The sequence below is a fragment of the Xanthomonas sp. LF06-19 genome (assembly GCF_034105425.1).
Classification (GTDB): Bacteria; Pseudomonadota; Gammaproteobacteria; order Xanthomonadales; family Xanthomonadaceae; genus Xanthomonas_A; species Xanthomonas_A sontii.
The window spans coordinates 1-57,671 of sequence record NZ_JAXGGH010000014.1; the positions used below are offsets into that span (position 1 = coordinate 1).

A 57,671-nucleotide genomic window follows, 5' to 3' on the forward strand; every position below is an offset into this window, starting at 1 on the left:
CGCCAGCGTGATCGGCTGAGGTAGCCCAGCGGCCACCTCAGCCTCCCAACCATCACGATCAAGCGCCGCTCTGGTGCCGTTGCGACAGATGCTACACCTGGCTCCAGGTCGTGGCAGGTTGTTCGAGGTGCCCTGAAGTCGCTCCCACAGGAGTTTGCGGCGAGCCTGCCGGGTGCACGGTGGGAGGGACTTCAGTCCCGACGCATTGCGCCATCGGATGCATAGCCCTTCGCTCGCCTCGGCTGCATGGCAGCCGACGCCTAGAGGAGGCCAATGCGCCACCCGCCAACGCCGCAGGCGGCGCAGTGTCACTAGACCACGGCCTTTCAGCCACCATAGGGATCGACAGTGCGAATGCTCCCGTCCGGCTCGACGTGCAGCGGCGTGCACTTGACCGAGCGCAGGTGGGTCACGCCGCCGGACAACAGGGCGTCGTGGTAGAACAGGTACCAGCGCCCCTGGAACGCGCAGATGGAGTGGTGCGTGGTCCAGCCCACCACCGGCTTCAACAGCACGCCGCGATAGGTGAACGGGCCATACGGACTGTCGCCGATGGCATAGCACAGCAGGTGCGTATCGCCGGTGGAATACGACAGGTAATACCGGCCCTGATCCTTGTGCAGCCACGGTCCCTCGAAGAAGCGGCGCGCGTGGTCGTCGGCACGCAGCGGCTGGCAGTGTTCGTCGAGGATGACGATTTCGCGTGTGCGCTCCGCCAGCTGCGTCATGCCGGGGTCGAGCCTGGCGATGCGCGGCCCCAGCGCCGGTTCATCGCCGACAGGCTCGACGTGCGCCGCATCGAAGCGATCGTCGCGGTACTTCTGCAACTGCCCGCCCCAGATGCCGCCGAAGCACAGGTAGTGCGCGCCGTCGTCGTCCTCGAACACGGCCGGGTCGATCGAATAGGTGCCCGCGATCGGCTCGGGTTCGGCGGCGAACGGGCCTTCCGGGCGATCGGCCACCGCTACGCCGATGCGGAACAGGCCGTGCGCGTCCTTGGCGGGGAAGTAAAGGTAATAGCGCCCGTCGCGTGCCGCCGCGTCCGGCGCCCACATCTGCCGGCTGGCCCAAGGCACGTCGCGCACATGCAGGGCAACGCCGCACTCGGTGACCGCGCCTTCCGGCGCGTCCATGCGCAGCACGTGGTAGTCCTCCATGCCGAAGTGGCCGCCGTCGTCGTCGAACGGCGCACCGCTGTCGATGTCGTGCGACGGATAGATGTACAGGCGCCCCTCGAACACATGGGCCGACGGATCGGCCGTGTAAATGTGGGTGACCAGCGGTTGCGAGACGGCGTGCGCCGCGAGGTGGTCGAGGTCGCTGCCCTGGCGCCGCGCCTGCAGGTGGTGTTCGATGCGACGTTCCATGCGCTTGTCGATCCGGTAGAAGCACAGCAGCGCCACCGCGACCAAGAACGGAATGGCGCTGTAGACGCTCACGGTCAGGCGGATGCCGTCCACCACGGCCTGCGGCTGTTGTTCGGCGCCCGCCTGGTAGCCGTGGTGCGCGAGGATGCCGGCGACCAGCGCGCCGCCGATACTGAGCCCGATCTTCAGTCCGCACAGCATCGCCGAGAAGATGATCGCGGTGGCGCGGCGATGGTTCTTCCACTCGGAGTAGTCGGCGACGTCGGCGATCATCGCCCACAGCAAGGGGATGGTGATGCCGTAGCAGAAGCCGTGCAGCATGAAGGCGCCGAAGGCCACGCCGATCGCAGTGGGCGGCAGGACGTAGAACACCAGCAGGAACAGAGTGGAGACCAGCAGCGCGCCGCCAAAGGCATCGCGCTTGCCGAAGCGGTCGGCCAGCCGCCGCGAGAAGCCGATGCCCAGGATCATGCACAGGATGCCGCAGGCGTTGAACAGGCTGAACGCCGAGGTCGCCGCATCCTGCGGCCAAGTGAAGCCGGACAGGCCCCAGCCGCCGAGCAGCGCATTCACCCCGCCGATGAAGCCGTTGAAACCGGAGGCATCGAGAAAGCCCGCCAGCGCGGCCTCGCTCAGGTAGTACTGGAAGTAGTAGATGTAGGTGCCGCCCTTCAGCGCCAGGTTGACGAAGACCAGCACGGTCAGCGCCAGCATCACCTTCCACGGCCGGTTGTGCAGCAGGTCGGACAGGTCCTGCAGCACGCCAGCGCTCTGTTCCTTGGCCGGGACGATGCGCTCGCGGGTGGTGGCGAAGGTGATCAGGAAGAACAGCGTGCCCACCACCGCGAACACCGTCATCAGGCGCTCGAAGCCGCGCACGTTGTCGCCGTCGCCCAGGATCAGCACCAGCGGTAGCAGCAGCACCTGGATGATGAACTGCGCGATCATCACCGCCACGAAGCGGTAGGCCGACAGGCTGTTGCGCTGGGCCATATTGCCGGTCAGCACGCCGCTGAGCGCGGAGTACGGCAGGTTGTTGGCCGCGTACACCAGCATCAGCAGGCCATAGGTGGTCAACGCGTAGACGACCTTGCCGCGCGCGCCCAGCTCCGGCGTGCTGAAGGCCAGCAGCGACAGCACGCCGAACGGGATCGCCGTCCACAGGATCCAGGGTCGGAACTTGCCCCAGCGGGTGGCCGTGCGATCGGCGGCGATGCCGATCAGCGGGGTGAACACGAACGCGCCGAGCAGGCCGATCACGAAGATGATCGTCGCCGCCGTGGCGGCCGGCAATCGGTACACGTCGGTGTAGAAGAACGCCAGGTAGGTGATCAGGGTCTGGAAGATCAGGTTCGCTGCCAGGTCGCCCAGGCTGTAGCCCAGCTTCTCCCGCACCGACAGCACGTGCACGGCGGTCTCCGCACTGCGGGGCTCAGTCACGGCGCGCCTCCACGGTGAAGCGCGCACGCACGCGGGCATCGGCGCTTGAACCGCCGATCCGTACTTCGTAGCTTCCTGCCGGCACGACGTAGGTGCCGCGCGCCTCGTCGTACTGGCGCAGCGCCTGCTGCGCGTCCAGTTCGAACGTCAGGGTCCGGCGTTCGCCCGGGGCCAGGCGCACGCGCTGGAAGCCGCGCAGTGCCTGCTGCGCATCGCCGGGCGCGGCCGCCAGCCGCCGCACGTACAGCTGCGCGACTTCGTCGCCGGCGCGCTTGCCGGTATTGGCCACCTCCACCTGCACCTTGAGGCGTCCGTCGTCGGCGATGCGCGGCGCATCCACGCGCAGCTTGCCGTAGTCGAAGCGCGTATACGACAGCCCGTAGCCGAACGGATACAGCGGCGTGCCGCGGAAGTAGCGGTAGGTGCGGCCTTCCATCGCGTAGTCGTCGAACGCGGGCAGCGCCTGGTCCGCCCGGTAGAACGTCACCGGCAGGCGGCCGGCGGGGTTGACCTCGCCGAACAGCGCCTGGCCCACCGCGGTGCCGCCGCGCTGCCCGGGATACCAGCTCATCAGGATCGCCGACAGATGCGCCTGCGCCCACTCCACCGCCAGCGCCGAGCCGCCGGTCAGCACCATCACCACCGGCTTGCCGGTGGCGTGCAGCGCTTCCAGCAAGGCGCGCTGCGGCGCGGGCAGGCGCAGGTCGGTGCGGTCGCCGCCGGCGAAGCCCGGGTAGTCCACCTTCATCTCTTCGCCCTCGACATCGCCGGTCAGCCCGCCGACGAACACCACCACGTCCGCGTTGCGCGCGGCATCGAGCGCCTCGTCGAACGGCGGCTTCGCCCCGGGCATGCGCCAGCCCAGGCGCACGCTCGCGTCGCGCTCGGCGTCGTAGTACTCCAGCTTCACCGCATAGGCGCGGCCCGCCTGCAGCTCCAGGTCCACGCCGTCGGCGCGCATGCGGTCGCTGTCGGTCCAGTGATCCAGCACCAGCTTGCCGTCGACATAGAGGCGGAAGCCGTCGTCGGCCGCCGCCTCGATCCGGTAGCGGCCCGAAACCGGCGGCAGCAGCTGACCGCTCCAGCGAATGCTGAAATGATCGTTGGGAATGCCCTGCCCCGGCCCCGCTTCGCCGCGGGCCAGCAGGTTGTCGGTCGGCGAGCCGCGGTCCCAGCGGAAGCCGATCTGCGCGTCGGTGCGCACCAGCGCCGGCGTCCCCGACAGATCGGGCGTGCGGAAATACTCGCCGCGCAGGCCGCGTTCCGGCGAGTCCGCCGAGGGCCGAAGATAGGCTGCTTCGATCAGTGGCGTGGCGCTCGGATCGTCGCGCCCTTCGACCAGATCCACACCGCGCGCATAGCGCACCTCGATGCCCTTGGCCGCGTCGCGGATGCCCTGCAGGATCGTCACCGGCGCCGCCGGCGTGCCGAAGTAGTTGCCGAGCAGGGCCATGGTGTCGTCGGCGGTCGGGCCGACCACGGCGATGCGCTTGAGCGTGCGCGACAGCGGCAGCACGCCATCGTTCTTCAGCAGCACCAGCGATTCCTGTGCGGCCTGTAGCGCCAGCGCATCGTGCGCGGGCGCCTGGTTCACCGACGCCGGAATCCGCGCCCAGCGCACGCGCTCGGGCGGATCGAACATGCCCAGCCGCATGCGCGCGGCGAACAGGCGCGTCACCGCATCGTCGATCTCCGCTTCGCCGATCAGCCCCTGGCGTACCGCGGCCGGCAGCGTGGCGTACTCCTGGCCGCACTCCAGTTCGGTGCCGTTCCTGACTGCCAGCGCCGCGGCGGCCTCGCGACTGGGCGCCAGATGGTGATGCTTCCAGATATCGACGATGGCCCAGCAGTCCGACACCACGTAGCCGGTGAAGCCCCAGTCGCGGCGCAACACGTCGCGCAACAGGAACTGGCTGGCGCTGGCGGACTCGCCGTACACCCGGTTGTAGGCGCCCATCACCGCGTCCACCTTGCCCTCCTTCACCAGCGCCTCGAACGCGGGCAGGTAGGTGTCGTAGAGGTCGCGCTTGCTCGGGCGCGCATCGAAGTGGTGGCGGTCGGCCTCCGGGCCGCTGTGCACGGCGAAATGCTTGGCGGTGGCGTCGAGCTTGCGGTACACCGGGTCGTCGCCCTGCAATCCCCGCACGAAGGCCACGCCCATGCGCGCGGTGAGGTAGGGATCCTCGCCGTAGGTTTCCTGGCCGCGGCCCCAGCGCGGGTCGCGGAAGATGTTGATGTTCGGCGACCAGAAGGTCAGCCCCTGGTAACGGCCATGCGCGCCCTCGCGCAGGAACTGGTGGTGCTTGGCGCGCGCCTCGTCGCTGATGGTGGTGGCCACCTGCCCCATCAACGGCACGTCGAAGGTGGCGGCCAGCCCGATGGCCTGCGGAAACACCGTGGCCTGCCCGGCCCGCGCCACGCCGTGCAGCGCCTCGTTCCACCAGTCGTAGGCCGGCACGCCCAGGCGCTCGATCGCCGGCGCGGCGTTCTGCATCTGCCCCGCTTTCTCCTCCAGGGTCATCTGCGCGACCAGCGCCGCCGCCCGGGCTTCGAAGCTGGCCGAGGTGTCCTGCCACGGCTTGGCGTCTTCGGCGTGGCCGGCGCAGGCCAGTGTGGCAGCGACGCACAGGGCCAGCGTGCGGAACAGGCGGCCACGAACACCGCTGCGAAAGGAAGACCTGCGCGTCATCATCGTTTGCTCCTGGAGGCACGCTCGTCGCGCGCGAAAGGACCGAGCAGGGCGCCCACGAAGCCGCCAGCACGATCCGTACTCAACACGGTTCCGTCGACGTCGTCGGCGAGGCTCTGCCAACCCTGCCCCGTGCCGGCGTCGAACGCGAACGCATACGTGCCGGCGTCGCCGGCGATCTTCAGACGCAGCGACGTGGACGCGTCCACTTCGCGGCTGGCAACGGTCCTGGTCGCACCCTTGCCCGCGCGCGCTTCGAGGAACACCACCACGCGATCGCGGCCCACGCGGCGTACGCCAAGGAAGTACCACCAGTCCTCGTTCTGGAACGCCGCCAGCCCGGCCGCCACGCCCGCTTCGGGGCGCGTCATTGCGGTGCTGGCCTCGAACCGCAAATGCTGCTGGCGGCGCCCCAGGAACGCGGGGTTGCGCAAGGTATCCAGGTTCTCCGGCAGCGGATGCACGGCCAGACTTCCCGGACGCGTGCGCAGGTCCGCCCAGTCCTGCCTGGGCACACGCACGCGCAACCAGCCGCGGCCGAGCGTCGGCGCATCGAACTCATCGCGCTCGACAAAGTTGCCGGTGGACGGCGCCTGCGACGCCTCGCCCTGCATCCACGACGGCGCCTTGACCGCATAGGGAATGGCCTGCCCGGCCGGCAGAATCACCGGCCAGCCGTCGCGCCACTGCACCGGCAGCAGGTAGGTCTCGCGCCCGGTGTTGTAGTGGCGCACGTCGTAGGTGCGGCTGGCCAGGAACACCGCCCACCAGGAACCGTCCGGCCCTTCCACAATATCCGCATGCCCGGCGTTGGCGATCGGCAGCGATCGGTCGTCGGGCAGGTCGCGCTGGGTGAGGATCGGATTGCCCGCATACGGCTGGTAAGGCCCCCACACGTCGCGGCTGCGCAGCACCACCTGCGAATGCTGCGGTCCGGTGCCGCCCTCGGCATCGGAGAGGTAGTACCAGCCGTCGCGTCGATACAGATGCGGCCCCTCGATCCAGATCGGATTCTTTGCCGGCTCGACGCCGCCGTCGATCAGCACCTTGCGCGGCCCCACCGGGGTGAAGGTCGCCAGGTCGAGTTGCTGCATCCAGATCGCGCGGTGGCCGTCGTAGCGCGGCGCGCCGGGCGGCACGTCGTTGTTGAGCAGGTAGACGCGGCCGTCGGCGTCGAAGAACAGCGACGGATCGATGCCGTCGATGCCCGGCAGCCAGTGCGGATCCGACCAGGGGCCAGCGGGATCGCGCGCGGTGGCGATGAAGTTGCCGCCGCTGTCCACGGCGGTGGTGACCACGTAGAACTCGCCGTCGTGATAGGAAATGGCCGGCGCGAAGATGCCGCGCGACACGCTCAGGCCATCGAAGTCGACTTGCGTCGGCCGGTCGATCACGTTGCCGATCTGTTTCCAGTGCACCAGATCCACGCTCTCGAACACCGGGATGCCCGGGAAGTAGGTGAAGCTGGAATTGACCAGATAGAACCGCCCGTTTGCGCGCACGATGCTCGGGTCGGCGTGGAAGCCGGCCAGGATCGGGTTGCGGTAATGCCCGGCCGGCAACGGCGCCTCGAAGGCTGCGTCGCTCCCGGCGTAGTCGAACCAGTCGAAATAGACCGGCGGTGCGGGCGCGGCCAACAGCGGCTGCAGCGCAGCGGACAACAGCAGGACGGCCGTGGCGAGCAACGGGCGCATCAGTGAACTCCTTCGGACAGTGCGAGTTCGAATGGTCCTGCCGGCGCACCGGAACGGTCGCGCAGCGTGCAGATCGGGCCATCGGCCCAGCAGTAGCGCACGCGCGCAGCGGCGGCTACCTGGGGACTGCGCAGGACGACGGTGCGCCCGTCCAGCGCCGCGTCGGAATACGTGCAGTGCTGCGCCTGGGCATCGCAGAGTTCGAAGCCGATGGGGCCGCTTGCCCCGGTCGTGACCAGGCTGCCGTCGACGTCGTCGAACACGATGCGCACTCCGCCCTGCGTGCGCGTTGCCGTGCGGGGGATCGGGCCGGACGGCGCCAGCGCGCGTTCGCCGTAGACCACGTGGCGCGCCGCCCGCGCCAGGCGCCGTCCCAGTTCCTGCTTGTTCGGCGGATGGATGTCGTAGGCATCGCCAATGTCGATGGCCACCGCGAGGCCGCTGTACGGGTCTTCCGCGGCCACACGGCGCTGCGCCTCGCGCACCTGCGCCCAGCCACTCTCGACCGGGGCCTGCGGCGGCAGGCCGTAGCCGGCGAGCTGCACCACCAGCAGCGGCATCTTTGCGCCGAACTGCCGGCGCCAGTCGTCGCGCAAGCCGCGCAGCCGCGTCGCGTAGGCGGCGCCGTCGCCGGTGTTGGATTCGCCCTGGTACCACAGCATGCCGCGCAGCCCGTAACGCCCCAGCGGCGCGATCATGCCGTTGTACAGCGTAGACATACCGGAGGCCGCATGCCACGGCGCCAGCGGCGGTGACTGCGGATCGGGCGCGACCCGGTACTGCCAATGCCGATCCAGGACGATGCGCGTGCCATCGGCCAATTCGACGGCATGCGCACTGGCGGGGCCTGCCAGTCCGCCCTCGCCGTAGGTATCCAGCACGTTGACGACCACCGTGTTGCTGCCCGCCTTCAACAGGCCGGGCGCAAGCGCATACCGGCGTGGATCGCTCGGCGCGTTCTGGCTGCCCACGGCCACGCCGTTGACCCAGGTCATGTCGGTCTCGTCGACCGGCCCCAGCACCAGCCGTGCGCCCTGCGCCGCCTGCGCGGCGGTCAGGGTGATCTGCGTGCGGTACCAGACCATGCCGTTGTAGTCAGCGAGCGCGGGCACGCCCCAGCGCTCCCATGCGCCGAGTGCCGCCGGCGGGTCCTGCCACCCGGTGCGGTCCGCACCGGGCTGCCATGGCGTATCGCCCGGCGTGGCACCGGCGCGCGTGGTCCACCACTGCTGCCAGTGCCGACCCCAGCGTGCGCTCGCGGCGACGGGGTCGGTGGCGTACAGCGCCAGCACGTCCAGCGCCTCGTCCATGCCGCCCTGCGCACGCAGCGCCTCGGCGCTGGTCCAGGCCTCGATCCGCGCACCGCCCCAGGCCGCCTGGATCAGCCCCATCGGCACCTTGACCGTCTTCTGCAGCTCCCGCGCGAAGTAGAAGCACGCGGCCGAAAACTCCCGCACTGTGTCCAGCGTCGCGGGTTGCCATGCGACCGCAGCAGGGAACGCATCCTGCGGCGCGACCGCCGCGGCCTTGGGCACGGTGAACAGACGGATACTGGGCTCGGCGGCCGCGGCCAGTTCGCGGCTCGCATCCAGCGCGCGCCACACCGGCAGCTCCATGTTCGACTGCCCGGAACACAGCCACACATCGCCCACCAGCACATCGCGCACGACCTGGCGCGCCTGTCCCGCGCGCACCGTCATGTCGTAAGGACCGCCCGCGGCGACCGGCTTGAACGTGGCATGCCAGCGGCCGCCGGCATCGGCACGTGCGCTGACCGACTGGCGGGCGAAGGTCACCGACACCGTGGCACCCGGCGCGGCGTTCCCCCACACCGGCATCGGCCGGTCGCGCTGCAGCACGGCGTGATCCTGAAACAGCGCATGCAACAGCGGCGGCACCGCGTCTTGCGCCACGCAGGGCGTGGCGCTGCACCCCAAGGCCGCCGCCAGCAACCAGCCCGTCCACGTGGTCGGCTTCATCGTCCATCTCCCGGTGCGGAGGGAAACTGCAGGGCCTGGTACCAGGCCAACGGGTGCGGTGGCGCGGCTTCGCCCGCGGGCAACGGCCGTCCGCTGACCGACTGGAAGTACGCCACGCTGGCATCGCGCCACCACTGCGCTTCGCGCAACTGGATGCGCAGGAACGCCGCCACCTGCGCGTGCCGCTCGGCATCCACCTTGCCGCGCAGTCCATCCCAGGTGGCCTGCATGGCCTGCACCTGACGCACGCCTTGCGTATAGCGGCCGACCAGTTCGTCCCACAACGGCCGTCCGGAGGCCATGCGGTGGTCCCACGGCACGTGGTGGAACCACAGCAGCAGCGACTCGGGTACCCGCGCCGGATCGCCATATACGGCCGCCACGTCCGGCGCGTACTGGCTCACCGCATTGCTGCCATGCGCAGTGCGGTCGAAGCCGATGCCAGCGCGGTCGGCGCGGTGGTAATACACTGCGGTCCAGTCCGCGCGCGGGCCGCCGTCCACCCAGGGGCCGGGGCCGTAGTGGTGGCCGCGTGCCATCAGGTGGTGCAGGCCCAGCGGGGTCATGTAGTTCACCGCCGCCTCGCGCGAGCCCATCATCATCCCCACGATCGGCTGCACCACCTCGGGCGCCGGCGAGAACGTCATCGCCGCCCAGTCCTCGGCGATAGCGCGGGCGGATTGGCGCGGATTCCAGGCGAGACGGCCGAAGGCGTACCAGTTGGCCTGGTCGAAGTGCGAGCCGCTCCAGGTGCGGTCGTTGCCGATGTTGGCGACGCCGGCGATGCCGGTCAGGGCATGGCCCTCCGATGTGCCATCCACCACGTCCGCCACCGTGGATCCCGCGCCGCGGGCATGGGTGTCGGATTGCAGCACGTCCTCGTACAGCGGCCCCAGGTACACCAGGTGCGTGGCGAAGCCGAGATACTCCTTGGTGATCTGCACTTCCAGCATCAGCGGCGTGCGCGGCATGGCGCCGAACAGCGGATGGAAGGGCTCGCGCGGCTGGAAATCGATGGGCCCGTTCTTGACCTGCACGATCACGTTCGGGCGGAAGGCGCCGTCGAGGCCAACGAACTCGGTGTAGGCCTGCATGGCGCGGTCCACCGGCACGTCGTGGGCGTAGACGAAGGCCCGCCACATCACCACGCCGCCGTGCGGCGCCAGCGCATCGGCCAGCAGGTTGGCGCCGTCGGCGTGCGAACGGCCATAGTCCTGCGGGCCCGGCTGACCTTCCGAATTGGCCTTGACCAGGAAGCCGCCGAAATCCGGAATGCGCGCATAGATCTCGTCGGCCTTGTCGCGCCACCAGCGCTGCACGGCCGGGTCGCGCGGATCGGCGGTGTTCAATCCCCCCAGTTCGATGGGGGCGCTGAAGCGTGCGCTCAGGTAGACGCGGATGCCGTAGGGCCGGAACACGTCCGCCAGCGCCGCCGCCTTGTCGAGGTAGGCCGGCGCCAGGCTCTGCGCATTGGCGTTGACATTGTTGAGCACGGTGCCGTTGATGCCGATCGAGGCATTGGTGCGCGCGTAGTCGGTGTAACGCGGGTCGCGCCATTCCGGCAGGCTCTGCCAGTCCCACAGCGAGCGGCCCGCATAGCCGCGCTCGACGTGGCCGTCCAGGTCGTCCCAATGGTCGAGCACGCGCAGCCGGATCCGTGGCGACTCGCGCACCGCGAGCGCTTCGAGCGACGCGCCGGTCTGCAGCAGGCGCAGCAGATGGAACACGCCATACAGCACACCGATGTCCCGGCGTCCTGCCACCAGCACCACCGCGTGCCCGTCGATGCGGGTGCGCTTGAGCAGGTAGCCCTCCTCGCCCAGCGACGCGATCTCCTCGCGGAACGGCGCAAGCGCTGGCGACGACTGCGGCGTGCCCAGCACCACAGCATGACCGCCGCTTGCGGCCGCACGCGCCGCCGGGGCGCGCCCCAGCAGGCCGGTGAGGCCACGCACCAGCTCGTCGCGCGCCACCCGCTGCATCGGCGTCCGCGCCGGCGCCACCACCTCGTCCAGGCGGGCGGCGCCATCCGCACGTGCGGCGCCTTGCGAGGGCAGGTAACGCATCCATAGCGCAGCGCCATCCTCCGCGCGCAGGCTGCCCGCGCAGACCATCAGCACCATGGCAGCGCATGCCATCCACTGACACCGCATGACATGCGGACGGCAGCCAAGCGCCGCCAGCAAACCTTGTAAGCTGACGGCGTACCCGCGGCGCGGCAGCGTCAGGAACAACAAAGGGAACGCGTTTTGGACAAGCCGAAGAAAGCGGTCCGCCGCAAGACCAGCGGGGTGACGATCGACGAGGTGGCGGCCTTGGCCGGGGTTTCGCCGATGACCGTGTCGCGCGCGATCAACCAGGGCAAGGTGCGCGATGCCACCCGCGAGCGCGTGATGCGCGCGGTGCGCGAACTGGGTTACACGCCCAACCTGGCCGCCAGTTCGCTGGCCGCCGCGCAGCACACACGCATCGCCCTGATCTACACCAATCCCAGCGGCGCCTACCTGCGCGAGCTGCTGGTCGGCCTGCTGCGCGTCGCCTCCAACGCCGCCATCCAGTTGGTCATCCACTACTGGGAAGACCTGGACCCCGATGCCGAGCGCAAGGCCGCGCGCGCCCTGGGCGGGCGCGTGGATGGCGTGATCCTGCCGCCGCCGTTGTGCGAATCGCAGGCGGCGGTGAGCGAACTGGTGAAGGCCGGCATCCCGGTGATCGCGATCGCCGCCGGGCGCCTCAGCGACGCGATCTCCTGCGTGCGCATCGACGACTTCCATGCCGGCAAGGAGATGGCCGAACACCTGATCCAGCACGGCCACCGGCGCATCGGCTTCATCCGCGGGCGCCAGGACCTCAGCGCCAGTGCGCGGCGCTACGAGGGCTTCGTCACCGCGCTGCAGGAGGCCGGGCTGAAGGTCGAACCCGGCCTGGTCCAGCAGGGCGACTACACCTACCGCTCGGGGTTGGCCGCCGCCGAAAAGCTGCTGTCGCAGCGGCGGCCGCCGACCGCGATCTTCGCCAGCAACGACGACATGGGCGCGGCGGCGATCTCCGTGGCGCACCGGCGCGGCCTGGAAGTGCCGCGCGACCTGTCGGTGGTCGGCTTCGACGACACCTCGGCCGCCACCACCGTGTGGCCGGAGCTCACCACCATCCACCAACCGATCGCCTCGATGGCCGATGCCGCCATCGACATCCTGCTGCGCAGCATCCGCCGCAAGCGCGACGACACACGCATGTCCAGCGACCACGTGGTCCCGCACCGGCTGGTGCTGCGCGGTTCGGTCGCCGGCCCACCCAAGGGGCGCTGACGCAGCACGCAGGCTCACGCACTCGGGCATGCGACAGTGCTCTCCGCTTCGTTCAATGCGCCGAGCGCGACCCGCGACACCGACAGCGTCATCGCGCCCGCCGTGGTCAATGCCCACGGACGATCCAGCTTGCTCAGATCCGCGCCGGCTGCCGCCAGGCACTTGAGCGGCACGCCCACGCGCTTCCACTGGCCGACCGGCAGGGCTGTCAGCGTCGGCCCGATCGCCACCCGCGCGGCGCAGCCGCTGCCGCAGCCGACCGCCAGCCACGCCTCGCCTTGCGGGGCGGCGTCCACGCGCAGCGTGGTCACCAGCATCAGGTCGCCGTTGCTCTCGCGCTGCAGGTCCAGCGGCGTATGCGACTGCAGCGCGACCACCGCCTCGCGTCCACCCGACCAGGCGAGGCGGCGGCCATCCTCCTGCGCCAGGTGGTCCACGCCGGTGACCTTGAGCAGCGCGCCATCGAGCGATTCCGGCACGCGGGTGACGGTCACGCCCTGTCCATTGGCCCCTTCCAGGCGCAAGGCCATGCCCGGGCCGGCCGCGCCGCGGGCGAAGAACACGCCGGCCGCAGCTTCGTTGCCGGTGAGGCCGGAGACTTCCGGCAACCTGGCCAGGTTGCCATTGTCGGCATAGCGCAGGCCGTAGCCGAAGGCGAACAGTGGGTCGTAGCCCTTCTGCCCCACGTTGTTGGCGTATTGCGTGGCCGTGCGCGGCCAACTGAAACTCAACTTGCCCTTGAAGTCGTGCTGCACGCCGCCCTGCGCGGTGCGCAGCAACACGTCGGCGATACCCGCGCCTTCCGAGCCGGGCAGCCACGCCGCCACGAAGGCATCGGCCGCGTTGAGTTCGCGGTTGACCCACAGCGGTCGCCCGCTGAGAAACACCGCGACCACAGGAATGCCGTCGGCCTTGAGCCGCTTGATCAGCGCCAGGTCGGTGTCGTCGCCCGGCTTGTAGGCCAGGGTCGGCCGATCGCCCTGGAACTCCGCGTAGGGATTCTCGCCGAACACCACCACCGCGACGTCCGGCCTGGTCGTGTACGTGCCGTCGACCGCCAGCACGGCCTCGCCGCCTGCGGCCTTGGCCTGCTGCGCGAAACCTTCGTAGATGGTGTCCGCATTCGGGAAGTCCTTGCGGGTGGTGCCGGTGCCCTGCCAGTTCAGCGTCCAGCCGCCGGCCTGCTTGCCGACGTCATTGGCGCCGTCGCCGGCCACCAGGATGCGCTGCTTCGGCGACAGCGGCAGCAGACCGCCCTGGTTCTTCAACAGCACCAGCGACTCGCGTACCGCCTGCCGTGCCACCGCGCGATGCGCCGGCGCGCCGATCAGCGCGAACTGCCCACCGACCGCGCGCGCCGACGGCTTGCCCGCCTCGAACAGACCCAGCCGCATCTTGACCCGCAGGATCCGGCGTACCGCATCGTCCAGGCGCTGTTGCGAGATGGTGCCGTTCTTCGCCGCCGCCAGCGCGGTGGTGTAGAAGCCCTTCCAACTGTCCGAGGCCATGGCCATGTCCAGGCCGGCGTTGATGGTGGCCGGGCAGTCGGTGGGCGTGCAGCCCTTGACCTGTCCGTGACCGTTCCAGTCGCCGACCACGAAGCCGCCGAAGTGCATGCGCCCCTTCAGCGCGTCGGTCAGGTAGGTCTTGTGACCGTGCATCTTTTCGCCGTTGACGCTGTTGAACGAGGCCATCGCGGTCTGCGCGCCGGCGGCGATGGCCGGCGGATAGCCCGCGGCGTGGATGCGGACCAGCTCGGCTTCGCCGATTTTGGTGTCGCCCTGGTCGCGGCCGTCGGTGGTGCCGCCATCACCCAGGAAATGCTTGACCGAGGCGATCACATGGCGGCCATCGAGGAAGTCCGGCGTACCCACCTTGCCCTGCAGCCCCTCGACCATCGCACCGGCGTAGCTGGCCACCACCTCGGGCGATTCCGAATAGCCCTCGTAGGTGCGTCCCCAGCGGTCGTCCTGCGGCACCGCCACGGTCGGCGCGAAGGTCCACTCCATGCCGGTGGCGCGGGTTTCCAGCGCGGTGATTTCGCCGATCCGGCGCAGCAGCGCCGGGTTGCGGGTCGCGCCCAGGCCGATGTTGTGCGGGAACAGCGTGGCGCCGACGATGTTGCTCTGCCCGTGCACGGCATCGATGCCGAACAGCACCGGAATCGCCTTGCCGCCATGCGAGGTGTCCATCGACGCCGCATAGAACGCATCGGCCAGCGCCAGCCATTCGGCCGGCGCGGCGTCGTAGCGGCCGCCGGGATCGGAATTGCCGCCGGCCAGTATCGACCCCAGGCGATATTTGCGTACGTCCTCCGGGGTGAGGCTGCCGATATCGCCCTGCACCAGTTGGCCGACCTTCTCCTCCACCGTCATGGTGGCGATCAGCGCGGTAAGGCGCTGTTCCAGCGCGGGATCCTCGGGCAGCGGCCAGGTCACGCTGGGCCAGGGGCTGGCCTCCGCGCGGGCGGGCGCCGCGGCCTGGACGTCGCCCTTGCACACGGCAAGCGCGAGCAGCAGTGCGGCCAGCAACGCGCCGGTGTGGCGTGTGGAACGGGTATCGGTCACGGCGCTCTCCTTGCCGCTGCGCTCAGCGCAGCAGGTACTGGTTGATCAGGTTCTCGTAGCGCTCCTGGCGGCCGCTGATCTGCCGCGGCTCGCCGCCCTTCACGCCCAATGCCGCCAGCTCGGCGAGGCCGAGCGCACCGCGCGCGAACTGCTCGCCGGCGCCACTGTCGAAGCTGGCATAGCGCTCCCGGCGCCACTGCTCCCAGGGCGAGTCGGTGAGCAGCGCGTGGGCCACTTCCAGCCCGCGGGCGAAGGCATCCATGCCGCCGATGTGGGCAATGAACAGATCCTCGAGTTCGGTGGACTCGCGGCGCACCTTGGCGTCGAAGTTCAGGCCGCCCTCCAGGCCGCCCTGGCGCAGCACCACCAGCATGGCGCCGACCGTGTCGTACAGATCGGTCGGAAACTGGTCGGTATCCCAGCCGTTCTGCGCGTTGCCGCGGTTGGCGTCGATGCTGCCCAGCAGGCCGTGGTCGGAAGCGACCTGCAGGTCGTGTTCGAAGGTGTGGCCGGACAGCGTGGCGTGGTTGGCCTCGATGTTGAGCTTGAAGTCCTTGTCCAGGCCGTGCGCCTTCAGAAAGCCCGCCACCGTCGCGCTGTCGAAGTCGTACTGGTGCTTCATCGGCTCCATCGGCTTGGGCTCGATCAGGAAGTTGCCTTTCAGGCCGATGCTGCGGCCGTAGTCGCGCGCCATGGTCAGGAAGCGCGCGAAGTGCTCCAGTTCGCGTTTCATCTGCGTGTTGACCAGCGAGGCATAGCCTTCGCGGCCGCCCCAGAACACGTAATGCTCGCCGCCCAGTTCCACCGTCGCTTCCAGCGCCGCCTTCACCTGCACGGCGGCGCGCGCCACCACGGCGAAATCGGGATTGGTCGCGGCACCGTTCATGTAGCGCGGATGCGAGAACAGATTCGCCGTGCCCCACAGCAGCTTCATGCCGGTCGCGTCCTGGCGCGCCTTGGCCAGGCCCACCATGTGCTTGAGGTTCTTCTCGTACTGCGCGGCATCGTCGGCATCCGGCGCCAGGTCGATGTCGTGGAAGCACCAGTACGGAACGCCGAGCTTGGTGAAGAACTCGAACGCCGCATCCACTTTCGCCTCGGCGCTGGCCAGCGGCGCACCGACCTCCCAGGGGAAGTGGCGCGTGCCCGGGCCGAACGGATCCTGCCCGGCGTTGCAGAAGGTGTGCCAGTAGCAGACCGCGAAGCGCAGATGGTCCTGCATGGTCTTGCCGCCGACGACCTTGTTCGCGTCGTAGACCTTGAAGGCCAGCGGGTTGTCCGAGCCGCGGCCTTCGAAGGGGATGCGGCCGATGCCGGGGAAGTATTCCTTGGCGCCGATAAAGGGCTGGGTGTGCATGGTGCGGGTTCCTGTCGTGGTGGGAGGGAGTGCGAAACGGAGGATCAACCGCGGAACAGCGGCATGACGGCATCGAGATGGCGCAGGAAGCGCGCATAGGCCGCGGCATAGGCCTGGGTGCGCGCCGGATCCGGGCGGGCAGACAGCTGCGGATCGACCGCCACATGCTGTCGCGCGATGTCGGCGATGGAAGCGGCATCGCCGCGTGCCAGGCCCACGGCCCACAGCGCCTGCAAGGCCGCACCGAACGCCGCGCCTTCCGGCTGCGCGGGCACGTCCACCGGCAGGCCGAACACATCGGCCACCAGTTGCCGCCACGCGCCGCTGTTGCTGCCGCCGCCGGTCAGCACGATGCGTTCGAACTGCATGCCGGCACGCACGAAGGCGTCGAAGCCGTACTTCAGGCTATACGTCGCCCCTTCCATCGCCGCGCGATAGAGGTGGGCCGGAGTCATGTTGGCCGTGTCCAGGCCCGCCAGCAGGCCCTTGCCCAACGGCAGGTCCGGCGTGCGCTCGCCATTGAGGAACGGCAGCATCACCAGGCCGTCGGCACCGGGCGCGGTGGCGTGCAGATGCGCATCGCCGTCGCGGGTGCTGAAGCCGAACGCGGCGGCGACCTGCTCGGTCGCCACGGTGCAGTTCATGGTGCAGATCAGCGGCAACCAGCCGCCGGTGGAGGAGCAGAACGCGGCCCACGCGCCGTCCGGGTCGACCACCGGCGTGTCGGAGTAGGCGAACAGGGTGCCGGAGGTGCCCAGACTCATCGCCAGGCGGCCGGGCACGACGCAGCCGGTGCCGATGGCCGCCATCATGTTGTCGCCGCCGCCGACGGCGACCTTCAGCGTCGCCGGCACACCGAGCAAGTTGGCCGCGGCCGGGTCGATGTCGAACAGGGCATCGGTTGCGGCCAGGCGCGGCAGGCAGTCCGCCAGGTCGCGCTGCGGATCGGTGGCGCGCAGCAACTCGGTCGACCAGGTGCGCGTGCGCACGTCCAGCCAGCCCGTGCCCGACGCATCGCCGTATTCGCAGAAGCGCTGGCCGGTCAGCACGAAGTTGAGGTAGTCGTGCGGCAGCAGAATGGTGGCGAGGCGCGCGTAGGCGTCGGGCCGGTGCGTCTTGGTCCACGGCAGCTTGGAGGCGGTGTAACCGGTGAGGATCGGATTACCCGCCAGTGCGATGGTGCGCGCCGCGCCGCCGAGCGCGTCCATGATCTGCACGCACTCGGCCGAGGTGCTGGTGTCGCACCACAGCTTGGCCGGTGCCAGCACCTCGCCTGCCGCATCGACCGGCACGAAGCCATGCTGCTGGCCCGAGACCGCCAGCGCGCAGAGGCGCGAGCGCAGCGCAGGATCGATGGCCTGGAAGCAGGCCTGCAGGGCCGCGACCCAGTCGGCCGGATGTTGTTCACGGCTGCCATCGGCGGCGGAATGCAACTCCAGCGGCGCGCTGCTGCTGGCCACGACGCTGCGCCCGACCGGGTCGTAGACCACGACCTTCAGGCTCTGCGTTCCCGCATCGATTCCGGCTACCAGTTCCCTTTCTTCCACGTCGTACCGCCTTTTCGTTAGCGCTATCATTTTTGGACGACAGCGTGTGTGCCGTTACGCCAGGGATACGCTCCGCTGCCAGACGTCCGGGGTCGCCTTGCAGTAGCGTTCGATGAACTCCGCCTGCGACGGCATCGCCGCGCTGGCCTGCTGCAGCGGCTGCCGGATCCGCGTCAGCAGCGTGCGCAGATCCGCATCGCCGATGGCGGCGGCCAGCGGATGCGGCGGTCCCGGCTGGATGCCCTGCCCCAGCAACACGCTGGTCCAGGAGTCCACGCGGAACAGTTCGCCCGGGTCCTGCCAGGCGTGCGCCCGCTCGCGCCAGGCGCGCAGCCGAATCGCCAGCGACTCGGGCAGCGCCATCTCGCGGCACGCTTTCCACATCGGCTCGTCGCGCTGGGTGGCGTGGTAGTGCAGGATGATGAAATCGCGTACGTGTTCCATCTCCTGGCGGCTGACCGTGTTGTACAGCTCCACAAGCGCCGGGCTGATGCCGTCGTGAGGAAACAACTGGATCAAGCGCACCACCGCGCTGATGGTCAGGTGGATGCTGGTCGATTCCAGCGGCTCGATGAAGCCGCTGGCCAGGCCCAGCGCCACCACGTTCCTGTTCCACGCCTGCAACCTGCGCCCGCTGCGGAACGGCACCAGCCACGGGTCGCGCAGCGGCGGGCCGTCGACGTCGCGCAGCAGCTTGGCGTGCGCCTCGTCGTCGGACAGGTGCCGGCTGGAGAACACCAGCCCGCACCCGACCCGGTGCTGCAGCGCGATATGCCAGCGCCACCCGGCCTCGTGCGCGATGGCACGGGTATACGGCACCGGCGGCGCGACCGCCTCGGTCTGCACCGCGACGGCGCGATCGCTGGGCAACCACTCGCGCCAGTCCTCGTAGCCGGTGTGCAGGGTCTGCTCGGTCAGCAGGCCACGGAAGCCGGTGCAGTCGATGAACAGATCGCCCTCGATGAGCTGCCCATCTTCCAGCAGCAGCGAGGCGACGGAGCCGTCGTGCGCATGCTGCCGCACCTCGCGGATCTGCCCTTCCACCCGGCGCAGGCCATGGCCTTCGGCCTTCTTGCGCAGGAACTTGGCATAGAGCGCGGCATCGAAGTGATAGGCGTAGTTGACCTGCGGCTGGGTCTCCAGCGAGAACCGGTCCGCACGCGAGGCGACGCTTTCCAGGCAGAAGTCGCCCAGGTCCGACGGCATGCCGCGGCGCAGGCTGTCCAGCCAGAAATGATGGAACGGCGTGGCCCAGGTGCCCTGCCCGATGGTGCCGAACGGATGGATGAAGCGATCGCCGGGGCGGCGCCAGTGCTCGAACGAGATCGACAGCTTGAACGTGCCGGCGACGGCGCGCAGGAACTCCTGCTCGTCGATCTGCAGGAAGCGGTGGAAGGTGCGGATCGGCGGCACGGTCGACTCGCCGACGCCCACCGTGCCGATCTGCTCGGACTCCACCAGGGTGATGTCCAGGCGATCGCGGAACTGGTGGGCCAGCGCGCAGCCGGCCAGCCAGCCCGCGGTGCCGCCGCCGGCGATGACGACCTTGCGGATGCGTCCGTCCGTTGTGGTGGCAAGGTTCAAGGTGATGCTCCCATCAGCGATTCAGCCGCGCCAGCAACTGCGCGCGCGCGCGGCGCGCCCGTGCCTCGTCGAATGGCGCCAGTTCGCCCCGCGCGGCCTCGGGCAGGTGCTGGCCTGCACATTCGCCGGGGCCGAACACGTAGTAATCGAAGAGCTTGGCCCAGGCCTGTTTCTCGCGCGCCGGCAGATCGCGCAGCGCCCACATCGCGTGCTGCAGCGCCGTCAGCGGCGAGGGCAGGAAGGCCGGCGCACTGCGCCACCAGTAGTTCACCAGCACGTTGAACGGCGCGAGGCTGCGTACGTGGTGCCACCACATGCTGGGGATGAACAGCGCATCGCCCGGCTCCAGCTCGACGTGCCGCGCGCTGGCCAGCGCATCGCGGAAACGCGGATAACGCGCGAAGTCGGGGCGGTCGACATCCACCACGCTGACCACCTGGCCGCCCGGCGTCGGCTCCAGCGGCCCCGGATACAGGTTGTCGATCTGCTCGGGCGGAAACAGGGTGAAGTGGCGCCGGCCCACCGCACAGCAGGCCAGGTTGTCCGGCGTGTCGAAATGGCAGGACGCCGTGACCCGGTTGCCGATCCAGATGCTCGGCGGCGCATCGATGCCCTGCCCGGCCAGGCCAGCATCGTTGGCCTGCGCGAAACCCGGCAGCGCCCGCGCGATCGGCAGCGACGCGACATAGTAGGTGGGCGGCCGCGGATCCTCGAAGGTCGCGGCGATCGCCTCCAGCACCTGCGTGAGCGGTCCGCGGCGGACCTCGAAATTCAACGCGGTGAACTCGGCGTTGTAGAACGGGCGTCCCTCGATCCCGGGTTCGCCGAAGGAATACGGCACCGGCACGCCCGCATCGAACCCGCGCAGGTAGGCCATTGCGTCCTGCGTGGAACGCAGCCCGGCCTGCACCAGTCCCCAGTCGCGCGCGATGCCGCGTAACACCACCGGCTCCCCGGCCGCCACCAGCGCCTGCAGTGGCAATGCAGTGGGTTGCACGCCTTCCAGTGTCCGCATGGCTGCGCCGTCCGGCACGCTCAGTTCCTGCCTGCCGCGCCGGCGGCATCCTGCAGGCGCAGGCGTCGCTGCTTCTCGGCGATCAGGCGGCGCATGTTGTGCAGCGAGGCCAGCATCAGATACGCGCCTTCCAGATAGCCGGCGCGGTTGAGCGCGGCCAGCGCGACGCCGTCCAGTTGGGCCAGGCGCTCACGGTCGATCGCATGCAGGCCGTTGACGCCCACCCGATGCTGCGCATCGAGCTGCACGTCGAGCGCCACCGGCTGGATCAAGCCGTGTGCATGGAGCGCGGCGAACATGTCCGCACCGAAGGCACTGCCCTCGTGGATGCCGCGCAGCACCGTGGCGATGTGGTCGAGATAGGGCGTGTTGCCGCCCTGCGGCAGGAACACCGGCTCGCCCTGCATCGCCGTCACCCGCGGATGCTCCATGTCCACGTGCAGCACCGCGTCCTGGGTCGGCACGCCATCGATGCGCTGCTCCTGGAAGCCGATCAGGAACGGCCCCTTGGCCGCCGCTCCTGGGAGATAGGAGGCCATCCAGCGCCGGTCCTGCAGGAACAGGTTTTCGTGCTGCTCGAACCCCAGCAACGCAACGGACTGCCACTCCCCCGTCGCTGGATCCTTGCGCAGGAAAATCGGGTATTCCCGCTGCAGCTCCGCGTACTCGCTGGGGTAGGCCGGCACCATGCCCACCGCGTCGCCGAACTCCGGCCCGAAGTCGGTGGCCACGCGCAGGTCGCGATGGGCGATGTTGTTGAGCATCTCGTAACGCGGCATGGTGATGCGTACTCCCCTCTGGAGCCCGGCACGGGGCGCCGCCGCAATCGCAGCGGCGCCCGTGGCGACATGCGAAGAGAACCTCTCCGCCTTGTTCAGAACTTGTAACGCACACCCAGCATATAACGCGGGCTCTGGTCGGCCAGCTTCACGATCATCTTCGAGGTACGCGAGCGCCAGCGCACGTCCTCGCCGGTCAGGTTGATCGCTTCCAGGCCGAACGACCAGTGATCGTTCAACGTGTAGTTCACGCTGAGATCCCACTGCTCGTAGGGTTCCACATAGTACGGATTGCGGCTTGTGCCCTGGTTGGCCAGGATCAGGTACTGGTCGCGCCAGTTCCAGGCCAGGCGCACCGACCAGCCATACTTCTCGTACATCAGCACCGCGTTGGCGGTGTCGCTCAGGCCGGTCAGCGCGAACTGGTCGATGCCCGGGTCGCCACCGTTGTCGTAGCCGACGTCGCCCTTGACGATGGTGTAGTTGGCGAGGATGCCGAACCCGGTGTCGCCGAGGAAGTACTGCCCGCCGAGCTCCCAGCCGTGCAGCTTGGCCTGGTTCTGGTTGATCGGACGGTTGACGTTGAACTCGTACAGCGGATCGTCGGCCTCGCCGTAGAGATCGTAGGCCGCTTCGGTCGCCAGCACCTGCGCGCCGGTGCCGTTGTAGGCGGCCAGGCCGGCCGGGTTGTTGCGCAGCAGGGCCAGCGCGGTGAACAGCGAAGTGTCGTTGGCCGAGCAGGCCGCCGCATTGGCCGGGCCGACCTGGGCGAGGCAGGCACCGCTGGTGAGGAACGCCAGCGCCGACTTCGCGTCCGGACCCGAGGTGGGATCGCGCAGGCCGTACAGATTCTCCTGCACCACGGTGTTGCCGATGAAGTTGTTGACCGACTTGTTCCAGTACGTCACCGACAGGTAGCTCGCATCGGCGAAGTACCACTCCAGCGCCAGGTCGAGGTTGTCGGATTCCAGCGGCTTCAGCGACGGATTCTGCGCCGTGCCGCTGGCACGCGAGGAAGGATCGATCAGCACCGAGCCGAACGGCTGCTGTGCCCCTGGGCCGGCATACAGATTGCCGATCGGCGCGCGCGCGATGCTCTTGCCGAAGGAGACGCGGCCTTTCAGCGTGTCGGTGAGGTCTATGCTGAAATCGAGGTTGGGCAGGATGTAGCTGTACGTGGTCTTCTCGCTGAACGGCTGCTGCTCGTTGGACAGCACCACGCGGAAGTCGTTGTTGGACTGCCACTCGATCGCCTCGGGCGTGGCGATGATCGAGGTCGACACCACGTCGGTGGTTTCGTAGCGCACGCCCAGCCGGGTATTGGTGCGCCGACCGGCCAACTCGCCATCCAGTTCCACCTGGAAATACGCCGAACGGGTCTTCTCCTCCACGAAGTTGTCGGCGGCGCGCTGCGGGCTCACGCCCAGGCCGACGCCGTACTGGCTGGCCGCCCATTCCGCCAGCCGGCCCGCATCGCCGCGCCACGCCGGCCAACTCGTCCCGCTGTAGTCATGGAACAGGCCAATGATGTTGACCGGCTGCATCAGGTTCATCAGGCCGCCGGCGGTATCCCGGTCGACGTTGGCCACGCCCCAGTCGCCCAGGGTGGAATACGCCTCGGCCGCCTGGATGCGGTGGGTGGTCGACTTGTTGGTATCCACGCCGAACTGGAAGCGGCCCTGGTCGAAGCTCCATTCGCCGTCCACACGTGCCTGCTTGATCTGGCTGATCTGGCTCTGCGAATTGACCCGCAGCACCTGCGAACCGATCTCGCCGGGCACGAAGCCCGGGTTGACCACGCCATTGGCCTTGGCCGCGGCAGCGGCGTCGCTCGGATACCAGACCTGGGTGCCGATCGGCAGGCCATTGTTGAAGTTCAGCTCCTGCACCCAGGAGCCGCCGCAGTGCGGCCCGGTGGTGCAGTTGTTGGTGCCGGCGATGCTCATGAACAGCGAGCCGCCACCGGTCAACGGATCGTTGGGACGGCTTTCGTTCTTCGAGTCGTGCGCGTCGAAGCTGAGCTTGAGCCGGTCGGTCACGTTCCACACCGCATTCAGGCCGAGCGAGCCCAGCTTGTACTTCTGCATGCTGCGCTGCTGCTCAAGGCCGAAATCCTTGGTGCCGGCGATTTCGCGGATGTAGGTCGGCACGGCCACCGCGCCGCTGGTATCGAACGTCACATCGGTGTAGTTGCTGTTCTGCAGCCACATGCCCTGCTCGCCACGATTCTCGGTGATCTCGTTGGTCGAGTAGGTGTAGTCCAGGGTCAGGGTCAGGCTGTCGGTGGGTGCGAACTGCAGCACCGCCTGGCCGTTGACGCGCTCGCGTTCGAACTCGGAGAACGCATAGCGCAGGTCGTTCGGCCGGGCATACAGCGCGCCGATCTGCGGCGCATTGACCACGGTCGGATTGCCGGGCATCGAGCCCGTCCACGGCTGCACGTTCCAATAGTTCTCGGTGGCCTGCACCGAGCCGCCCTTGCGCTTCTGGTAGCTCGCGCTCACGCCGACGCCGAAGGTCTTGTCCGGATTGCTGTAGCTGAAGATGCCCGACAGTTCCGGGGTGATGTCGTTGTCGAACGGCTGGCTGCGGTCGGAGACGGCCTTGGCGCCGGCACTGGCGACGATGCCCTGGTGGTCGAACGGGCGCGCGGTCAGGATGTTGATGGTGGCGCCGATGCCGCCGCTGGGCATGTTGGCCTGGCTGGTCTTGTAGACCTCGATGCCATTGATCGCTTCGGCAGCCAGCTGGGCGAAGTTGAAGGCACGGGTGCCGCCGTCGACGCCGCCGATGGCGACCTGGCCGGCAGCGCCGAACGCATCGGCGCCCGGCATCTGCCGCCCGTTGAGCGTCACCATGTTGAACTGCGGGCCGAAGCCGCGCGCGGTGACCTGCGCGCCTTCGCCATCGCGCCGTTCGATGGAGATGCCGGTGATGCGCTGCAGCGACTCGGCCAGGTTGGTATCGGGGAACTTGCCGATGTCTTCGGCACTGATGGCATCCACCACGCCCGCGGCGTCGCGCTTGATGTCCATCGCCTGGCTGAGGCTGTTGCGCAGGCCGGTGACCTGGACCGTGTCCAGCTGCGTCGGGCTGCTCTGAGCCTGTTGCTCTGCCGCCGGCGCGGGCGTCGACGCGTCCTGTGCGAATGCGGGATTGATGACCAGGACGCCACCGACGAAGGTGAACATGGCCCTGGATTTGAACTTCGCCAGCGTGCGGCTCATGGACGAGCCCCCAGGTCTGGGCTACGACGAAACATAGAAGCGCTCATGACTCTCCCCTCTGACATGCGATCGATGGATGTACCGCCCCTCCCCTAAGAGGCACGCACGGGCGATGCCCGTCTTCCACGCCGAACATCGCAGCGCGCTCTGCGTCGCTGCGACTCAAAACTCCGTTTCAGGATTGCCAGACGACGCGCGATAAAGGCTCCCCCCGAGCCCGACTGCCGCTGATTGATAGCGCTATCATCGCGTCACGGCGCAGACTACGCACCCGGGACATCGCTTGTCATCATGCGTCGCAACAAAGGACTGCATTCCTTGAAGAACACCCCCAAAACGACGCGTCGAAGAGGGAACGCCATCACCATCGACGACGTCGCGGCGCATGCGGGTGTCTCGCCGATGACCGTCTCGCGCGTCACCCACGGTCACGCCGGCGTGCGCGAGAGCACGCGCGAGCGGGTGATGCGCAGCGTGCGCGCACTGGACTACCGGCCCAACCCGGCCGCCAGCGCGCTCGCCGCCGCGCAGCACACCTGCATCGCGTTGATCTACACCAACCCCAGCTCCAGCTATCTGCGCGAACTGCTGGTCGGCGCGCTGCGTGGTTCGACCCGCGTGGCGGCGCAACTGGTGATCGCCACGTGGGACGGACTGGGTCCGCGGGCACGCCGCGAGGCCGCACGCACGCTCTGCAGCAGCGTGGCCGGCGTGATTCTCCCCGCGCCCTTGTGCGAATCGAAAGCCATCGTCGCCGTGTTCGTCGACGCCGGCATTCCCGTCGTCTCCATTGCGTCGAGCCGGTTCAGCGACAGGCTGTCCTGCGTGCACATCGACGACCGCCGCGCCAGCCATGACATGGTCTCGCACCTGATCGCGCACGGGCATACGCGCATCGGCTACATCACCGGCGACCCGAACCAGACCGCCAGTGCGCACCGCTGGCAGGGTTACCGCGATGCCCTGGCGGATGCGGGCATCGACTACGACGCCGCGCTCGTGCAGCCGGGCGACTTCACCTATCGCGCCGGGCTCGAGGCCGCCGAGCGACTGTTGGCGTTGCGGGCACGCCCCAGTGCGATTTTCGCGAGCAACGACGACATGGCATCGGCGGTGGTGTCGGTGGCGCATCGTCGCCGCCTGAAGGTGCCGGAGGATCTGTCGGTGGTGGGATTCGACGACACGTCGGCATCGACGATGGTGTGGCCGGAGCTGACCACCATCCATCAGCCGGTGGCGGACATGACCGATGCGGCCATCGATCTGTTGTTGCGGGACATCCGGCAGGCGGCTGGTGCCGAGCGCGCGTATGTCGATCATGTGGTGCCGCATCGATTGGTCGCGCGCGATTCGGTGTTGCGGCCTTCGCTGGTTCGCTAGCACCGTGCCATAAGCGAGAGACCGGGAAGCCGCTGCAGATGCGGCGCCTGTGTCTCAGGTACGTAAAACGCTCATTCGCCGAACGTTTTTGCCGTTGCCGTTGCCGTTGCCGTTGCCGTTGCCTTTGCTGTGGCTGTGGCTGTGGCTGTGGCTGTTGCTTTTGCTGTTGCTTTTGACTTACCGGGTTCCCTTCCGAAGCGGCGAACCAGGCGGGAAAAACCCGAAGGGCGGCGCACATGGACGTGCGCCGTCCGCGGCAGGGGCAGGATGCCCCTTCCGCGGATCCCGCCTGGTTCGCGGACCCGGAGCGCGCAGCGCGGAGGGCGCGTAGGCAGGGCGCGCTTTCTTTTGGTTACCTTTTCTTTGCGCGAGCAAAGAAAAGTAACTCGCCCGAGAGGGCGAAAGCCTTTGCTGTTGCTTCAAGCTTTCGTGTCAGACAAGAAGAACCGTAGAAGCGGCTTCAGCCGCGACCAACGTAATCGGTCATGCATGTCGCGGCGTAAGCCGCTCCTACAATCCAGCGGCCGCCGTAGTAATAGCAAGTGCAAGAGCAAGTGCGATAGCGAGAGCAAGTGCAAGAGCAAGAGCAAAGCTTTCGCCTTGCGGCGAGTTACTTTTCTTTGCTTGTGCAAAGAAAAGTAACCAAAAGAAAGCACACCCTGCCTCGCGCCCTGCGCGCTAACGCGCTCCGGGTCCGCGTCCAGCCCGGGGATTCGCGGAAGGGGCATCCTGCCCCTGCCGCGAACGGCGCACATCCATGTGCGCCGCCCCTTCGGGGTTTTTCCCCGGGCCGGCCGCCGCTTCGGAAGGGAACCCGGCAAGTCAAAAGCCGGAGCAACGGCAACGGCAACGGCAACGGCGTGGATCAGCTTGCTCTGGCGCAGCGCGGACACTCACGACACAACACCCATACCGCCGCCCACACGTCACCAACACATACACCACTCGCCACCCACCGCATCGGCCAAGTCGTCGACAAGATCACCGCACCAGCGCGCGCCATCCGCCTCGCAACTGCGCTACCTTGCACCCAAGGCGCGCCCTCGCGCCCAAGTCGCCCCCAGAGATCCCCATGCCCCTGCTCCATCGGTCCCCCGCCGCGCCACCGCATGCCGGCCACCATCGCGCCTGGCGCATCGGCTTGGCCCTGCTGTGCGCCCTGATCGCCGCGCCCGGCATGGCCGCCGACACCACCGTGCCGGCCGTGCAGCGCGCGCAGCAACTGATCCTGGTGCTGGCGCCTGACTGGGACAGCCCGCAGGGCACGTTGCAGGCGTTCGAGCGTGATGCACAAGGCTGGCGTGCGCAGGGCAAGGCCTTCGACGTGAGCCTCGGCAGTCACGGCAGCGCCTGGGGCCTGGGCCTGCATCCGGCACAGACGGATGGCCCGCAGAAACGCGAAGGCGATGGCCGCAGCCCGGCCGGCGTGTTCACCATCGGCGAAGCCTTCGGCTATGCGTCGCGCATCGACAGCGCCATGCCCTACCAGGCGATGCAGCAGAGCAACTACTGCATCGATGTGCCCGGATCGCCGCTGTACAACCAGATCGTCGATGCCGACAAGGTCGGCAGCGCCGCGGTGGCCGGGTCCACCGAACCAATGCGCCTGGACCTGCAACACGCCGGCGATCAGCGCTACCGCGAAGGCTTCGTGATCCAGCACAACGCGCAGGCCACGCCGGGCGCCGGCAGCTGCATCTTTGCGCACCTGTGGCGCGCGCCCGGCGCGCCCACCGCCGGCTGCACCGCGATGCAGCCGGCCGACATGCAGCGGCTGCTGGCGTGGTTGCGGCCGTCCGCCGCGCCGCTGTTCGTGCTGCTGCCGCGCGATGCCTACCGGCGCCTGCAGGCCGAGTGGGCGCTGCCGGCCGTGGAGCCGGCGTCGTGAGCCAGGCGCCCGCACCCGGGCTGGTCCGCGCGGTCAGCCGCTGGCAGATCGTCGGGTTGTCGATCAACGACGTGATCGGCAGCGGCATCTACCTGCTGCCCGCGGCCACCGCCGCCCTGCTCGGGCCGCTGAGCCTGTGGGCGGTGTTGCTGGCCGGTGTGGCGGTAGCGCTGCTGGTGCTGTGTTACGCGCAGGCGGCCAGTTACTTCGACGAACCCGGCGGCAGCTATCTGTATGCGCGCGAGGCGTTCGGCCGTTTCGCCGGCTTCGAGATCGGCTGGATGATCTGGCTGACCCGGATCAGTTCGGCAGCGGCGCTGAGCAACGGGCTGGCCGATGCGGTGGTGCGCTTCTGGCCGGCCGCGGCCGGGGGCGGCGCGCGCCTGGCCATCGTGATCGGCTCGCTCGGCCTGCTCACCGCGATCAACGTGATCGGGGTGAAGTCGGCCGCGCGCACCGGCGTGGCGCTGGTGATCGGCAAGCTGGTACCGCTGCTGCTGTTCGTGGCGATCGGCGTGTTCTACGTGGACTGGTCGTGGGCGTTCTCGGGCAAGACCCCGGACCCGCGCGATGTCGGCAACCTCGGCGAGGCGGCGTTGCTGCTGCTGTTCGCGTACGCCGGCTTCGAGAACATCCCGGCCGCCGCGGGCGAATACCGCAATCCGCGCCGCGACGTGCCGTTCGCGCTGATCACCATGATCGTCACCGTCACCCTGATCTATGCCGCGGTGCAGGTGGTGGCGCAGGGCACGCTGCCCAACGTGGCGCAATCGGCGACGCCACTGGCCGATGCCGCCAGCGGCTTCGGTGGCGAAGCGCTGGCGCTGATCCTCACCGTCGGCGCCACCATCTCCATCCTCGGCACCACCAGCAACACGGTGATGCTGGGGCCACGCTTCCTGTTCGCGCTGGCCAAGGACGGCTACGGCCCGGCGTTCCTGGCACGGGTGCATCCGCGCTTCCGCACGCCAGCCGCGGCGATCCTGCTGCAAGGCGTGCTGTCGCTGGCGCTGGCGCTGTCCGGCTCGTTCGTGCAACTGGCGCTGCTGTCGATGGTCACCCGCCTGTTCGCCTACATCGGCACCGCCGCGGCGGTGCTGGTGCTGGCACGGCGCTATCGCGATCGGCCCGGCGCGCTGCGGCTGCCGGGCGGGCCGTTGATCCCGCTCGCGGCGCTCTTGCTGGCGCTGGCGCTGCTGCTCAGCGCCAGCTGGCAGAACCTGGCCGCCGCGGGCGTGGCGCTGCTGGTGGGCGCGCTGTTCTATCGGTTCCCGCGCAAGGACGCGGCATGAACGCCTTCACGCCGCCTTGCGCGCAGGTCACGCGCGGATAACCGCGGCGCCCGGACGCTGGACGCCCACCAGCGAGAGCCGCCCGCCATGAAACGACGCCGCGTCTACAGCGCTCCGGATCTGCCCACCGCCACGCGCGCACTGCAGGCCGCGCGCGGTGCCGGCCTCGACAACGACGACCTGTCGCTGGTCGCACGCGGCGACATCGAGCTGGACGCCATCCCCGACGACCGCAAGGAAGGCAAGACCGACACCGTACCGGCCGCGGCGCGCGGCGCCCTGGGCGGCGGTGCGGCCGGGCTGCTGGCCGGGCTGGCGGCGATCGCGGTGCCGCCGCTGGGCATCACCCTGGCCGGCGCCGGGGTCATGGCCATCGCCGGCGCCCTGGTCGGCAGTTGGTCCTCGGCACTGGTCGGTTCCACCGTGCCGGATCCGGTGCGGCGCAACTTCGAAGAGGAAATCGAGGCCGGGCGCATCCTGGTGGTGATCGAAGGCGAGCCGGAGCTACTGGACGCCGCCGACGCGCCGCTGCGCGCGGCCGGCACCACGGCCTTGCCTTACGAAGCGGCGGCTGCCGCGCACTGACATCACGCCAGCTAGGCCAGGCCTGGCGCGAGACGTTCTCCGTTGCGCAGTTCCGTACTGACGCGGTTGCACGGCCCGAAGGCCCGCCGTCATGGCGTCGTCATCGGCAGGCGCGTTTCGTCAGGCGGCCGGTGTCAGCGACCGCATGCGCACCAACAGACCCGCGGCGTACACCAGCCCATAGGCGATCAGCGCCGCGGCGATGCTCATGGTCAGCGGACTGGCGTTCTGCAGGGTTTCCGCGCTGCCGCCGGCGAACGCCCCACTGGCCCAGCGCCAGGCCAGACGCCCGAGCAACAGCACGCTCAGCGCGGCGCCGATCCAGGGATTTGGCGTATACCAGCGCGCGCCGTCCTGCAATTCGATGCGGGTGTGATGCAGGGCGAAGCCGCCCAGCGCGGCGCCGCCCACGGCGCCCAGCGCCATGCCCAGGCGCACGGCGGGCAACTGGACGGCCAGCCAGGTCAGCAGGACCGCGACCAGCAGCAGGAACCCCAGCCGCACGCCCGTGCGCCGCGGCTGCCAGGGCTGGCGGCCGAAGTAGCGGCGGATGCGTCGGTAATACAGCCAGCCGACGCCGGCCGTGGCCAGGTACGGGGTCAACAAGGCGATGCCGTTGGCGGCCATGGGATTTGCCGGAAGAGAGGGGGCGTAGCGGCGGATCGTAAGCCACCCTGATCGCCGGCGCAGCCTGCCAGAAGGCATGAATGTTTCATATCGCGATCACGCCGCGCAGGGGCGGGTTTAACGCCGGCGTGGCTAGCGTTAAGCGCATTCATCGCCCACGGAGAACCATCATGAGCATTCCGTATCAGATTCCCGGCCGTGCGCCCAACGACGAGGACCGCAACAGCGTCTCGCAGTACTGGCGCGATCGTTTCGCCGACGAGCCCTATTACAGCGAAGGCGAGCGGTTCGAGGACTACGAGCCCGCCTACCACGCCGGCCACGAGGCGCGCATCCGCGACTTCAACCGCGCCTACGAGCAGGTGGAAGCGGAACTGCACCGCGACTGGGACAACAACAAGGGCTCGCAGACGCTGAGCTGGAGCAAGGCCCGCCACGCGGTGCGCCGCGCCTGGGAGCGTGCCGGCAACGGCGAATAAGGCGACACGCCACGTTCCCACCTGTAGAAGCGGCTTCAGCCGCGACAGGCTTTCTCAGTAAAGACCGTCCTCAGTAAAGCCCGTCGCGGCTGAAGCCGCGCCTACGAAGGCAGCACGGCGATGTTCCTGATCGCACCCACGCCGCCAGCATCGACGCATCGGCAGGCGCGTGCGCCCCACGCCGCTCACCCGGCAGCGGCGCAACCGCCGCTGCCGGGTGTACTCCTCAACTCTCCAGCGGCTGGAGCTTCAGCAACCGCCCACCGGCGCCATCCTCCAGCAGCCACAGCGCGCCATCCGGCCCCTGCTCCACCTCGCGGATGCGCTTGCCCATGTCGTAGCGGGCCGCCTCGCGTGCGGTCTCGCCGTTGAACTCGATCCGCACCAGCGACTGCGAGGACAGGCCGCCGATGAAGCCGTTGCCGCGCCACTGCGGGAAGCGGCTGCCGTTGTAGATGACGAAGCCGGCCGGCGAGATCACCGGCGTCCAGCTCACCTTGGGCGCGGCGAATTCCGGGCGCGTGCTGTGATCGGGAATCGGGCGGCCGTCGTAATGGTCGCCGTTGGACACGATCGGGTAGCCGTAATTGGCGCCGCGCTGGATCAGGTTCAGCTCGTCGCCGCCGGCCGGGCCCATTTCGTGTTCCCACAACCGGCCGTTGGCGTCGAAGGCCAGACCGAGCACGTTGCGGTGGCCCAGCGACCACACCTGCGCAGCGACGCCGCCGCGGTTGGCGAACGGATTGTCGGCCGGCACGCTACCGTCGTCGTTGAGACGCACGATCTTGCCCAGGTTGCCGCTCATGTCCTGCGCCGGATCGAACTTCTGCCGCTCGCTGGAACTGATCCACAGCTTGCCGTCCGGCCCGAACGCCAGCCGATGGCCGAAGTGGCCGTTGCCGGACACCTTGGGCTGCTGCCGCCAGATCACCTGCTGCTGCGACAGGGTGCCGCCGCCGCTGCTGTCCAGGGTCAGCTTGGCGCGCATCACCGCCGCGCCGCGGGTGTCGCCGCTGCCGGGTTCGGCGTAGCTCAGGTAGACCCAGCCGTTCTTGGCGAAGCCCGGATGCGGCAGCACGTCGCCGAGACCGCCCTGGCCGCCGTACGCCACGGTGGGGACGCCGCTGACCGTGCCGGTATGGCCGCTGACCGGATCGATGCGCTTGAGCGTGCCGCCTTTCTCGCTGACCAAGGCGGTGCCGTCGGGCAGGAAGCTCATCGCCCACGGTTCGTTGAAGGTGGCGACCGGCGTCGCCGAGAACGGCCAGTCGCCGCGCCGCTCGGCGGCCGTGTCGGCGGGGGCGGCGTGCGCCGCAGAGATCGCCAGGCCCATGGCCAGCGCGCAAGCCAAACCCAGGGGAGTTCGCATGACGTGCACCTATCGGTTGGGGTCGAATCCCGAACCTAGCAGAGCCCGCGTGCACGGCAAGCATGCCGCGGCCAAGCCGTGGTCGCGGTCACGACGGCAGCGGTCTGCCCGCCCGGGGCAGCGCGCCAGAGCGGATCACTCCAGCGGAGGCGGCAGCGTCTGCCCGACGTGGCGCTTGCCGCCTTGACCGGCCCCCACCGCATCGCGGGTGTTCTTCTGCACCGCCACTGCACCGAACAGGCTAAGCGCGAAGGCCATGGCATAGAAGCCTTTCTCGCTCAGCAACAAGGTTGCATTGAACAGACCGACTGCCAACAGCACCAGCGCCGCGATCACCGAGAACCAGCAGATCGAGTAATACAACCCACTCACAGGAATGTCCTCGACGCGGTCGCGCACGCTCTTTTGCAGCGAGACCGCGGAGAACAGGCCGAACAGCAGGACCGTGAAGTAATAGCCCTTCTCGTTCAACATCATTTCGGCATTCCACAAGCCGATCAGGAACCCGCCCGTGCCCAGCAGCAACGCCCCCCAGGAGGCAGCGATAAAGGCGGCGGAGGTCTTGGGCGCAGCTTGCATGAGAAATTCCTTGTGATGAGGGAAGACCAGGATCGGCGCATGGGCGAGGCGCAGCGCGCATCCCGACAACGCAACCTGAATGCATAAGGTAGAGGAAAGCGGCGAGTTACGCACCCGATCACAGTGGATGCCGCGCCGCACCCGCCGTAGACGCCTGCAGCAGGCCGCATCGGAACGCTTCCGCAGATGCAGGCGGCGTCACGCCGCGTCCTGCATGGAAGGCCGGGAACGCAGGCCGCAGGCAGGAAGCCGACGCGACGAGTACACGCGCCCACACCCACGACAGGCGTCCGTTGCGACCCCACAGAGGCACGCCAGACCATGAAAGTGGCTGCAAGAGCAGCCAGCGCGCGTCCTCCGGGCCGCATGGCGCTGCCTCCGGATCAGGGCAATCCGCGCGACCGAATCACCATCGGCGTCACGCCCAGGTCGGCGACGGCTGTCGCTGCGCCAGGCTCAGCCGGGCAGCAGCTCGAAGGCCACGGGCTCGCCGCTGGCCGAGGACGCGCACACCCACAGGTCGAACAGGCCCGGCTCGGCCGCGCACTGTCCGTCGCGGCCGGTGAAGGCCAGCGCGTGGCGATCGAGGGTGAAGCGGACCTCCATGCCCTCGCCTGCGGCCAGCCGCACCTTGCGGAACGCCTTCAACTCGCGCACCGGGCGCACCCGGCTGGCAACGCGGTCGTGGATGTACAGCTGCACCACTTCCTCGCCTTCGCGCTCGCCGACATTGTCGATGCGCGTGGTCACGGTCAGGGTGTCGTCCCAGCCGACCTGGGTGCGGTCGAGCTGCGGCGTGCCGTAGGCGAACTGCGTGTAGCCGAGGCCGTGGCCGAACGGATACAGCGGCGCGTTCGGCACCTCGCGCCAGCGCGACTTGAACTCGCTCATCGTCGGGAGTTCCGGCCGGCCGGTGCGCGGGTGGTTGTAGAAGTACGGCTGCTGCCCGGCATCGAGCGGGAAGCTCACCGGCAGGCGCGCGGACGGGTTGTAGTCGCCGAACAGCACGTCGGCCACCGCCGGGCCGGTCTGCGTGCCCAGGTACCAGGTCACCGCGATCGCCGCGGCATCGCGCACCGCGCCCTGCAGCGCCAGCGCGCGGCCGTTGCGCAGCAGCACCACCAGCGGCGTGCCGGTGGCGGCGACCGCCTCGGCCAGCGCCTGCTGCGCCGGCGGCAGCACGATCTGCGTGCGCGACTGCGCCTCGCCGCTGTAGCGCTGCGGCTCGCCCAGCGCCAGCACCACCACGTCGGCGCCGCGCGCGGCGGCCACCGCCGCCTCGATGCCGCCGTCCAGCGGCGCTTCCAGGCCGCAGCCGGGCACCACGGTCAGCGCCTGCGCGTCGGCCAGCGCGGCGCGCACGCCGGCTTCCAGGGTCACGTAGCGGCTCTTGTCGCCGAACAGGGTCCAGCAGCCCTCGATGTTGTCGCGATCCTGCGCGAACGGGCCGATCAGCGCGATCTTCTGGCCCTGCTTGCGCAGCGGCAGCACCGGGCCGTCGTTCTTCAGCAGCACGATCGAACGCCGCGCCGCGTCGCGCGCCAGCGCATCGTGCGCGGCGATGTGCGACAGGTCGGCCTCGCGCGCCGGGTCCAGCGAACGGTACGGATCGTCGAGCAGGCCGATCGCTTCCTTCAGTTCCAGCACGCGGCGCACCGAGGCATCCAGCAGCGCCATCGGCACCTCGCCGTCCTCCACCAGCGACGGCAGGTGCGCGGCGTAGAAGCCGCTCTGCATGCTCATGTCCATGCCGGCCAGGAAGGCCTTCTTGGTCGCGTCGCGCTCGTCGGCGGCATAGCCGTGCGCGATCAGCTCCATGTCGGCGGTGTAGTCGGAGATCACCACGCCGGGGAACTTCCATTCGCCGCGCAGGATTTCGGTCAGCAGTTCGTGGTTGGCGCTGGCCGGCACGCCGTTGATGTCGTTGAAGGAGGTCATCACGCTCAGCGCGCCGGCCTCGAAGGCGGCCTGGAACGGCGGCAGATGCACGTCGCGCAGGGTCTGCGGGGCGATGTCGACGCTGGCGTACTCCATGCCGGCGGCGACCGCGCCGTAGGCGGCGAAATGCTTGGGCGTGGCCAGCAGCGCGTCGTCGGCGCGCAGGTCCGGCCCGTGGAAACCGCGCACGCGCGCGGCGGCGAAGGCGCAGCCCAGCACCACGTCCTCGCCGGCGCCCTCGGCGCCGCGGCCCCAGCGCTGGTCGCGGGCGATGTCCACCGCCGGCGCGTAGGTCCAGTGGATGCCGGCGGCGGTGGCCTCGACCGCGGTGGCGCGCGCGGTGCGCTCGGCCAGTTCCGGCTCGAAGCTGGCGGCCTCGCCCAGCGGGATCGGGAACACCGTGCGCATGCCGTGGATCACGTCAGCAGCCAGGATCACCGGGATCCCCAGCCGGCTCTCCTCCAGCGCCACCTGCTGGATGCGCCGCCCCAGTTCCGCGCCGACGCCGTTGAACAGCGAGCCGACCCGGCCGGCGCGCACCTGCTGCAGCACCTCGTCGGCATTGCGGACGTTGGCTTCCGGATTCACGTCGGGGGCGAACGGGCGCACCATGTCGGCGAAGACGCCGAGCTGGCCGACCTTCTCCTCGACGGTCATGCGGGCGATGAGCGATTCGATACGATCCGAAGCCATGGGGTCCTTTGAGAAAACGTTTACATAGCCGCCAATTCTAGCTCTGCGGCCAGTCGATGGGGCAAGTTCCGGCGCCGGAATCGCCTATTCATAAAACTGTCTACCGACCGGGGCCGACCCTGCCGCCGCGCACCATACGCCGGCGAAGGGGCGCCGCCTAGGGGGGACTGGAGGGAGAGCCGGGCCCGGCTCAGCCCGGCGCTGATCCCGGATCGCCGCGGCCGGCCGCTGGCGCAGCGCACAGGCCGCCCGCCTCAGCTCAGGAGCTGAAGTAGGCCTCGGCGATGGCGCTGTGCAGGTGGCCGAGGTGGGTCTGGATCTCGTCCATGAACCCGGCCGGGTTGTGCTGCGCCAGGTACGCCGGGTCGGCATTGCGCACCAGCCCGCTGATGCGCATCAGCGCGCGCTCCACCGGCGGCCGCGGCGGCATGGTCGGCAGGATGTGCTGGGCGCGGACCAGGCAGAAATGCACGCTGCGCGGGAAGTCGTTGTTCTGCAGCAGGAAGCGCAGCGCCTGCTCGCCGGTGACGCGCTGGCGCACGTGGCGGCGGTACATCTGGTAGGCGGCCTGCGCGCGCAGCACGCTCATCCACTGCATGGCCTGGTAGGCCTCGCGGTCGTCGGCCTTGCGCGGGGTGATCAGGCCCGAGGCACCGGCATCGATGATGCGCGTGGTCATGTCGGCCTGTTCGATCGCAGTGCCCAGGCGCAGAAACTGGAAGCCGATGTCGCGGCTGACGTTGGCGGTCAGCAGCCCGGACACCTTCAGGCAGGCGTCGGTCACGTGGCCCAGGAACTCCATGCGGTAACGGCGGCCGACGCTGCGCTCGCCGTTGGCGTCGATGTACAGGTGCAGGTCGTTGACCGCTTCCCAGATCTCCTGCGGCAGGGTGTCGCGGATGCTGCGCAGCAGTTCGCGCGCGTACTGCACCGAACTGCGCAGCGAGGACGGATTGCGCTCGTCCAGCAGCAGGAAGCGCACCACGTCGGCGTCGCCGACGTCGTCGCCGGCGTTGGGGAACCACAGCGCGAAGATCTCGCCGGCGCCGACCGTGTCGATCATCGGCCGCCAGGCGAAACGCACCGAGCGCGGCAGGTCCAGCTGCAGCAGGCTGCCCACTCCCACCAGCCGCGCGGTGGTCTCGGCGCGGCGCACGTAGCGGCTGAACCAGTAGAGGTTGTCGGCAACGCGCGAGAGCATCAGTCCAGCTCCTCGTCCAGGTCCACCACCCAGGTGTCCTTGGCGCCGCCGCCCTGCGAGGAATTGACCACCAGCGAGCCCTCCTCCATCGCCACCCGGGTCAACCCGCCGGTGGTCACGTAGACGTCCTCGCGGGACAGGATGAACGGGCGCAGGTCCAGGTGCCGCGGCGCCGGCCCGGCCTCGGTCACGATCGGCGCGGTGGACAGGCCCAGGGTCGGCTGCGCCATGTAGTTGCGCGGGTCGGCCAGGATCAGCTTGCGGAACTGCTCGCGCTGGCGCGTGGTCGAGCGCGGGCCGATCAGCATGCCGTAGCCGCCGGACTCGTTGGCCGGCTTCACCACCAGTTCGTCCAGGTGCTCGAGCACGTACTGGCGGTCCTTGTCGTCGTGGCACAGGTAGCTGGGCACGTTGGGCAGGATCGGCTCCTCGTCCAGGTAGTAGCGGATCATCTTCGGCACGTAGGCGAACACCACCTTGTCGTCGGCCACGCCGGCGCCCGGCGCATTGGCCAGCGCCACCTTGCCGGCGCGCCAGCTGCGGATCAGCCCGGCCACGCCCAGCACCGAATCGGCGCGGAACGCCTCCGGATCCAGGAACAGGTCGTCGACCCGGCGGTAGATCACGTCGACCCGGCGCGGTCCGTACACGGTGCGCATGTAGGTGCAGTCGTCGTCGGCCACGAACAGATCGTCGCCCTCGACCAGCTCGATGCCCATCGCCTGCGCCAGGTAGGCATGCTCGAAGTAGGCGCTGTTGAAGATGCCCGGGGTCAGCAACGCGATCACCGGCTGGTCGCCCGGGCGCGGCGACAGCGCCGCCAGGGTGTCGTAGAGCTGCGCCGGGTAGTCGTCCACCGGCAGGATCGCACTGGTCTCGAACAGCTCCGGGAACACCCGCTTGGCGACCATGCGGTTCTCGAGCATGTACGACACGCCGCTGGGGATGCGCAGGTTGTCCTCCAGCGCGTACAGCGTGCCGTCGGCGTCGCGCACCAGGTCCGAGCCACACACGTGCGCCCACACCCCCAGCGCCGGAGTGATGCCCACGCACTGCGGGCGGAAGTTGACCGAGTGCTCCAGCAGCATCGCCGGGAACACCTTGTCCTTGACGATGCGCTGGGCGCCGTAGATGTCGCCGATGAACAGGTTGAGCGCGCGCATGCGCTGCTTCAGCCCGGCCTCGGTGCGCTGCCATTCGTGCAGCGGGATCACCCGCGGGATCAGGTCGAACGGCAGCGTGCGGTCGACGTTGCGGCCGTCGGAGTAGACGGTGAAGGTGATGCCCATGACCCGCGCGGCGACGTCGGCGGCGAGCTGGCGTTCGGACAATTCGCGTCCACTGAGGCTGGACAGGTACTCGATGACCCGGCGCGCGGCCGGACGTGGCTGCCCATCGGACTGGATCAGCTCGTCGAAGGTGGCCGTGCGGTACTTGCTCCAGTCCATCGCGCCCCTTGTTGCTGCGGGCCGGCGGCGAGAGGCGCCGGCATGTTGTCCCGCAACATGCCCGCAGACGTGACAGCCGTCAAGCCGCCGGCGGCGGCACGGCGTCCGGGGCGCGGCGGATCCGCGCGCTGTCCATGAACATCGCGTCGCTGGAAGCCTGGAACACGCGCAGGTCGAAATTGGGCAGGATCGCCAGCAGGTGATCGAACAGGTCCGCCTGGATCTGCTCGTACATCGCCCAGCGGGTGTCGTTGGCGAAGCAGTACAGCTCCAGCGGCAGGCCGTTGGCGCCGGGTTCCAGCTGCCGCACCAGCAGGGTCATGTCCTGGCGCACGTGCGGGCTGGCGCGCAGATAGTGCTCGACGTAGGCGCGGAAGGTGCCGAGGTTGGTAATCCGGCGGCCGTTGATCGGCGCCACCCCACGTTCGGCCAGCGCCCCGTTCCACGCGCCGAGTTCGTCGCGCTTGCGGTCGATGTACTCGCGCAGCACGGTCAACTGCCGCATCTGCTCGATCTCGGCAGCGTCGAGGAAGCGCACACTGTGCTGGTCCAGATATAGCGCGCGCTTGATCCGGCGCCCGCCGGCCTCGCTCATCCCGCGCCAGTTCTTGAACGAGTCGCTGATCAGCTTCTTGGTCGGGATGGTGGTGATGGTCTTGTCCCAGTTCTGGACCTTGACCGTATGCAGCGCGATGTCGATCACGTCGCCGTCGGCGTTCTGCTGCGGCATCTCGATCCAGTCGCCGACGCGGACCATGTCGTTGGAACTGATGGTGACGCTGGCCACCAGCGACAGCAGGGTGTCCTGGAACACCAGAATCAGCACCGCCATCATCGCGCCCACGCCCGACAGCAGGATCACCGGCGACTTGTCGACCAGCACCGACACCATCAGCACCGCCGCGACCACGCCGAGCACGATCTTGAGCAACTGCATGTAGCCCTTGATCGGCTTGTTGTGCGCGTCCGGGCGCCGTTCGTAGACGTGATTGAGCAGGTCCAGCACGCGCGACAGGGCCAGCGCCACGGTCAGCACGATGAAGGCGGCGCAGACGTTGCGCACCACGCTGACCATCGCCGCCGGCAGATGCGGCACCGCGCCGATGCCCAGCGACAGCACCAGCGCCGGGATCACGTTGGCCAGGCGCGGGATCACGCTCAGCTTCACTTCCTTGTCGCTGAGCACGGTGGCGCGCAGCACCCGCCGCAGCCCGCGCAGCAGGATCCGCTTGGTCACCCAGTTGGCCAGCCACGCCGCCAGCAGCAGCGCCACGATCACCATCGCGTCGTAGGCCCAGGGATACGGCGCCAGGGTGTGCTGCAGGTCGGCGAAGAAACGCGCGCCGGGCAGCGATGCCTGCGTGCTCATGCGCGGCTGCGCTCGATGATGACCCCCACTGCCTGCGCTCCGCGCACCGCGCCCGGCTTGCTCAGCTTCAGCCGCAGCCACTGCACGTCGAATTCTTGCAGCACCGCTTCCGCGCAGCGCTCGGCCAGCGTCTCGACCAGCCCGTAGCCGGACTGCTCGACCAGCTCCACCAGGCGCTTGCTCACCGCCTTGTAGTTGAGCGTGTCGGCGATGTCGTCGCTGGCCGCGGGCTTGCGGTTGTCGAAGCCCATTTCCAGATCGAAGCGCAGCGTCTGCCGGATCCGCCGCTCCCAATCGTAGATGCCGATCAGCGCGTCGATTTCCAGACCTTCGATGAAGACTTTATCCATGGGGAGCGGGGAATGGGGAATAGGGAGTGGGGAATGGTAAGAGCAGAGGCAAAAGCGGCGCGTGAGCCGCTCACGATTCCCGATTCTCCATTCCCGATTCCCGACTTGCCGCCAATGGCGGCAAGTCCGCCATGTCCCAGCGCGGCGTCACCTGCACCGCGGACGCGGTGTCGTGCAGGCCGGCCTGCAGGCGCAGGGCGCCAGCGAAGGCGATCATCGCGCCGTTGTCGGTGCACAGCGCCGGGCGCGGGAAGCAGGCACGGCCGCCACGGGCCTGCGCCATCGCCTGCAGCTTGGCGCGCAGGCGCAGATTGGCGCCGACGCCGCCGGCGACCACGATGGTGTCGCTGCCGGCCGCCTCCAGCGCGCGCTCGCACTTGATCGCCAGCGTGTCCACCACCGCGTCCTCGAAGCCGCGGGCGATATCGGCGCGCACCACGTCGGACTGGTCGCTGTCGCGCCAGGCCAGCAGCACCTGGGTCTTGAGCCCGGAAAAGCTGAAGTCCAGGCCGGGCCGGTCGGTCATCGGCCGGGCGAAGCGAAAGCGCCCCGAGGTGCCCTGCGTGGCCAGCGCCGCCAGTTGCGGGCCACCCGGATACGGCAGCCCCATCAGCTTGGCGGTCTTGTCGAAGGCCTCGCCGGCGGCGTCGTCCAGGGTCTCGCCGAGCAGGCGGTAGCGGCCGATGGCCTCCACCGCGATCAGTTGGGTGTGGCCGCCGGAGACCAGCAGCGCCACGAACGGCGGCGCCGGCGCGCCGTGCACCGGGTCCGGATCCTCCATCAACGGCGCCAGCAAGTGGCCTTCCATGTGGTGCACGCCGATCGCCGGCACCTCCAGCGCCCAGGCCAGGGCGCGGGCCACGCCGGCACCGACCAGCAGCGCGCCGACCAGGCCCGGGCCGGCGGTGTAGGCCACCCCGTCCAGGTCGCGCACCCGCAGGCCGGCCTCGGCCAGGGTCTGGCGGATCAACGGCAGCAGCTTGCGCACGTGGTCGCGGCTGGCCAGCTCCGGCACCACCCCGCCGTACTCGGCGTGCAGGGCGATCTGGCTGTACAGCGCATGCGCACGCAGCGCGGCCGCCCCGGAGCGGGTGGTGTCGTAGACGGCGACGCCGGTTTCGTCGCAACTGGATTCGATGCCGAGCACGTTCATGGGGTGCATTGTGCGGCCGAATCGGCGGCAGGCCAAACGGGGTGCTTGCAGCCGCGAAATCTGTCGCTATAATGTGCGGCTCGCCGGGCCTGACCCGGTCACCATTGTGTCCCGGAGATTCCATGCCCAGCGTTAAAGTCCGCGAGAACGAGCCCTTCGAGTTTGCGCTCCGTCGCTTCAAGCGCACCTGCGAAAAGGCCGGCGTGCTGGCCGAAACCCGCAAGCGCGAGTTCTACGAAAAGCCGACCCAGGAACGCAAGCGCAAGGCCGCTGCTGCGGTGAAGCGCCAGCTGCGTCGCACCTCGCGCGACGTCACCAAGCGCCAGCGTCTGTACTGAGGATCGCGGCCTGCGGTAGCGGGATGTGCCGGTTTCGGCATCCGTTACGGTAAGCCCACGAAGCCGGCACGCGCAAGCGTCGCCGGCTTTTTGTGCGTCTTCCACCTTGGCCAGGCGCTCCGCCCCGCGCGGGCATCGGTCCCATCCCTGTCCCTCGGCACCCACGTGCCACCTCGGCCACGGCCAGCGCCAGCGCGCTTGCCTAGAATGCCCTTCCCCCTTTTCTCTTCCCTGTGGAGCCCCTCATGACCCTCAAGCAGCAGCTCACCGACGACATGAAGGCCGCGATGAAGTCCGGCGACAAGCACAGCCTGGGCGTGATCCGGCTGATCAACGCCGCGATCAAGCAGAAGGAAGTGGACGAGCGCGTGGAGATGGACGACGCCGCGGTGATCGCGGTGATGGACAAGATGGTCAAGCAGCGCAAGGACTCGGTGAGCCAGTACGAGGCCGCCGGCCGCGACGACCTGGCCCAGGTGGAGCGCGAGGAGATCGTGGTGATCGAGCGCTACCTGCCGAGCAAGATGGGCGAGGCCGAGATCGTCGCCGCGATCCAGGCGGCGAAGGCGCAGACCGGCGCCGCCAGCCCGGCCGACATGGGCAAGCTGATGGCCGTGCTCAAGCCGATGCTCGCGGGCAAGGCCGACATGGGCCAGGTCTCGGTGCTGGTCAAGCAGCAGTTGGCCGGCTGACCGCACCGATGCGTTAGCGCGCGGCGGGCTTCACCCGCCTTTCGGCGACGGGCTGCTACAACGCCGGCAAGCCCGCGCCCCCTTCTGCGCGCAGTGCGGGACCGGCGTTGCGACGCCGCGCGCCGAAGGTCCCGCGCCCATGTCCATGCCCCTGTCGTCCGATCGCCTGCACAAACATCTCGACCGCCTGCAGCAGAGCCTGCCGGCCGCGCTGGTGCGGCGCTTCGTCGAGATCGACGTGATGACCCAGGCGGCGTCGCTGTCGTTCTACGCGCTGCTGTCGCTGGCGCCGCTGCTGGTGCTGCTGCTGTGGCTCACCGCCTCGCTGTATCCGCAGGCGCAGGAGGCGTTGATCGCGCAGATCGGGCAACTGGCCGGGCACGGCGCGCGCGAGGTCGCGCAGACGGTGATCGACAACGCCAAGAACCAGCCCAGCGTGGGCTCGCTGGCGGGGCTGTGGAGCACCCTGTTGCTGTTCGTCGGCGCCACCGCGGTGTTCGCGCAGTTGCAGAACGCGCTGAACCTGATCTTCCGCACCGACAAGCAGCGCCTGGACGGCCTCATGGCCTGGCTGAAGAAGCGCGTGTTCTCCTTCGGCGTGGTATTCGCGCTGGGCTTCCTGCTGCTGATCTCGATGATCCTGACCACCGTGCTGCAGGTGGTGTTCGCGCGGATGCCGTCGGTGCTGCCGGCGGTCGGCTACGTCTCGACCCTGGCGATCTACGTGCTGGCCTTCGCCGTGCTCTACCACTACCTGCCCGACCGCCGCGTGGAATGGCGCCAGGCCATCATCGGCGGCGCGATCACCGCCTGCCTGTTCGTGGCCGGGCGCTACGCGATCGGCCTGTACATCGCCACCGCCGCGCCCGGCAGCGCCTACGGCTCGATGGGCGCGCTGGTGATCCTGCTGGTGTGGATCTACTACGCCACCGTGGTGTTCTTCGTCGGCGCGCTGATCACCGCGGTGATCGACGAGCGGCTGCGCTCGCACAGCAAGCTCGTCGCGGCCGGGATCGACCCGCGCAGCGCTGCGCAGGCACCGCCGGCGCCCTGACCGCACGGTGCTGAACCACACGCAGGCCGCGCGGCCAGCGTGACGGCGCACGCGCGTGGCATCCTATGCGGATGGCCCGCATCCCCGACGCATTCATCGACGACCTGCTCGCACGCACCGACATCGTCGAGGTGATCGGCACGCGCGTGCCGCTGAAGCGCCAGGGCAAGGAGTACGCGGCGCGCTGCCCGTTCCACGACGAACGGTCGGCCTCGTTCACGGTGTCGCCAACCAAGCAGTTCTACCACTGCTTCGGCTGCGGCGCGCACGGCACCGCGATCAGCTTCCTGATGAACTACGACCGCCTCGAATTCCTCGACGCGGTCGACGAGCTGGCCAAGCGCGCCGGCATGGAAATCCCGCGCGACGCCCAGCAGCGTGGCGCGGCGCAGGCCGCCGGCGACGACCACCGCGACCTGTACTCTGCGCTGGAAGCGGCGGCCAAGTTCTTCCAGCGCCAGTTCGACGGCAGCGAGAAGGCGCGCGTCTACCTGGACGGCCGCGGCGTGGACGCGGAAAACCGCGCGCGCTTCCAGATCGGCTACGCCCCGGACGGCTACAGCGCGCTCAAGGACGCGCTGGGCACCGACGAGCGCCGGCTCAAGCTGCTCGACCGCGCCGGGCTGTTCTCCAAGAACGACCGCGGCCACGTCTACGACAAGTTCCGCGACCGGGTGATGTTCCCGATCTTCGACCGCCGCGGCCGGGTCATCGCCTTCGGCGGCCGCGTGCTCGACAAGGACGACGGCCCCAAGTACCTGAACTCGCCGGAAACCGCGCTGTTCCACAAGGGCCGCGAACTGTACGGCCTGTGGCAGGTGCGCCAGGCCAACCAGAAGATCGAGCGGCTGATCGTGGTCGAGGGCTACATGGACGTGGTCTCGCTGTTCCAGTTCGGCGTCACCCAGGCGGTGGCGACGCTGGGCACCGCGACCACGCCGGACCATGCCGAACTGCTGTTCCGCAACGCGCCGGATGTGTTCTTCTGCTTCGACGGCGACGCCGCCGGCCGCCGCGCCGGCTGGAAGGCGCTGGAATCGGTGCTGCCGCGGATGAAGGACGGACGCCAGGCGTTCTTCCTGTTCCTGCCCGATGACGAGGATCCGGACACCATCGTGCGCAAGGAAGGCGCCGCGGCCTTCGACGCGCGCCTGGTCCAGGCCACGCCGCTGTCGCAGTTCTTCTTCGACGAACTCTCGCGCGAGATCAACCTCGGCACGCTCGACGGCAAGGCGCGCCTGGCCGAACGCGCGCGGCCGATGCTGGCGCAGATTCCCGACGGCGCCTTCGGCGACCTGATGCGTCAGCGCCTGGCTGAGCTCACCGGCATCGGCGCCGCCGCACCGGCAGTCGCCACGGCCGCGGCGAGCCGGCCGCCGCCGCGCGCGCCGCGCCCGGCGCACAAGCGCAGCCTGGTCCGCGAGGGGATCGTGCGCCTGCTGCAGGCGCCGTCGCTGGCGCTGGACCTGCCGCCGCCCTACCCGTTCGCCGGCCTGCGCCTGCCCGGCATCGAACTGATGATCGAACTGCTGCAGATCGTGCATGCGCGCCCGGAGATCACCACCGGCGCCCTGCTCGAACACTTCCACGAACGCGAGGAACTGGCCGCACTGCAGAAGCTGGCGGTGCAGGAGATCGCCGGCGAGACCGCCAGCTGGCGCCAGGAACTGCACGACGTGGTCGTGCAGCTGGAAAAGCAGACGCTGCAGCAGCGCCTGGACGAACTGCAGGCCAAGCAGCGCGCGCAAGGGTTGGACGAGACCGACAAGTACGAGCTGCGGGAACTGTTGAAGGCGCGTGCGGGGCTGCATTGAGTCTGGCGGCAGACGCAGTCGCCGCCACCAGGCCTTGCGTTGCATTCCATGGGGCTATCGCCACCGCGACACGATTGGCCATTCTAGGCAATCGTGTCGCGGCAGCGTTCGCGCCGAGCTTGCGCTATTCAGGACTGCGCCAGAGCAGATGCACCGCTTTTCGCTTGAAGCCGCAAAAGCAGCGCATACAGTTCCGCGTCCTCGTCCATTTCCAATGTCAGCAGCTCCTGCGGCGGCGGCAATACCGGTTTGATGTGGGGTGCAATCAGCGAGGCGTAGGCTTTGGTGTGCTGGTTTTTCGCCTCGATCATGAATCCCAAGGCGGTAGTCGGGACAGCGCCCGGTGTGCCGAGAAGTTCTTGATTGGGGATTTGCTTGTAGCTGATCTTGGACAATTCCGCATTCGCTATCGCTTTTTTGACTTCTTCATCGATCAGCGGTATCGGCTTGTTCCCGTAAAGCGTGCTTATCTGCGCGAGCATCCCGGTATCCCAGGCATGCGGCACCACGTCGTAGGAGTTCCAGACTTCGCGATTCCACACCCGATAGCCATCGCCGGTCGTCGGCGGCAACGTCGTATTGAAAAGCTCGGCGAAGGCGGCATTGCCTGGCGTGGCACCGGCGGTCGGGTAGCAATAGACTGCCTTGCTTCCGTCCAGCCAGTGGTTGCTCTTGAGCCAGGTCGCCACGGTCGGCGACAGCGCACCACCCAGGCTATGGCCGGCGAAGATCACGGTCGCGCCGCTGCTCGCGACGTTTTTCAGGAACGTCGCCAACGTATCGCCTTGGGATTTGACAGATGAAGGACTCGCCATGTTCAGCAAACGCCAGACGCCCAGCGCCGTACCCAGCGAAATGACGGTATTGGTCTCGGTCGGCGACGAAAGCGGAACCGGCTCGGTGTGTGCGGTGGGATCGTAGTTCGAGAAGTCCACCACCTGGTTGACCCCGAAATCTTCCATGTACCAGTCGTAATGCGAGATCGGATTGGTGGCGGCAATCGCTACGACATAGACGTCTCCGGCAAGACTGCCCAAGTTGCTCGACTTGGCCACGTACATGGCATTGTCCGAGACATTCGAACCATCCGCTTGCCAGACCTGCGGCCCCCACACCAGTTCCCAATTGCCGATTGTCTGCTGTGCTACCGGAGACGCCAGCGTCGCCAGGATGGTCTTTTGATAGTCCTTCTGTAGCTGTTCCGCTGAGCCGAATCTGAAGCTGACCCAATTGGCCAAGCTCGAAAGCGCAAACACGGTCTGGTACTGATCGTATTGCATGTGCGTGCTCCTGATCCCTGGAGAAGCGGGAGGCGATTGCGCACGCGTGGCGCGCCATCGTGCCCGACGCGCTCCCCCACTCGGACGGGCAAAGGCAATCTAGCAAACCACCGATGCGCGCATCCGCCGGAAACGACCGACACCGCAACATGTCTGCGAGTTGTCTACGCGGTGCGTCCTGATTCGCGTGCGGGCGCCATACTTTCTAAAATGCACCACTCCCCCCCGCTCTACCTTCCCCCATGATCAAGTCCTGGCTTGCGCGCCTGCGCATCGAACCCTTCACCCTGGCGTTGCTGTGCACGGTGCTGCTGGCCTCGCTGCTGCCGGTGCAGGGACGCGCGGCGTCGGTGATGGACGTGGTCACCGATCTGGCGATCGCCGCGCTGTTCTTCCTGCATGGCGCGCGGCTGTCGCGCGAGGCCATCGTCGCCGGCGCGCTGCACTGGCGGCTGCACCTGACCATCTTCGCCGCCACCTTCATCCTGTTCCCGCTGCTGGGCCTGCTGTTCAAGCCGCTGTCGCACTGGCTGCTGACCCCGGACCTGTACATCGGTGTGCTGTTCCTGTGCACGCTGCCGTCCACGGTGCAGTCGTCGATCGCCTTCACCTCGATGTCCGGCGGCAACGTGCCGGCGGCGGTGTGCAGCGCCTCGCTGTCGAGCCTGCTCGGGGTGTTCCTGACGCCGCTGCTGATGGGCGTGCTGACCGACGCGCAGAACGCCATGTCCAATCCGCTGGAGGCGATGGGCAAGATCATGCTGCAGCTGTTGGTGCCGTTCGTCGCCGGCCATCTGCTGCAGCGCTGGATCGGCGGCTGGGTCGAACGCCGCCGCGCAGTGCTGCGCTACACCGACCAGAGCACCATCCTGCTGGTGGTGTACACCGCGTTCAGCGCCGCGGTGGTCGAAGGCCTGTGGCGCAAGACGCCGCTGCCGGCGCTGCTCGGCGTCGCCGTGGTCGGCGCGGTGCTGCTGGCGCTGGCGATGGCGTTGATCACCTTCGGCGCACGGCGCCTGGGCTTTTCCCGCGAGGACGAGATTCCGATCGTGTTCTGCGGCTCGAAGAAGAGCCTGGCCACCGGCGTGCCGATGGCCAAGGTACTGTTCGCCAGCGGCAGCCTCGGCGCGATCGTGTTGCCGGTGATGATCTACCACCAGATCCAGCTGATCGTCTGCGCGGTGATCGCGCAACGCTACGCGCGCGCGGCGAAGGCAGAAGCGACCGGCTAGCGGCGAACGGCAAGGGGCGGTCGCGGGCGCCGGCCGGCACGCCGCGCCGACGCGGGCCGCAAGTGCGTGTCATGCGCCGCGCAGCACCTGCACGGGCGGCATATGCAGATGCGCAGCCGGCATGAGCGATGACGGCAACGGCTGCGTACAGTAGACGGCCGGCACGGCCGGCGCCGTGTCTCCCTCCCCTCCCGGTGCCCCCATGAGCCGCATGTTCCGCCGTTCCGCGACGATCTCCGCCAGCCTGGCCGCGCTGCTGGCGCTGAGTGCCTGCCAGCAACCGCCCGCGCCGGCCGCGCCCAAGGCCGCCCCAGCAGCGCCTGCCGCCGACAGCGCCGGCATCGCCTGGCGCGAGGGCGACGTCGACGACGCCTTCGCCGAAGCGCGCGAACACGACAAGCCGGTGCTGCTGTACTGGGGCGCGGCCTGGTGCCCGCCCTGCAACCGGCTCAAGGCCACGCTGTTCAAGGACCCGGCGTTCATCGCCCGCACCCGCGCCTTCGTCGCGGTGCACCTGGACGGCGATTCGGAAGGCGCGCAGGCCTGGGGCGAGCGCTTCGGCGTCAAGGGCTATCCGACCATCATCGTGCTGCGCCCGGACCGCAGCGAGATCACCCGCCTGGCCGGGGACAGCGATACCGTGCGCCTGGCCGAGGCCCTGCGCGTGGCCGCGACCCGCACCACTACCTCGGCGCAGTTGCTGCAGCAAGCGCTGAAGGCGCCGGCCACGCTCAGCGCCGACGACTGGATCCTGCTCGGCGAGTACGGCTGGGCGGTGGATGCGGCCCAACTGGTCAAGCCGGGTCAGGCGGCCGACGTGCTCACGCGCCTGGCCGCGGCCGCGCCGCAGCCGGCCTTGCAACGCCGTTTCGCGTTGCTGGCGCTGGCCGCACAGGATCCGGCCAAGGCTGCCAAGGTGGATGCCAAGCACCGCGCCGCCGACCGCGAACTGCTGCAGGCGGTGCTGGCCGACCCGGCCGAGGTGCGCGCCAACCGCAGCACGCTGACCTATGCGGCGCGCGAGCTGGTGCAGGCCGCGGCCAGCGACGCCGCCGAGCGCACTGCGCTGTCGAACGCGCTGACCCATGCGCTGGACCAGGTCTACGCCGACAGCAGCCTGCCGATCAGCGATCGCCTGGACACCGCCGCCGCGGACATCGCCCTGGCACGCTTGGCGCAAGGCCAGCCGGCCGAGGCCGGCGACGGTCCGCATCCGCCACTGCCGCCGGCGGTGGTCGCCAAGGTGCAGCAGCGCGTGCACTGGGCCGAGCAGGCCGCCAGGACCGACTACGAACGCCAGTCCACGATCAGCAGCGCCGCCGGCCTGCTGGACGCCGCCGGCGACAGCGCCGGCGCCGAGCAACTGCTGCTCGCCGAACTCCAGCGCAGCAAGACGCCGTATTACTACATGCCGGAACTGGCCGGCCTGGCCGAGGCGCGCGGCGACAAGCAGACGGCGCTGTTCTGGCTGAAAAAGGCCTACGAGAGCGCGCAGGGCCCGGCCACCCGCGTGCAGTGGGGCGTGCTCTATGTCGATGGGCTGGTCCGGCTGCAGCCGGACAATGCGGCCGCGATCGAGGCGGCCGCCGGCCAGGTGATCGGGGAGTTGGCCGGCCAGCCGGATGGCTATCACCAGCGCACCCGGCAGCGTTTCGACACCCTGGCCAAGACCCTGCAGGCCTGGAGCAAGGGCCACGACGGCAGCGCGGTGCTCGCGCGGCTGCAGCACAAGATGCAGCAAAGCTGCGGCAGCCAGGAGGGCGACGGCTGCCAGCATTGGCTGGGGTGAGCGCGAGAGGCGCGTCACGCACCACGGCAGGGCACTGCGCCGGCGGCGACCGCCGGTGCCTGCACAGCTACCTGCTCCCGACCCGGCGGATCTGCCGCGTCGCAGGACGCGACAGCCCCCCACACGCCCACGACGCGGCAGACGCGCCGTGGGCTGGGCCGCTCCCGATCAGGCCGCCACGCGCACCGGCGCCGCCTGGTTGGCCGCGCGCTGCTGCTCCTTGGCGGTATGCGCGTTCAGGCCGCTGGCCTGGTTTTCCAGCGCGCGCGCCGCTTCGGCCATCTTTTCGACCAGCGCCGCGTTCTGCTGCGTGGCGGTGTCCATCTGCACCACGATCTGGTTGACCTGGCCGATGCCGGCACTCTGCTCGCGGCTGGCGCCGGCGATGTCGGTCATAATGCGCTGCACCTCGCGCACCGAGCCGAGCAGTTCTTCCATGGTGGCACCGGCGCGTGCGACCAGCGCCGAACCGCGATCGACCTGCTCGCTGGAGCTGGCGATCAGGCCGCGCACTTCCTTGGCCGCATCGGCGCAGCGCTGCGCCAGGCTGCGCACTTCGGTGGCGACCACGGCGAAACCACGGCCCTGCTCGCCCGCACGCGCCGCTTCCACCGCCGCGTTCAGCGCCAGGATGTTGGTCTGGAAGGCGATGCCGTCGATCACGCTGATGATGTCGGCGATCTTGCGTGAGGCGCTCTCGATGCCGGCCATGGTCTGCACCACGTCGCGCACCACCTCGCCACCGCGCTGGGCGACGTCGCTGGCACCATCCACCAGGCGGTTGGCGTGACCGACGTGCTCGACGTTGCGCTGCACGGTGCCGGTGATCTCCTCCATCGAGCTGGCCGCCTCTTCCAGCGCCGCGGCCTGCTGCTCGGTACGCCGGGCCAGATCGTTGTTGTCCTCGACCATCTCCGCGGCCGCGGTCTGCAGCGTGTGCGCCGCCTCGCCGAGCTGACGCGTGGCATGGATGTCCAGCAACGCGCCGACCGCACGCAGCGGGGTGCCGTCGGCGGCGCGCTTGGTCAGGCCGCGCGCGTGGACCCAGCGGTACTCACCGCTCTTCAGCTTGATCCGATACTGAATGTCGAAGCCGGTCCGGCCGGTGCGGTCGTTGATATGCGACGCGAAGGCATTGAGCGCGAATTCCGCGTCCTCCGGATGCAGGCGCGAGGACCAACTGTCGAGCACGTTGGGGAACTCGGCCTCGGAGGCGAAGCCCAGCAACGCGCGGAACTGCGGCGACCACCAGAACTCGTTGGCCGGATTGATCGGATCGCCGGCGGTCACGCTCATGTCCCACAGGCCGTCGTTGAGCATCTGCTGGCCCAGCTCGAAGCGCGTCAGCACGATGTCCAGGAACGCCTCGCGCTCGCGCCGCTCGGTGATGTCGGTCAGCGCGCCGGCCACCCGCAGCGGTAAGCCCTGGGCGTCGCGCTGGGTGGTACCGATCGCGCGGAACCAGCGGTACTGGCCGTTCTTCAGCTGCAGGCGGTAGTCCACGTCGTACGGGGTCTGGCCGCTGCGGTCGCCCAGGTGCTTGGCGAACGCGTCCAGCGTGGCCTGCTTGTCGTCCGGATGCAGGCGCGAGGCCCAACTGTCGAGCACGTTGGGGAAGTCGAGCTCGGAGGAGAAGCCCAGCATCGCGCGGAACTGCGAGGACCACCAGAATTCGTTGGCGGGGTTGATCGGATCGCCGGCGATCACCCGCATTTCCCACAGGCCGTCGGTGGTCGCCTTGGTGACCAGGTCGAAACGGACGCGCATGTCGTCCAGATTGGCGAGGGCGCTGTCGGCCTGCGCACGGGCGCGGTCACGCTCGGCCTCGGCCTCGCGCAGGCGCTCGGTCAGTGCCTGCAGCTTCGCCGCGTCTTGCTTGCTCTTGCCCCACATGGATGTCTCCGCGGCTTTGCCGATCTTGGTCGTTCGCCCGGTAACGACCGCGACCGGCAACACTTGAGCGGAAAACTGAACGACCCGTTCAGGCGATCCAGTGATCGACCAGCAGGAACGCGAACAGCGCCATCAGGTACACGATGGAGTAGCCGAACATGCGCATCGAGAACATCTCGTCCGGCGGATCGAGCATGCGCCAGGCGTACCAGAGGAACACCGCGTCCAGCACCAGGGTGCCGCCGAGGTAGAACACCCCGCTCATGCCCACCGCCACCGGCAGCAGCGTCACCACCACCAGCAGCACCGTGTACACCAGGATCTGCCGGCGGGTATGCGCCACGCCATGGGTGACCGGCAGCATCGGGATCGAGGCCTTGGCGTAGTCGGCGCGGCGGAAGATCGCCAATGCCCAGAAGTGCGGCGGCGTCCACACGAAGATGATCAGCACCAACAGCGAGGCATAGGCCCAGTCCCACTGGCCCTGCATGCCGGTGATCGCGGCCCAGCCCAGCAGCGGCGGCGCCGCGCCGGCCAGGCCGCCGATGACGATGTTCTGCGGCGTGGTGCGCTTGAGGAACACCGTGTAGATCACCGCATAGCCGATCAGCGAGGCGAAGGTCAGCACCGCGGTGATCCCGTTGACCCACACCACCAGCACGGTCATCGACAGCGCCGTCAGCAGGGTAGCGAACAGCAGCACCTGCCACGGCAGCACCTTGCCCACCACCAGCGGACGCCAGGAGGTGCGCGCCATCTGCGCATCGATGCGTGCGTCCAGCAGCTGGTTGATCGCCGCCGCCGCCGAGGCCGCCAGCCAGATGCCGAAGAAGCCGAGCAGGCCGGTGCGCACCTGCGCCCAGGTCGGCAGCCCCGGGATCGCCAGGCACATGCCGACCAGGGCGGTGAACACGATCAGCGCCACCACCTTGGGCTTGGTCAGGTCCCAGTAGTCGCGCCAGTGGACGCGATGCGCGCTCATTGCGGCGCCCGCAAGCGCGCCAGCAACGACACCAGCACGAACAGCAGCGCCACCGCGCCGGCGTTGTGCAGCACCGCCACCGGCAAGGGCAGCGCCAGCTTGACGTTGAGGATGCCCAGGCACACCTGCGCGACCAGCAGCAGCGCCAGCGCCGCGGCCCAGCCGCGCATGCCCGGCGTGCGGCTCAGGCGCCAGCTCAGCCACAGCAGGTAGGCCGCCACCACCATCGCCATCATCCGGTGCGCCATCTGGATGGCGATGCGCGCCGCGCCGTCGAGCACGCCGCCTTCGTAGTCCACGCCGATGCCACGCCACAGGGTGAAGCCCTCGCGGAAATCGTGCGGCGGCCACCACTGGCTGACGCAGCGCGGGAAGTTGTCGGCCGACCAGCTGCCGCCGCCGCAGGCCAACGCCGCGTAGTTGGCGCTGACCCAGCCGCCCAGGGCGATCTGCAGCACCAGCACCGCCACGCCCAGGCGCAGCAGCCACTTCAGGCGTGGCGCATCGGCCAGGGTGATCGGCAGATGGGTGGCGCGCCAGGCCATCCATACCAGCAGCGAGAACATCAGCAGGCCGCCCAGCAGGTGGCCCATCACCACGATCGGCTTGAGCAGCAGGGTCACCGTCCACATGCCCAGCAGGGCCTGGAAGATCACCACCGACAGGGTCAGCACCGCGGCACGGGCCAGGTCGTCGTTGGACCAGCGCAGCGCCGCCAGCAGCAGGATCGCCTCGCCGCCGACCGCCACCAGCATCGCCAGCCCCGGCCAGCCGGACATGTACAGCGGGATCGACAGCGCCACCAGCGCCGCCGCCGTGACGATCTGGGCGATGCCGAGCCGGCGCCGCCGCGCCGCCAGCAGCGACAGCACCAGCACCTCCACGCCCAGCGCCCCGGCCAGGAAGCGGTGGATCTGCTCGCGCCACGCCTTGTGCGTCTCCAGCGGCCGGATCTTGCTGGCGGCGTGGGTATCGGCTTCGGCACTGGTCTGCGGCCAGGTGATGCGGCCGTAGCAGGTCGGCCAGTCCGGGCAGCTCATGCCCGCATCGGACAGGCGCACGAACGAGCCGAACATGATGGTGCTGGCGGTGAACAGCGCCGCCAGCCAGGCCATGCGGTGGAAATGCCGGAACAGCGCCGGGCGCGCGAACAAGGTCATAGGAAGCGGCTCACAGGAGTTTCAGCAGTTTCGCCAGGTCCGCGCGCAACCCGGCCGGGTCGAACCCGGGGGCATAGCGCAGCACCACGAAACCGTTCGGATCGATGACGTAGACCGGAACCCCGCCCGCATCGCGCACCCGCGGCAGCGCCGCCAGCAGCGCCGGATCCGCGCGCAGCGCCTGCACCTGCGGCAAAGCCTGGGCGGCAGCCGGCGGAGTGCCGATCCACAGGATCTGCACGTGGTCTGCATCGTGGCCGAACAGCTGCCAGACCTTGTCCAGATCGCGCGCCAGCGCCTCGCAGGCGCTGCCGCAGTCCGCCTGCGGCGCCAGCGCGATGCGCCACAGCCGCCGCTGCGGCTCCCAGGCGTAGACGCGGCCGTCGGCCAGCCGCGGCTGCAGCGCGCGCAGGTCGGCCGGCGGCTGCAGCAGTTCGCCGTGGTTGCGGCTGGCGGCCGGCTGCCAGCCGGAAAAGCGCAACGCGCCGGCGACCAGCATCGAGCCGAAGAACAGGACGAACAACACGATCAGCGGCCAGCGGCCGCGTGCGGCCGCCGGGCGCGGGGCCGGGGTGGGAGCATTCATGCCGGGGATTTTCTCATGCGCGCGCGCTCAGCGCCCGCCCCGTCCTCGGCGCGCACGCCAGCTGAGCAGCGCTGCGGTGACCAGCACCGCCAGCGCCAGGCCGAACCATTGCACCGCGTAACCCAAGTGGCGCTCGGGCGGCAGCGTGTTCGGCAGCAGGTCCAGGTCGCGCGGATAGCCCAGCGGCAAGGCCGGATCCAGGCGCAGCACCTGCGACAAAATGTCGCGGCGGCCGAGTGCCTCGCCGATCGCCGCCGGCTCGATGCGCATCGCCAGCCAGCGCTGCGGCGACGGCGCCGCGACCAGCGCCGGGCCCAGGGTCAATCCATGCGACGGTGGCGGCCCGAGCAGGCCGACCAGCGTGTAGCGGCCGTGCAGCGGTGCCGGCTCGGGCAGCGCGCGATCGGCCGGCAGCGGCAGCCAGCCCAGTTCCACCAGCAGCGGCGCCGCCGCGCCGTCGGCCAGGAACGGCTGGTACACCTTCACCCCGCTGCGGCCCTGCCGCAGTTGGTTGTCGAGCAGGATCTGCCCGGGCAGGAAGCGGCCGGCACCATGCACCCAGCGCAACTGGCCTGGCGGCGTCGCACGCAGCGCGTCGGCCAGCGTCTGCGGACGATCGCGCACATGCGCCGCCTGCGCCAACAGCGCCTGCTTCTCGTGCATGCGCTGCAACTGCCAGCGGCCGAGCATGCAAAAGCACAGCGCCACCGCCAGCGCGACGCTCCAGCCCAGCCACAGCGGCATGCGCCGGCGCGCACCCACGCGCGAGGCAGCGGCGAGGGTCATAATGCGGACACACCATGCGCCGAGACGCCCATGAACGACTCGCTGAAGACTTTGCTGATCGTCGCGTTCCTGCTGCTCATCCTGTGGAACCTGGGCGCCGGCCTGTACTACCTGTTGGTGGACCGCGGCCAGAGCAAGCGCACGGTGAACGCGTTGACCTGGCGCATCGGCCTATCGGTGTGCCTGATCCTGCTGGTGATCCTGGGCATCTATACGGGAGTGATCAAGCCCCACGGACTTGGCCGCTGAGAAGCCGGGAATGGGGAATCGGGAAAAGAGAATCGGCAAAGCGGGAGCGCAAGCGAAAGCCGCGCTTGCGATTCCCCATTCCCGATTCCCTATTCCCAGCCCTCAAAGCACATAGACGAACAGGAACAGCGCCAGCCACACCACGTCGACGAAGTGCCAGTACCACGCCGCCGCTTCGAAGGCGAAGTGGTTGTCGCGGCTGAAGTGGCCGCGGCTGATCCGCAGCAACATCACCAGCAGCATGATCGTGCCCAGCAGCACGTGCGCGCCGTGGAAGCCGGTGAGCATGAAGAAGGTCGAGCCGTAGATGCCCGAGCCCAGGGTCAGGTTGAGTTCCTTGTAGGCATGCATGTACTCCTCGGCCTGGAAGTACAGGAAGGTGCAGCCCAGCGCCACGGTCAGCGCCTGGAACACCATCAGCCGGGTGCGCTGACCGGCCTTGAGCGCGTGGTGGGCGATGGTCAGGGTGACGCCGGAGCTGAGCAGGATCAGCGTGTTGATCAGCGGCAGGCCCCAGGCCGGGATGGTCTGGAACTGGCCGCCGATGCCGCCCGGGCCGTTGGTCGGCCAGGCGGCGGAGTAGCCGTCCCACAGCAGCGCATTGGTCATCACCCCGTCGCCCTCGCCGCCCAGCCACGGCAGGATGAAAGTGCGGGTGTAGAACAGCGCGCCGAAGAAAGCGCCGAAGAACATCACCTCGGAGAAGATGAACCACACCATGCCCATGCGGAACGACACGTCGACCTGGCGGTTGTAGTGCCCGGCGATCGATTCGCGGATCACATCGCCGAACCACATGAACAGCGTCGCCACCAGCATCGCGATGCCGGTGAAGAAGGTCCACTTGCCCCAGGACGCGTCGTTGAGCCAACTGGCCACGCCGATCATGGTCACGAACATCGCGATCGAGCCGATGAACGGCCAACGGCTCTGGCTGGGCACGTAGTAGGCGTTGGCGGTGGCGTCGGTGCTGGGCTGGGCCATGGCAGGCATTCCGGTCGGGTCAGGGAGCCGCGCGCGCGGAACCGGCCAGTTTCGGCGATCCCAGTTCCGCGCTCAGCGCATCGTTCTTGTAGAAGGTGTAGGACAGGGTGATGGTGCTGATGTCGCTGGGCAGGTTGGGATCGACGATGAAGCGCACCGGCATGTCGCGCTTCTCGCCAGCCTGCAGGGTCTGCGCGGTGAAGCAGAAGCACTCGGTCTTGGTGAAGTAGCCCGAAGCGCGCGCCGGCGCCACCGAGGGCACCGCACTGCCGACGATGGCGTGCGCGCCATCGTTGTGCGCGTAGTACAGCGCCTCGTTGAGTTCGCCCGGCACCACCTGCATGGTCAGCTGCTCCGGATGGAACGACCAGGGCAGCTTGGAGTTCACCCCGCCATCGAACTGCACAGTGACCGTGCGCTTGCCCGCGAGCGGTTTGCCGGCCTGCGGCCCTTCGCCGGGGCCGCGCTCCAGGCGCACGCCGAATACCTTCTCGCAGGCGATGCGGTACAGCGGCACCAGCGAGAAGGTCAGCACGAACACCGCCAGCGCCACGCCGACCAGCTTGAACAGCCCGGCGCTGCTGTGCACCCGCGGCGCTGGCGCGTTCATCGGCCCAGCACCCCCGAAAGGACGAAGGCGACGTAGATCGCCAGCGCCACCGCGCCGACCACCAGCGCGGTGCGCACCGCACGTTTGCGGCGCAGGACCAGGTCGTCGAGCGGCGGTTGCGCGGTCATCAGTGGCTGATGTCGTCGTGGGCCAGGTCGCCGGGCTTGAGCACCGGCGGCAGGGTGAAGGTGTGCGCCGGCGCCGGCGACGGCACCGTCCACTCCAGGCCGCGCGCGCCTTCCCACGAGCGTGCTTCGGCACGCGCGCCATTGCGCAGCGACGCCAGCAGGATGCCGGCCATCAGGAACGGGGTGACGAACATGCCGAACGCGCCGATCGAGCTGACCAGGTTCCAGTCGGCGAACACCACGTTGTAGTCGGGGATGCGCCGCGGCATGCCGGCCAGGCCGAGGAAGTGCTGCGGGAAGAACAGCAGGTTGACGAACAGCATCGTCCACCAGAAGTGGAACTTGGCCCAGGTCTCGTTGTACATGCGCCCGGTCCACTTCGGCCACCAGTAGTACACCGCCGCGATCAGCGCGAACACCGCGCCGGTGACCAGCACGTAGTGGAAGTGCGCGACCACGAAATAGGTGTCGTGGTATTGGAAGTCGGCCGGCACGATCGCCAGCATCAGCCCGGAGAAACCGCCGATGGTGAACAGGATCACGAAGGCGATGGCCCACAGCATCGGCGACTCGAAGGTCATCGAGCCCTGCCACATGGTGCTGACCCAGTTGAACACCTTCACCCCGGTGGGGATGGAGATCAGCATGGTGGCGAACATGAAGTAGATCTCGCCGCCCAACGGCATGCCCACGGTGAACATGTGGTGCGCCCAGACGATGAAGCTCAGGAACGCGATCGCCGCGATCGCGTAGACCATCGCCTGGTAGCCGAACAGCGGCTTGCGGCTGAAGGTCGGGATGATTTCGCTGATCACGCCGAACGCCGGCAGGATCATGATGTAGACCTCGGGATGCCCGAAGAACCAGAAGATGTGCTGGTACATCACCGGGTCGCCGCCGCCGGCGGCGTTGAAGAACGAGGTGCCGAAGAACTTGTCGGTGAGCAGCATGGTCACCGCGCCGGCCAGCACCGGCATCACCGCGATCAGCAGGAACGCGGTGATCAGCCAGGCCCAGCAGAAGATCGGCATCTTCAGCAGGTCGATGCCCGGCGCGCGCATGTTGAGCACGGTGGCGATGATGTTGATCGCGCCCATGATCGAGCTGATGCCGGCGACGTGGATGGCGAACACCGAGAAGGCGACGTTGTAGCCGCCCTGCAGCATCAGCGGCGGATACATGGTCCAGCC

Annotated in this window: 44 protein-coding genes and 1 pseudogene (1 of these 45 running past the window's edge); 13 read left to right on the forward strand and 32 right to left on the reverse strand. The window is 68.9% G+C overall.

From position 1 onward, the window contains the following. Positions 1 to 326: 326 nt before the first annotated feature. The 6 genes and pseudogenes from SLW55_RS19770 to SLW55_RS19795 form a co-directional block, all read right to left on the reverse strand. A complete protein-coding gene (locus SLW55_RS19770) occupies positions 327 to 1,343 on the reverse strand; it encodes a glycoside hydrolase family 43 protein (protein ID WP_320745618.1) in 1,017 nt (338 codons plus the stop codon). Then, positions 1,317 to 2,777, reverse strand: a pseudogene (locus SLW55_RS19775) (MFS transporter); the annotation flags it as partial. The pseudogene SLW55_RS19775 and the gene SLW55_RS19770, both read right to left, overlap by 27 nt. Positions 2,778 to 2,799: 22 nt before the next feature. Further along, complete coding sequence (locus tag SLW55_RS19780) at positions 2,800 to 5,418, reverse strand: glycoside hydrolase family 3 protein (protein ID WP_295941821.1); 2,619 nt, start codon at positions 5,416 to 5,418, stop codon at positions 2,800 to 2,802. Between the two features lie 77 nt (positions 5,419 to 5,495). Then, complete coding sequence (locus SLW55_RS19785) at positions 5,496 to 7,190, reverse strand: glycoside hydrolase family 43 protein (protein ID WP_320745603.1); 1,695 nt, start codon at positions 7,188 to 7,190, stop codon at positions 5,496 to 5,498. Continuing rightward, positions 7,190 to 9,169: a sialate O-acetylesterase gene (locus SLW55_RS19790; RefSeq protein WP_267116835.1), complete on the reverse strand. Its 1,980-nt coding sequence runs from the start codon at positions 9,167 to 9,169 to the stop codon at positions 7,190 to 7,192. Before SLW55_RS19790 ends, SLW55_RS19785 begins: the two co-directional genes overlap by 1 nt. Next, complete coding sequence (locus tag SLW55_RS19795) at positions 9,166 to 11,307, reverse strand: alpha-glucuronidase family glycosyl hydrolase (protein WP_267116834.1); 2,142 nt, start codon at positions 11,305 to 11,307, stop codon at positions 9,166 to 9,168. The genes SLW55_RS19790 and SLW55_RS19795 overlap by 4 nt, the downstream gene beginning before the upstream one ends. A gap of 111 nt (positions 11,308 to 11,418) precedes the next feature. Here SLW55_RS19795 and SLW55_RS19800 point away from each other — a divergent pair, with 111 nt between their 5' ends. Then, positions 11,419 to 12,477 carry a LacI family DNA-binding transcriptional regulator gene (locus tag SLW55_RS19800; protein WP_017913380.1) on the forward strand — a complete coding sequence of 353 codons (1,059 nt, stop codon included), beginning with the start codon at positions 11,419 to 11,421 and terminating at the stop codon, positions 12,475 to 12,477. A 14-nt stretch (positions 12,478 to 12,491) separates the two neighbouring features. Here the strand turns inward: SLW55_RS19800 and SLW55_RS19805 are convergent, their stop codons facing one another. From SLW55_RS19805 to SLW55_RS19835, 7 genes are all read right to left on the reverse strand, one after another. Further along, a complete protein-coding gene (locus SLW55_RS19805) occupies positions 12,492 to 14,978 on the reverse strand; it encodes an exo 1,3/1,4-beta-D-glucan glucohydrolase (RefSeq protein WP_267094118.1) in 2,487 nt (828 codons plus the stop codon). An 88-nt stretch (positions 14,979 to 15,066) separates the two neighbouring features. Then, positions 15,067 to 16,401 (reverse strand): xylose isomerase, encoded by a 1,335-nt coding sequence (gene xylA / locus SLW55_RS19810; protein ID WP_320745604.1) that lies wholly within the window; start codon positions 16,399 to 16,401, stop codon positions 15,067 to 15,069. A 44-nt stretch (positions 16,402 to 16,445) separates the two neighbouring features. Further along, positions 16,446 to 17,948 carry a xylulokinase gene (gene xylB / locus SLW55_RS19815; protein ID WP_320745605.1) on the reverse strand — a complete coding sequence of 501 codons (1,503 nt, stop codon included), beginning with the start codon at positions 17,946 to 17,948 and terminating at the stop codon, positions 16,446 to 16,448. Positions 17,949 to 18,002: 54 nt separating this feature from the next. Further along, positions 18,003 to 19,532, reverse strand: a complete 1,530-nt coding sequence (locus SLW55_RS19820; RefSeq protein WP_295930110.1) for a tryptophan halogenase family protein — start codon at positions 19,530 to 19,532, stop codon at positions 18,003 to 18,005. Positions 19,533 to 19,545: 13 nt separating this feature from the next. Next, the gene (locus SLW55_RS19825; RefSeq protein WP_320745606.1) at positions 19,546 to 20,547 is read right to left on the reverse strand and encodes a cupin-like domain-containing protein; all 1,002 of its coding nucleotides are present in this window, start codon (positions 20,545 to 20,547) and stop codon (positions 19,546 to 19,548) included. Positions 20,548 to 20,567: 20 nt separating this feature from the next. Continuing rightward, positions 20,568 to 21,326 (reverse strand): SapC family protein, encoded by a 759-nt coding sequence (locus SLW55_RS19830; protein WP_267085031.1) that lies wholly within the window; start codon positions 21,324 to 21,326, stop codon positions 20,568 to 20,570. Between the two features lie 95 nt (positions 21,327 to 21,421). Further along, positions 21,422 to 24,553, reverse strand: coding sequence for a TonB-dependent receptor (locus SLW55_RS19835; protein WP_152238241.1), 3,132 nt, complete (start codon positions 24,551 to 24,553; stop codon positions 21,422 to 21,424). 402 nt (positions 24,554 to 24,955) lie between these two features. Between SLW55_RS19835 and SLW55_RS19840 the strand changes: the two genes are divergently transcribed. The 4 genes from SLW55_RS19840 (at position 24,956) to SLW55_RS19855 (ending at position 29,698) form a co-directional block, all read left to right on the forward strand. Next, positions 24,956 to 25,933 carry a LacI family DNA-binding transcriptional regulator gene (locus SLW55_RS19840; protein ID WP_295949316.1) on the forward strand — a complete coding sequence of 326 codons (978 nt, stop codon included), beginning with the start codon at positions 24,956 to 24,958 and terminating at the stop codon, positions 25,931 to 25,933. A 1,177-nt stretch (positions 25,934 to 27,110) separates the two neighbouring features. Continuing rightward, a complete protein-coding gene (locus SLW55_RS19845; RefSeq protein ID WP_244150116.1) occupies positions 27,111 to 27,821 on the forward strand; it encodes a L,D-transpeptidase family protein in 711 nt (236 codons plus the stop codon). Further along, a complete protein-coding gene (locus SLW55_RS19850; protein ID WP_152246938.1) occupies positions 27,818 to 29,113 on the forward strand; it encodes an APC family permease in 1,296 nt (431 codons plus the stop codon). The genes SLW55_RS19845 and SLW55_RS19850 overlap by 4 nt, the downstream gene beginning before the upstream one ends. Before the next feature lie 87 nt (positions 29,114 to 29,200). Then, positions 29,201 to 29,698 carry a hypothetical protein gene (locus SLW55_RS19855; RefSeq protein ID WP_295907504.1) on the forward strand — a complete coding sequence of 166 codons (498 nt, stop codon included), beginning with the start codon at positions 29,201 to 29,203 and terminating at the stop codon, positions 29,696 to 29,698. Positions 29,699 to 29,818: 120 nt separating this feature from the next. Here SLW55_RS19855 and SLW55_RS19860 read toward each other — a convergent pair whose 3' ends face one another. Then, positions 29,819 to 30,325 carry a hypothetical protein gene (locus SLW55_RS19860; protein WP_295941739.1) on the reverse strand — a complete coding sequence of 169 codons (507 nt, stop codon included), beginning with the start codon at positions 30,323 to 30,325 and terminating at the stop codon, positions 29,819 to 29,821. A gap of 170 nt (positions 30,326 to 30,495) precedes the next feature. On the opposite strand from SLW55_RS19860, the gene SLW55_RS19865 reads away from it, so the two are divergent. Further along, positions 30,496 to 30,804 (forward strand): hypothetical protein, encoded by a 309-nt coding sequence (locus SLW55_RS19865; protein WP_320745607.1) that lies wholly within the window; start codon positions 30,496 to 30,498, stop codon positions 30,802 to 30,804. A 226-nt stretch (positions 30,805 to 31,030) separates the two neighbouring features. Here SLW55_RS19865 and SLW55_RS19870 read toward each other — a convergent pair whose 3' ends face one another. The 8 genes from SLW55_RS19870 to tsaD all read right to left on the reverse strand — a co-directional run bounded on the left by SLW55_RS19870 (position 31,031) and on the right by tsaD (position 40,904). Next, entirely contained in the window at positions 31,031 to 32,173 is a 1,143-nt protein-coding gene (locus tag SLW55_RS19870; RefSeq protein WP_267082671.1) for a PQQ-dependent sugar dehydrogenase, read from the reverse strand. 135 nt (positions 32,174 to 32,308) lie between these two features. After that, complete coding sequence (gene yiaA, locus SLW55_RS19875; protein WP_017908676.1) at positions 32,309 to 32,752, reverse strand: inner membrane protein YiaA; 444 nt, start codon at positions 32,750 to 32,752, stop codon at positions 32,309 to 32,311. 456 nt (positions 32,753 to 33,208) lie between these two features. Beyond that, complete coding sequence (locus tag SLW55_RS19880) at positions 33,209 to 35,383, reverse strand: glycoside hydrolase family 3 N-terminal domain-containing protein (protein WP_320745608.1); 2,175 nt, start codon at positions 35,381 to 35,383, stop codon at positions 33,209 to 33,211. 259 nt (positions 35,384 to 35,642) lie between these two features. Beyond that, positions 35,643 to 36,584, reverse strand: a complete 942-nt coding sequence (locus SLW55_RS19885) for an alpha-E domain-containing protein (RefSeq protein WP_320695121.1) — start codon at positions 36,582 to 36,584, stop codon at positions 35,643 to 35,645. Further along, on the reverse strand, positions 36,584 to 38,032 hold the full coding sequence (locus SLW55_RS19890; protein WP_010341631.1) for a circularly permuted type 2 ATP-grasp protein: 1,449 nt from the start codon (positions 38,030 to 38,032) through the stop codon (positions 36,584 to 36,586). Before SLW55_RS19890 ends, SLW55_RS19885 begins: the two co-directional genes overlap by 1 nt. Positions 38,033 to 38,111: 79 nt before the next feature. After that, positions 38,112 to 39,401 carry a mechanosensitive ion channel domain-containing protein gene (locus SLW55_RS19895; RefSeq protein WP_320745609.1) on the reverse strand — a complete coding sequence of 430 codons (1,290 nt, stop codon included), beginning with the start codon at positions 39,399 to 39,401 and terminating at the stop codon, positions 38,112 to 38,114. Beyond that, positions 39,398 to 39,751: a dihydroneopterin aldolase gene (folB, locus tag SLW55_RS19900; protein WP_017912042.1), complete on the reverse strand. Its 354-nt coding sequence runs from the start codon at positions 39,749 to 39,751 to the stop codon at positions 39,398 to 39,400. The genes SLW55_RS19895 and folB overlap by 4 nt, the downstream gene beginning before the upstream one ends. Positions 39,752 to 39,821: 70 nt before the next feature. Next, a complete protein-coding gene (gene tsaD, locus SLW55_RS19905; RefSeq protein WP_320745610.1) occupies positions 39,822 to 40,904 on the reverse strand; it encodes a tRNA (adenosine(37)-N6)-threonylcarbamoyltransferase complex transferase subunit TsaD in 1,083 nt (360 codons plus the stop codon). Between the two features lie 122 nt (positions 40,905 to 41,026). Between tsaD and rpsU the strand changes: the two genes are divergently transcribed. From rpsU to dnaG, 4 genes are all read left to right on the forward strand, one after another. Beyond that, complete coding sequence (gene rpsU / locus SLW55_RS19910) at positions 41,027 to 41,242, forward strand: 30S ribosomal protein S21 (RefSeq protein ID WP_003465342.1); 216 nt, start codon at positions 41,027 to 41,029, stop codon at positions 41,240 to 41,242. A 245-nt stretch (positions 41,243 to 41,487) separates the two neighbouring features. Further along, a complete protein-coding gene (locus SLW55_RS19915) occupies positions 41,488 to 41,934 on the forward strand; it encodes a GatB/YqeY domain-containing protein (RefSeq protein ID WP_017912044.1) in 447 nt (148 codons plus the stop codon). Between the two features lie 139 nt (positions 41,935 to 42,073). After that, the gene (locus tag SLW55_RS19920; RefSeq protein ID WP_026143465.1) at positions 42,074 to 42,988 is read left to right on the forward strand and encodes a YihY/virulence factor BrkB family protein; all 915 of its coding nucleotides are present in this window, start codon (positions 42,074 to 42,076) and stop codon (positions 42,986 to 42,988) included. 71 nt (positions 42,989 to 43,059) lie between these two features. Next, positions 43,060 to 44,802, forward strand: coding sequence for a DNA primase (gene dnaG, locus SLW55_RS19925; RefSeq protein ID WP_320745611.1), 1,743 nt, complete (start codon positions 43,060 to 43,062; stop codon positions 44,800 to 44,802). A 128-nt stretch (positions 44,803 to 44,930) separates the two neighbouring features. Here the strand turns inward: dnaG and SLW55_RS19930 are convergent, their stop codons facing one another. After that, the gene (locus SLW55_RS19930; RefSeq protein ID WP_320745612.1) at positions 44,931 to 46,082 is read right to left on the reverse strand and encodes a hypothetical protein; all 1,152 of its coding nucleotides are present in this window, start codon (positions 46,080 to 46,082) and stop codon (positions 44,931 to 44,933) included. A 242-nt stretch (positions 46,083 to 46,324) separates the two neighbouring features. Between SLW55_RS19930 and SLW55_RS19935 the strand changes: the two genes are divergently transcribed. Together SLW55_RS19935 and SLW55_RS19940 are read left to right on the forward strand one after the other, a co-directional pair. Continuing rightward, on the forward strand, positions 46,325 to 47,314 hold the full coding sequence (locus tag SLW55_RS19935) for a bile acid:sodium symporter family protein (protein WP_043094370.1): 990 nt from the start codon (positions 46,325 to 46,327) through the stop codon (positions 47,312 to 47,314). A gap of 202 nt (positions 47,315 to 47,516) precedes the next feature. Continuing rightward, positions 47,517 to 49,103 (forward strand): thioredoxin family protein, encoded by a 1,587-nt coding sequence (locus SLW55_RS19940; RefSeq protein WP_320745613.1) that lies wholly within the window; start codon positions 47,517 to 47,519, stop codon positions 49,101 to 49,103. 168 nt (positions 49,104 to 49,271) lie between these two features. Here SLW55_RS19940 and SLW55_RS19945 read toward each other — a convergent pair whose 3' ends face one another. The 5 genes from SLW55_RS19945 to SLW55_RS19965 all read right to left on the reverse strand — a co-directional run bounded on the left by SLW55_RS19945 (position 49,272) and on the right by SLW55_RS19965 (position 54,510). Beyond that, positions 49,272 to 50,996 carry a methyl-accepting chemotaxis protein gene (locus SLW55_RS19945; RefSeq protein WP_320745614.1) on the reverse strand — a complete coding sequence of 575 codons (1,725 nt, stop codon included), beginning with the start codon at positions 50,994 to 50,996 and terminating at the stop codon, positions 49,272 to 49,274. 88 nt (positions 50,997 to 51,084) lie between these two features. After that, positions 51,085 to 51,978: a heme o synthase gene (cyoE, locus tag SLW55_RS19950; RefSeq protein ID WP_017914706.1), complete on the reverse strand. Its 894-nt coding sequence runs from the start codon at positions 51,976 to 51,978 to the stop codon at positions 51,085 to 51,087. After that, entirely contained in the window at positions 51,975 to 53,138 is a 1,164-nt protein-coding gene (locus SLW55_RS19955; RefSeq protein WP_017914359.1) for a COX15/CtaA family protein, read from the reverse strand. The genes cyoE and SLW55_RS19955 overlap by 4 nt, the downstream gene beginning before the upstream one ends. Before the next feature lie 10 nt (positions 53,139 to 53,148). Further along, positions 53,149 to 53,724, reverse strand: coding sequence for a hypothetical protein (locus SLW55_RS19960; RefSeq protein WP_320745615.1), 576 nt, complete (start codon positions 53,722 to 53,724; stop codon positions 53,149 to 53,151). A 27-nt stretch (positions 53,725 to 53,751) separates the two neighbouring features. Continuing rightward, positions 53,752 to 54,510, reverse strand: a complete 759-nt coding sequence (locus SLW55_RS19965) for an SURF1 family protein (protein WP_320745616.1) — start codon at positions 54,508 to 54,510, stop codon at positions 53,752 to 53,754. Positions 54,511 to 54,540: 30 nt separating this feature from the next. On the opposite strand from SLW55_RS19965, the gene SLW55_RS19970 reads away from it, so the two are divergent. After that, entirely contained in the window at positions 54,541 to 54,759 is a 219-nt protein-coding gene (locus SLW55_RS19970) for a twin transmembrane helix small protein (RefSeq protein WP_010341612.1), read from the forward strand. Positions 54,760 to 54,861: 102 nt separating this feature from the next. On the opposite strand, the gene SLW55_RS19975 is transcribed toward SLW55_RS19970, so the two are convergent. The 4 genes in view from SLW55_RS19975 to ctaD are tightly spaced (at most 19 nt apart) and all read right to left on the reverse strand, a layout consistent with a single transcriptional unit that may run on beyond the window. Beyond that, positions 54,862 to 55,743 (reverse strand): cytochrome c oxidase subunit 3, encoded by an 882-nt coding sequence (locus SLW55_RS19975; protein WP_010341611.1) that lies wholly within the window; start codon positions 55,741 to 55,743, stop codon positions 54,862 to 54,864. A gap of 19 nt (positions 55,744 to 55,762) precedes the next feature. Further along, complete coding sequence (locus SLW55_RS19980) at positions 55,763 to 56,353, reverse strand: cytochrome c oxidase assembly protein (protein WP_017914171.1); 591 nt, start codon at positions 56,351 to 56,353, stop codon at positions 55,763 to 55,765. Continuing rightward, positions 56,350 to 56,481: a hypothetical protein gene (locus tag SLW55_RS19985; RefSeq protein ID WP_017914172.1), complete on the reverse strand. Its 132-nt coding sequence runs from the start codon at positions 56,479 to 56,481 to the stop codon at positions 56,350 to 56,352. The genes SLW55_RS19980 and SLW55_RS19985 overlap by 4 nt, the downstream gene beginning before the upstream one ends. Next, positions 56,481 to 57,671 carry the 3' portion of a cytochrome c oxidase subunit I gene (gene ctaD / locus SLW55_RS19990; RefSeq protein WP_017914173.1) on the reverse strand. 420 nt of this gene lie beyond the right edge of the window, so the window shows 1,191 of its 1,611 coding nt (coding positions 421-1,611); the start codon falls outside the window, past its right edge — the gene reads right to left on this strand; the stop codon is at positions 56,481 to 56,483. Before ctaD ends, SLW55_RS19985 begins: the two co-directional genes overlap by 1 nt.

Excerpts from the sequence above, each read along its gene's own strand:
- SLW55_RS19785 (WP_320745603.1), bottom strand. The coding sequence starts at position 7,190 with ATGCGCCCGTTGCTCGCCACGGCCGTCCTGCTGTTGTCCGCTGCGCTG.
- SLW55_RS19790 (WP_267116835.1), bottom strand. The coding sequence starts at position 9,169 with ATGAAGCCGACCACGTGGACGGGCTGGTTGCTGGCGGCGGCCTTGGGG.
- SLW55_RS19795 (WP_267116834.1), bottom strand. The coding sequence starts at position 11,307 with ATGGCATGCGCTGCCATGGTGCTGATGGTCTGCGCGGGCAGCCTGCGC.
- xylA (WP_320745604.1), bottom strand. The coding sequence starts at position 16,401 with ATGCACACCCAGCCCTTTATCGGCGCCAAGGAATACTTCCCCGGCATC.
- SLW55_RS19825 (WP_320745606.1), bottom strand. The coding sequence starts at position 20,547 with ATGCGGACACTGGAAGGCGTGCAACCCACTGCATTGCCACTGCAGGCG.
- SLW55_RS19830 (WP_267085031.1), bottom strand. The coding sequence starts at position 21,326 with ATGCCGCGTTACGAGATGCTCAACAACATCGCCCATCGCGACCTGCGC.
- SLW55_RS19835 (WP_152238241.1), bottom strand. The coding sequence starts at position 24,553 with ATGAGCCGCACGCTGGCGAAGTTCAAATCCAGGGCCATGTTCACCTTC.
- SLW55_RS19840 (WP_295949316.1), top strand. The coding sequence starts at position 24,956 with ATGACCGTCTCGCGCGTCACCCACGGTCACGCCGGCGTGCGCGAGAGC.
- SLW55_RS19845 (WP_244150116.1), top strand. The coding sequence starts at position 27,111 with ATGGCCGCCGACACCACCGTGCCGGCCGTGCAGCGCGCGCAGCAACTG.
- SLW55_RS19855 (WP_295907504.1), top strand. The coding sequence starts at position 29,201 with ATGAAACGACGCCGCGTCTACAGCGCTCCGGATCTGCCCACCGCCACG.
- SLW55_RS19860 (WP_295941739.1), bottom strand. The coding sequence starts at position 30,325 with ATGGCCGCCAACGGCATCGCCTTGTTGACCCCGTACCTGGCCACGGCC.
- SLW55_RS19865 (WP_320745607.1), top strand. The coding sequence starts at position 30,496 with ATGAGCATTCCGTATCAGATTCCCGGCCGTGCGCCCAACGACGAGGAC.
- SLW55_RS19870 (WP_267082671.1), bottom strand. The coding sequence starts at position 32,173 with ATGCGAACTCCCCTGGGTTTGGCTTGCGCGCTGGCCATGGGCCTGGCG.
- yiaA (WP_017908676.1), bottom strand. The coding sequence starts at position 32,752 with ATGCAAGCTGCGCCCAAGACCTCCGCCGCCTTTATCGCTGCCTCCTGG.
- SLW55_RS19880 (WP_320745608.1), bottom strand. The coding sequence starts at position 35,383 with ATGGCTTCGGATCGTATCGAATCGCTCATCGCCCGCATGACCGTCGAG.
- SLW55_RS19885 (WP_320695121.1), bottom strand. The coding sequence starts at position 36,584 with ATGCTCTCGCGCGTTGCCGACAACCTCTACTGGTTCAGCCGCTACGTG.
- SLW55_RS19890 (WP_010341631.1), bottom strand. The coding sequence starts at position 38,032 with ATGGACTGGAGCAAGTACCGCACGGCCACCTTCGACGAGCTGATCCAG.
- SLW55_RS19895 (WP_320745609.1), bottom strand. The coding sequence starts at position 39,401 with ATGAGCACGCAGGCATCGCTGCCCGGCGCGCGTTTCTTCGCCGACCTG.
- folB (WP_017912042.1), bottom strand. The coding sequence starts at position 39,751 with ATGGATAAAGTCTTCATCGAAGGTCTGGAAATCGACGCGCTGATCGGC.
- tsaD (WP_320745610.1), bottom strand. The coding sequence starts at position 40,904 with ATGAACGTGCTCGGCATCGAATCCAGTTGCGACGAAACCGGCGTCGCC.
- rpsU (WP_003465342.1), top strand. The coding sequence starts at position 41,027 with ATGCCCAGCGTTAAAGTCCGCGAGAACGAGCCCTTCGAGTTTGCGCTC.
- SLW55_RS19915 (WP_017912044.1), top strand. The coding sequence starts at position 41,488 with ATGACCCTCAAGCAGCAGCTCACCGACGACATGAAGGCCGCGATGAAG.
- SLW55_RS19920 (WP_026143465.1), top strand. The coding sequence starts at position 42,074 with ATGTCCATGCCCCTGTCGTCCGATCGCCTGCACAAACATCTCGACCGC.
- dnaG (WP_320745611.1), top strand. The coding sequence starts at position 43,060 with ATGGCCCGCATCCCCGACGCATTCATCGACGACCTGCTCGCACGCACC.
- SLW55_RS19930 (WP_320745612.1), bottom strand. The coding sequence starts at position 46,082 with ATGCAATACGATCAGTACCAGACCGTGTTTGCGCTTTCGAGCTTGGCC.
- SLW55_RS19935 (WP_043094370.1), top strand. The coding sequence starts at position 46,325 with ATGATCAAGTCCTGGCTTGCGCGCCTGCGCATCGAACCCTTCACCCTG.
- SLW55_RS19940 (WP_320745613.1), top strand. The coding sequence starts at position 47,517 with ATGAGCCGCATGTTCCGCCGTTCCGCGACGATCTCCGCCAGCCTGGCC.
- SLW55_RS19945 (WP_320745614.1), bottom strand. The coding sequence starts at position 50,996 with ATGTGGGGCAAGAGCAAGCAAGACGCGGCGAAGCTGCAGGCACTGACC.
- cyoE (WP_017914706.1), bottom strand. The coding sequence starts at position 51,978 with ATGAGCGCGCATCGCGTCCACTGGCGCGACTACTGGGACCTGACCAAG.
- SLW55_RS19955 (WP_017914359.1), bottom strand. The coding sequence starts at position 53,138 with ATGACCTTGTTCGCGCGCCCGGCGCTGTTCCGGCATTTCCACCGCATG.
- SLW55_RS19960 (WP_320745615.1), bottom strand. The coding sequence starts at position 53,724 with ATGAATGCTCCCACCCCGGCCCCGCGCCCGGCGGCCGCACGCGGCCGC.
- SLW55_RS19965 (WP_320745616.1), bottom strand. The coding sequence starts at position 54,510 with ATGACCCTCGCCGCTGCCTCGCGCGTGGGTGCGCGCCGGCGCATGCCG.
- SLW55_RS19970 (WP_010341612.1), top strand. The coding sequence starts at position 54,541 with ATGAACGACTCGCTGAAGACTTTGCTGATCGTCGCGTTCCTGCTGCTC.
- SLW55_RS19975 (WP_010341611.1), bottom strand. The coding sequence starts at position 55,743 with ATGGCCCAGCCCAGCACCGACGCCACCGCCAACGCCTACTACGTGCCC.
- SLW55_RS19980 (WP_017914171.1), bottom strand. The coding sequence starts at position 56,353 with ATGAACGCGCCAGCGCCGCGGGTGCACAGCAGCGCCGGGCTGTTCAAG.
- SLW55_RS19985 (WP_017914172.1), bottom strand. The coding sequence starts at position 56,481 with ATGACCGCGCAACCGCCGCTCGACGACCTGGTCCTGCGCCGCAAACGT.